General features: G+C 60.8%; 45 protein-coding genes and 1 tRNA gene (1 of these 46 running past the window's edge). 16 read left to right on the top strand and 30 right to left on the bottom strand.

Going from position 1 to position 57,671, the window contains the following annotated elements; genetic code table 11:
- Positions 1 to 377 (bottom strand): Arm DNA-binding domain-containing protein (locus ACESTR_RS09250; protein ID WP_373179156.1); only part of this gene is annotated, 377 nt, incomplete at its 3' end.
- 263 nt (positions 378 to 640) lie between these two features.
- On the opposite strand from ACESTR_RS09250, the gene ACESTR_RS09255 reads away from it, so the two are divergent.
- On the top strand, positions 641 to 2,065 hold the full coding sequence (locus tag ACESTR_RS09255) for a calcineurin-like phosphoesterase family protein (RefSeq protein WP_279183145.1): 1,425 nt from the start codon (positions 641 to 643) through the stop codon (positions 2,063 to 2,065).
- Positions 2,066 to 2,328: 263 nt separating this feature from the next.
- Here the strand turns inward: ACESTR_RS09255 and ribH are convergent, their stop codons facing one another.
- Positions 2,329 to 2,859 (bottom strand): 6,7-dimethyl-8-ribityllumazine synthase, encoded by a 531-nt coding sequence (gene ribH, locus ACESTR_RS09260; RefSeq protein WP_009596738.1) that lies wholly within the window; start codon positions 2,857 to 2,859, stop codon positions 2,329 to 2,331.
- Between the two features lie 8 nt (positions 2,860 to 2,867).
- Positions 2,868 to 3,551 (bottom strand): tetratricopeptide repeat protein, encoded by a 684-nt coding sequence (locus ACESTR_RS09265; protein WP_009596731.1) that lies wholly within the window; start codon positions 3,549 to 3,551, stop codon positions 2,868 to 2,870.
- 191 nt (positions 3,552 to 3,742) lie between these two features.
- Between ACESTR_RS09265 and recF the strand changes: the two genes are divergently transcribed.
- Positions 3,743 to 5,089 carry a DNA replication/repair protein RecF gene (recF, locus tag ACESTR_RS09270; protein ID WP_014775114.1) on the top strand — a complete coding sequence of 449 codons (1,347 nt, stop codon included), beginning with the start codon at positions 3,743 to 3,745 and terminating at the stop codon, positions 5,087 to 5,089.
- 14 nt (positions 5,090 to 5,103) lie between these two features.
- Positions 5,104 to 5,376 carry a DUF721 domain-containing protein gene (locus tag ACESTR_RS09275; protein ID WP_039939733.1) on the top strand — a complete coding sequence of 91 codons (273 nt, stop codon included), beginning with the start codon at positions 5,104 to 5,106 and terminating at the stop codon, positions 5,374 to 5,376.
- Between the two features lie 379 nt (positions 5,377 to 5,755).
- Here ACESTR_RS09275 and ACESTR_RS09280 read toward each other — a convergent pair whose 3' ends face one another.
- From ACESTR_RS09280 to ACESTR_RS09290, 3 genes are all read right to left on the bottom strand, one after another.
- Positions 5,756 to 6,955 (bottom strand): OmpA family protein, encoded by a 1,200-nt coding sequence (locus ACESTR_RS09280; RefSeq protein WP_014775115.1) that lies wholly within the window; start codon positions 6,953 to 6,955, stop codon positions 5,756 to 5,758.
- Positions 6,956 to 7,112: 157 nt separating this feature from the next.
- On the bottom strand, positions 7,113 to 9,668 hold the full coding sequence (locus ACESTR_RS09285) for an adenosylcobalamin-dependent ribonucleoside-diphosphate reductase (RefSeq protein WP_009596732.1): 2,556 nt from the start codon (positions 9,666 to 9,668) through the stop codon (positions 7,113 to 7,115).
- 228 nt (positions 9,669 to 9,896) lie between these two features.
- Positions 9,897 to 10,271 (bottom strand): RidA family protein, encoded by a 375-nt coding sequence (locus tag ACESTR_RS09290; RefSeq protein ID WP_014775117.1) that lies wholly within the window; start codon positions 10,269 to 10,271, stop codon positions 9,897 to 9,899.
- A 77-nt stretch (positions 10,272 to 10,348) separates the two neighbouring features.
- Between ACESTR_RS09290 and ACESTR_RS09295 the strand changes: the two genes are divergently transcribed.
- Entirely contained in the window at positions 10,349 to 10,777 is a 429-nt protein-coding gene (locus tag ACESTR_RS09295; RefSeq protein ID WP_014775118.1) for an META domain-containing protein, read from the top strand.
- An 82-nt stretch (positions 10,778 to 10,859) separates the two neighbouring features.
- Here the strand turns inward: ACESTR_RS09295 and ACESTR_RS09300 are convergent, their stop codons facing one another.
- The 6 genes from ACESTR_RS09300 to ACESTR_RS09325 form a co-directional block, all read right to left on the bottom strand.
- The gene (locus ACESTR_RS09300) at positions 10,860 to 11,858 is read right to left on the bottom strand and encodes a malate dehydrogenase (protein ID WP_195289681.1); all 999 of its coding nucleotides are present in this window, start codon (positions 11,856 to 11,858) and stop codon (positions 10,860 to 10,862) included.
- Positions 11,859 to 11,901: 43 nt separating this feature from the next.
- Positions 11,902 to 13,014 (bottom strand): metallophosphoesterase, encoded by a 1,113-nt coding sequence (locus ACESTR_RS09305; protein ID WP_278433924.1) that lies wholly within the window; start codon positions 13,012 to 13,014, stop codon positions 11,902 to 11,904.
- 31 nt (positions 13,015 to 13,045) lie between these two features.
- Positions 13,046 to 13,642 (bottom strand): recombination mediator RecR, encoded by a 597-nt coding sequence (recR, locus tag ACESTR_RS09310; RefSeq protein WP_009596722.1) that lies wholly within the window; start codon positions 13,640 to 13,642, stop codon positions 13,046 to 13,048.
- Entirely contained in the window at positions 13,643 to 14,461 is an 819-nt protein-coding gene (locus ACESTR_RS09315) for a tetratricopeptide repeat protein (protein ID WP_195289679.1), read from the bottom strand. It abuts the gene before it with no gap.
- Between the two features lie 8 nt (positions 14,462 to 14,469).
- Positions 14,470 to 16,326, bottom strand: a complete 1,857-nt coding sequence (locus ACESTR_RS09320) for a BatD family protein (protein WP_009596752.1) — start codon at positions 16,324 to 16,326, stop codon at positions 14,470 to 14,472.
- A gap of 76 nt (positions 16,327 to 16,402) precedes the next feature.
- Positions 16,403 to 18,016 carry a fumarate hydratase gene (locus ACESTR_RS09325; protein WP_373179163.1) on the bottom strand — a complete coding sequence of 538 codons (1,614 nt, stop codon included), beginning with the start codon at positions 18,014 to 18,016 and terminating at the stop codon, positions 16,403 to 16,405.
- A gap of 294 nt (positions 18,017 to 18,310) precedes the next feature.
- Between ACESTR_RS09325 and ACESTR_RS09330 the strand changes: the two genes are divergently transcribed.
- The 3 genes from ACESTR_RS09330 to ACESTR_RS09340 all read left to right on the top strand — a co-directional run bounded on the left by ACESTR_RS09330 (position 18,311) and on the right by ACESTR_RS09340 (position 21,715).
- On the top strand, positions 18,311 to 19,303 hold the full coding sequence (locus tag ACESTR_RS09330) for a class II fructose-bisphosphate aldolase (RefSeq protein ID WP_009596759.1): 993 nt from the start codon (positions 18,311 to 18,313) through the stop codon (positions 19,301 to 19,303).
- A gap of 327 nt (positions 19,304 to 19,630) precedes the next feature.
- The gene (locus ACESTR_RS09335; protein ID WP_130062948.1) at positions 19,631 to 20,620 is read left to right on the top strand and encodes a hypothetical protein; all 990 of its coding nucleotides are present in this window, start codon (positions 19,631 to 19,633) and stop codon (positions 20,618 to 20,620) included.
- Between the two features lie 21 nt (positions 20,621 to 20,641).
- Entirely contained in the window at positions 20,642 to 21,715 is a 1,074-nt protein-coding gene (locus ACESTR_RS09340; protein ID WP_014775123.1) for a hypothetical protein, read from the top strand.
- 332 nt (positions 21,716 to 22,047) lie between these two features.
- On the opposite strand, the gene ACESTR_RS09345 is transcribed toward ACESTR_RS09340, so the two are convergent.
- Positions 22,048 to 23,001 (bottom strand): alpha/beta hydrolase, encoded by a 954-nt coding sequence (locus ACESTR_RS09345; RefSeq protein ID WP_373179166.1) that lies wholly within the window; start codon positions 22,999 to 23,001, stop codon positions 22,048 to 22,050.
- 100 nt (positions 23,002 to 23,101) lie between these two features.
- Positions 23,102 to 24,052 (bottom strand): NAD-dependent epimerase/dehydratase family protein, encoded by a 951-nt coding sequence (locus ACESTR_RS09350; RefSeq protein ID WP_014775125.1) that lies wholly within the window; start codon positions 24,050 to 24,052, stop codon positions 23,102 to 23,104.
- Between the two features lie 114 nt (positions 24,053 to 24,166).
- On the opposite strand from ACESTR_RS09350, the gene ACESTR_RS09355 reads away from it, so the two are divergent.
- The 7 genes from ACESTR_RS09355 to ACESTR_RS09385 all read left to right on the top strand — a co-directional run bounded on the left by ACESTR_RS09355 (position 24,167) and on the right by ACESTR_RS09385 (position 32,306).
- A tRNA-Thr gene (locus ACESTR_RS09355) sits at positions 24,167 to 24,238 on the top strand.
- A 419-nt stretch (positions 24,239 to 24,657) separates the two neighbouring features.
- Positions 24,658 to 25,434, top strand: a complete 777-nt coding sequence (locus ACESTR_RS09360) for a lipopolysaccharide kinase InaA family protein (protein ID WP_278433923.1) — start codon at positions 24,658 to 24,660, stop codon at positions 25,432 to 25,434.
- Positions 25,435 to 25,652: 218 nt separating this feature from the next.
- Positions 25,653 to 26,498 (top strand): prephenate dehydratase, encoded by an 846-nt coding sequence (locus tag ACESTR_RS09365; protein WP_373179168.1) that lies wholly within the window; start codon positions 25,653 to 25,655, stop codon positions 26,496 to 26,498.
- A gap of 124 nt (positions 26,499 to 26,622) precedes the next feature.
- Positions 26,623 to 27,687 carry a bifunctional 3-deoxy-7-phosphoheptulonate synthase/chorismate mutase type II gene (locus tag ACESTR_RS09370; RefSeq protein ID WP_022044049.1) on the top strand — a complete coding sequence of 355 codons (1,065 nt, stop codon included), beginning with the start codon at positions 26,623 to 26,625 and terminating at the stop codon, positions 27,685 to 27,687.
- 93 nt (positions 27,688 to 27,780) lie between these two features.
- Positions 27,781 to 28,461 carry a response regulator transcription factor gene (locus ACESTR_RS09375; RefSeq protein WP_009597510.1) on the top strand — a complete coding sequence of 227 codons (681 nt, stop codon included), beginning with the start codon at positions 27,781 to 27,783 and terminating at the stop codon, positions 28,459 to 28,461.
- The gene (locus ACESTR_RS09380) at positions 28,439 to 29,887 is read left to right on the top strand and encodes a sensor histidine kinase (RefSeq protein WP_279063278.1); all 1,449 of its coding nucleotides are present in this window, start codon (positions 28,439 to 28,441) and stop codon (positions 29,885 to 29,887) included. Before ACESTR_RS09375 ends, ACESTR_RS09380 begins: the two co-directional genes overlap by 23 nt.
- Before the next feature lie 199 nt (positions 29,888 to 30,086).
- Positions 30,087 to 32,306, top strand: coding sequence for an inorganic phosphate transporter (locus tag ACESTR_RS09385; RefSeq protein WP_217729504.1), 2,220 nt, complete (start codon positions 30,087 to 30,089; stop codon positions 32,304 to 32,306).
- 178 nt (positions 32,307 to 32,484) lie between these two features.
- Here ACESTR_RS09385 and ACESTR_RS09390 read toward each other — a convergent pair whose 3' ends face one another.
- The 4 genes from ACESTR_RS09390 to ACESTR_RS09405 form a co-directional block, all read right to left on the bottom strand.
- A complete protein-coding gene (locus ACESTR_RS09390; RefSeq protein ID WP_014775132.1) occupies positions 32,485 to 32,799 on the bottom strand; it encodes a hypothetical protein in 315 nt (104 codons plus the stop codon).
- On the bottom strand, positions 32,748 to 34,268 hold the full coding sequence (locus tag ACESTR_RS09395) for a fimbrillin family protein (protein WP_161990490.1): 1,521 nt from the start codon (positions 34,266 to 34,268) through the stop codon (positions 32,748 to 32,750). The genes ACESTR_RS09390 and ACESTR_RS09395 overlap by 52 nt, the downstream gene beginning before the upstream one ends.
- Positions 34,269 to 34,504: 236 nt before the next feature.
- On the bottom strand, positions 34,505 to 36,280 hold the full coding sequence (locus tag ACESTR_RS09400) for a helix-turn-helix transcriptional regulator (protein WP_262918115.1): 1,776 nt from the start codon (positions 36,278 to 36,280) through the stop codon (positions 34,505 to 34,507).
- Between the two features lie 444 nt (positions 36,281 to 36,724).
- Positions 36,725 to 37,117, bottom strand: coding sequence for a DUF2721 domain-containing protein (locus ACESTR_RS09405; RefSeq protein ID WP_009597509.1), 393 nt, complete (start codon positions 37,115 to 37,117; stop codon positions 36,725 to 36,727).
- 733 nt (positions 37,118 to 37,850) lie between these two features.
- On the opposite strand from ACESTR_RS09405, the gene pflB reads away from it, so the two are divergent.
- Complete coding sequence (pflB, locus tag ACESTR_RS09410; protein ID WP_130062954.1) at positions 37,851 to 40,079, top strand: formate C-acetyltransferase; 2,229 nt, start codon at positions 37,851 to 37,853, stop codon at positions 40,077 to 40,079.
- A gap of 1 nt (position 40,080) precedes the next feature.
- Positions 40,081 to 40,806: a pyruvate formate-lyase-activating protein gene (gene pflA / locus ACESTR_RS09415; protein WP_009597516.1), complete on the top strand. Its 726-nt coding sequence runs from the start codon at positions 40,081 to 40,083 to the stop codon at positions 40,804 to 40,806.
- Between the two features lie 37 nt (positions 40,807 to 40,843).
- On the opposite strand, the gene ACESTR_RS09420 is transcribed toward pflA, so the two are convergent.
- The 12 genes from ACESTR_RS09420 to ACESTR_RS09475 all read right to left on the bottom strand — a co-directional run.
- Positions 40,844 to 42,241 (bottom strand): alanine/glycine:cation symporter family protein, encoded by a 1,398-nt coding sequence (locus ACESTR_RS09420; protein WP_009597552.1) that lies wholly within the window; start codon positions 42,239 to 42,241, stop codon positions 40,844 to 40,846.
- 88 nt (positions 42,242 to 42,329) lie between these two features.
- Positions 42,330 to 43,589, bottom strand: a complete 1,260-nt coding sequence (locus ACESTR_RS09425) for a Gfo/Idh/MocA family protein (RefSeq protein ID WP_270388455.1) — start codon at positions 43,587 to 43,589, stop codon at positions 42,330 to 42,332.
- A complete protein-coding gene (gene tatC, locus ACESTR_RS09430) occupies positions 43,579 to 44,493 on the bottom strand; it encodes a twin-arginine translocase subunit TatC (RefSeq protein WP_278714272.1) in 915 nt (304 codons plus the stop codon). The genes ACESTR_RS09425 and tatC overlap by 11 nt, the downstream gene beginning before the upstream one ends.
- Positions 44,494 to 44,528: 35 nt before the next feature.
- Positions 44,529 to 44,741, bottom strand: coding sequence for a twin-arginine translocase TatA/TatE family subunit (locus ACESTR_RS09435; protein WP_009597498.1), 213 nt, complete (start codon positions 44,739 to 44,741; stop codon positions 44,529 to 44,531).
- A 101-nt stretch (positions 44,742 to 44,842) separates the two neighbouring features.
- On the bottom strand, positions 44,843 to 48,244 hold the full coding sequence (locus tag ACESTR_RS09440) for a DUF1080 domain-containing protein (protein ID WP_130062520.1): 3,402 nt from the start codon (positions 48,242 to 48,244) through the stop codon (positions 44,843 to 44,845).
- Between the two features lie 11 nt (positions 48,245 to 48,255).
- Entirely contained in the window at positions 48,256 to 49,539 is a 1,284-nt protein-coding gene (locus ACESTR_RS09445) for a Gfo/Idh/MocA family oxidoreductase (protein WP_009597508.1), read from the bottom strand.
- Between the two features lie 21 nt (positions 49,540 to 49,560).
- On the bottom strand, positions 49,561 to 50,868 hold the full coding sequence (locus ACESTR_RS09450) for a DUF1080 domain-containing protein (RefSeq protein WP_130062522.1): 1,308 nt from the start codon (positions 50,866 to 50,868) through the stop codon (positions 49,561 to 49,563).
- Between the two features lie 286 nt (positions 50,869 to 51,154).
- Positions 51,155 to 52,819, bottom strand: coding sequence for a DUF6377 domain-containing protein (locus tag ACESTR_RS09455; RefSeq protein ID WP_279063289.1), 1,665 nt, complete (start codon positions 52,817 to 52,819; stop codon positions 51,155 to 51,157).
- A 228-nt stretch (positions 52,820 to 53,047) separates the two neighbouring features.
- The gene (locus ACESTR_RS09460; RefSeq protein WP_279063291.1) at positions 53,048 to 53,989 is read right to left on the bottom strand and encodes a glycerophosphodiester phosphodiesterase; all 942 of its coding nucleotides are present in this window, start codon (positions 53,987 to 53,989) and stop codon (positions 53,048 to 53,050) included.
- 61 nt (positions 53,990 to 54,050) lie between these two features.
- A complete protein-coding gene (locus ACESTR_RS09465; protein ID WP_195289658.1) occupies positions 54,051 to 55,925 on the bottom strand; it encodes a BACON domain-containing protein in 1,875 nt (624 codons plus the stop codon).
- A 34-nt stretch (positions 55,926 to 55,959) separates the two neighbouring features.
- A complete protein-coding gene (locus ACESTR_RS09470) occupies positions 55,960 to 57,468 on the bottom strand; it encodes a RagB/SusD family nutrient uptake outer membrane protein (RefSeq protein WP_022044288.1) in 1,509 nt (502 codons plus the stop codon).
- 38 nt (positions 57,469 to 57,506) lie between these two features.
- Positions 57,507 to 57,671 carry the end of a SusC/RagA family TonB-linked outer membrane protein gene (locus ACESTR_RS09475; protein WP_373179177.1) on the bottom strand. Its footprint extends 3,378 nt past the window's final position, so the window shows 165 of its 3,543 coding nt (coding positions 3,379-3,543); its start codon lies off the right edge, out of view; it ends in the stop codon at positions 57,507 to 57,509.

The following is a 57,671-nucleotide window of genomic DNA, read 5'->3' on the forward strand; positions in this document are numbered from 1 at the left end:
TTGCCCACACGTTTGAGAAAGCCTGCGAGGTATTCGTCGAAAGTCTGTAACAGCAGGCGGCAGTCGTCCCCCATACCCAGAAAGGCGTTACGGACTTTTTCGGCCGTAACATACGAATCCCGGTCGCAGAGACGCTGGTACTGCTTGCCGATATTGGTCTTGATATTCTCCAGATTCTCGTTGATGCGCTGCGATTCGAGGCTTCTGCCTGCGGCTTTGTTCGCTTTGGCATCCCAGAGAGAAGAACGGACGGTGAGTTTGCAGCTGAACTGCGACATCGTACCGTTGATCGTGATACGACCCATGACGGGAACCTGACCCGATTTTTCGGACTGCCGTTTCACATAGAAAAGGACTTTGAAAGTGCTGCGTTGCATAATAACTTGAACTTTGAGGATTGGTTAAACGTAATGTCAAGTTATTTGGTATGCGGTAATTCGATGCAACGAACTGAAAACGAATGTTTTGATGCAAATCAAAGCATTTCGGGCAGGTAACGGATAAGTAACGAAACTCACCGTTAAACCTGCCCGAATTTACAATTTTATTGCTCGGTGCACCTGCAGAACAGAGAATTAAATACTTGCAAACAAGATATTTACTCTTTCCTGCGCTTCTCTTTACCTACAAATACCGAACCATGAAACATCCGCTACTTCTACTGCTGATCTGCTGCGGGCTTTGCACCGCAGTTTCCGCCCGTCCGATCCGGGGAACCGTCAAATGCGGCGGCAGACCGCTCGCCGGCGTCGCCGTGACGGACGGCTACACCTTCGCGCAAAGCGACGCGCAGGGGGCGTTCGCCCTCGATGCCGACGACGAGGCGTTATTCATCAGCGTCGTGACCCCGGCGGGGTACATCGCACCGCTGAAAGAGGGCGTCCCGCAGTTTTTCCTCCCCTACACCCCTTCGGCCAAACGCTTCGACTTCGAGCTGCAGGCGTGGCCCGGAACCGCGGCATGTTACGAACTGCTGGCCATCGCCGACCCGCAACCCAAGACCGACGAGCATTTCGAACGGCTCCGCACCGAGATAATCCCGCCGCTGCAGGCTGCAACAGCCGCGAAAAAGGCGCAGGGAGTAGATCAGGCCGTCATTCTGCTGGGCGACATCGTATGGGACTCGCCGCAGTTGTTCGCCAAAATCAGGGAGCAGTTCGCATCGCTCGGAATCCCCGTTTACGGCGTGATCGGCAACCACGACCACGACCTGAACAAATTCACCGACCGCGAAGCCACCGAAAACTACCGTTCGCATTTCGGCCCCACGTATTACGCCTTCGACATGGGCCGCACCCACTACGTCGTTCTCGATGACATCGTCTACCACGGCGCCCGCAAATACGACGAGCAGATAGACTCGATGCAGCTGCGCTGGGCGGCGGCCTACGCCGAACGTCTGCCGGCGGGTTCGCGCGTCTGCTTCGCGATGCACGCTCCGGCCATGAAGTCGTGGCGCGACGAACGCCGCGTCATGGAGTCGGCCGAAACCCTGATGGACGCCTTTGCGGGCCATGAAATCCATTTCATATCGGGACATACGCACATCAACTCGAATTTCGACATCCGCGAAGGCGCGATGGAACACAACGTGGCGCAGATATGCGGCAACCTCTGGCGGGACCCGATCAACCGCGACGGCACGCCCAAAGGCTGGCAGCTTTTCCGCGAATGCGGCGGGGATTTCGCGTGGACCTACCAAAGTCTGGAGATGCCCGAAGCCCGGCAGCTGCGCGTATGGGGTCCCGGCACGGCAGAGGACTACCCCGCTTCGGTGATCGCCAAGGTATGGAACTGGGATTCCTACTGGACGGTCGTATGGTATGAGGACGGCCGCTACCGCGGCTCCATGCAGCGGATCTGGTGCAACGATCCCGACTACATCGCCAACATCGACTCGCTGAAGGCCGCCGGGAAAACGGTATCCAAGTCGCAGCGGCCGCGCACGACGCACTTCTACTTCAAGGCCCGCCCTTCGGCATCGGCCCGCGAGATCGAAGTCGTCGCCACCGACCGTTCCGGCCGCCGCTACTCGGAGCGCATAACGCTCCCGACAAAGGAATAGGACAAAAGACAGACAGGCCGCCGCAGACAGACAAGGCGGACGGCAAACAGACACGCAGACAAGGCGCTGCGGACAGACAAACCTGACACAGACAAAGGCAGACGCAGACAAATAAGGCTGACGGTAAACAAAGACCTATGCAGGCAGATAAGGCGGACGGCAAACAGATACACAGACCGCCGCTGCGAATGCGGCCGCCTGAGAACGAAAAAAACGGAGAGTCGTACAACTCTCCGTTTTTCATGTATCTGCATCGCTGCCGATCAGTTGATATTCCGCCGGTCGGGTTCGTGGTCCGGCGAAGCGGCTTCCATCTCGATCTGCAGTTTGACCATATTGACGGCCGTGGCGGCGGCTTCGTCGCCCTTGTTGCCGTGACGGCCTCCGCAGCGGTCCAAAGCCTGCTGCATGTCGTTCACGGTCAGCACACCGAAGGCGATGGGCATGTTCCACTGGATTTGCAGCTGCGTGATGCCCTGCGTAACGCCCTGACAGATAAAGTCGAAATGACGGGTATCTCCCTGAATGACGCAGCCCAGCGCGATCACGGCGTCCACGTCGGTATATTCGGCGAAGAACTGCGCGCCGAGGGCCAGTTCGAACGTCCCCGGAACATACTTGATCTGGATGTTCAGGTCGGGACATCCGGCGGCGCGGAGCGTCCGCACGGCGCCTTCGAGCAGAGCTTCGGTGACCTCGCGGTTCCACTCGGCCACGACGATTCCGAACCGCATGTCCGCGGCCGAAGGCAGGGGTGAGTCGAATTTGGAAAGGTTGTGATTCTTGGTCGCCATAGTCCCGGTTATTTCACGCTGCCGAGGAGCTTCTCCGCCTCACGCGCATCCGTCGATGCGGGATAGGAGGTCAGAATCTGCTCGTAAAATGCGGCTGCCTTTTCGTTGTTGCCCTGAGCCTGCTCGGCCAGACCCGCCTTGCGCAGGTACATCGGTGCCGTCAGGTTGTTGTCGGCGGCCTTGACGGCCTGCTCGTAGAATTTCACCGCCTTGGCGTAGTTCTGCTGCTCGACGGCGATGTCGCCCTGCAGGCCCAGATTCTGGGCGTTGATGAGCGCTCCGGGGATGCCCTTGACCGGCGAGTATTTCGCCAGATATTTGGCGGCGTTCTCCAGATCGCCCGTCTTCAGGTAGCAGATACCCGCATAGTGCTTGGCGAGGTTGCCCGAAGGAGTCGAACCGTACTCTTCGATCACGTCGAGGAAGCCGGCACCGTTGGCGTCGCCTTCGAGTGCGAGCTGATAATCCGGATTCTGCTCCTCAAAACGGTACTGAGCCTCGGCGATCCGCTCGGCGGCTTTGGTGGCGCGAGGGGCTACGATCAGTGCGCGGTATCCGAAAATAAGGGCTGCAAGAACCAGCAATCCCAGAAAAATATACGCCATGTTACGGCCGTTTTTCTCGAAGAAAAGCTCAGTTCTGTTCATTGCTTCGCCGAGGGTCTCCTGCTCGGCTACATGCTGCTTTGCCATATGAAAAATATCTTGTTTTAGTTAAATTTCGGTATGTTAGTTTGCAAAGATACAAAACTATTCAGAATGTGCAATGCGCTGTCCGCTTTTTTTGTATCTTTACAAAAAACAGACGGCGCCCCGCACGGGCGGCGCTTCGGCAAATCGCAAACAAGTTTGCATTTGCACTCACCTTGCATTATCTTTGGGCTATGTTTCTGAAGAAAATATCGCTGCTGAATTTCAAAAATATCGAACAGGCGGAGCTTGCCCTCTGCCGGGGCGTCAACTGTCTGGTAGGCGACAACGGAGCCGGCAAGACCAACGTCATCGACGCGGTCTACTACCTGTCGATGTGCAAGTCGTCGCTGCCCATGACCGACGGGCAGAGCATCCGCCACGGCGCCGACTTCTTCCTCGCCGAAGGGCAGTATCTCACCGACGGGGGAAAGAGCGAAAACATCGTGTGCTCCTTCTCGCGCAAAGGCGGCAAAGTGCTCAAACGCAACGGCAAGGAGTACGAACGGCTCTCGGACCACGTGGGGCTTGTTCCTGCCGTGATCGTATCGCCGGCGGACAGCGCCCTGATCAGCGACGCCTCGGACGAACGGCGCCGCTACCTCAACGCCTTCATCTCGCAGCTGGACCGGAGCTATCTGACCGCCGTGATGCGCTACAACGCCGTGCTGGCCGAGCGCAACCGGCTGCTCAAGAACATGCCCGACGAGACGATGCTGCAGATTTACGACATGCAGCTCGTCGAACAGGGCGAGCGGATTCACGCCCGGAGGCGGGAGTTCGCCGAGCGGCTGCAACCCGTGGCGGCGGAGTATTACCGCATACTTTCGGGCGACCGCGAGCAGGTCGAACTGCACTACAAATCGGAACTGAACGACCGTCCGTTCGGTGAGATTCTCCTCGCCGCGCGGCAGAAGGATCTGGCCAACGAGTTCACCACGTCGGGCATTCACCGCGACGATCTGGTGCTCAGGATCGGCGGCTACCCCTTGCGCAAATACGGCTCGCAGGGCCAGCAGAAGTCGTTCCTGATCGCCCTGAAACTGGCCCAGTACACGATAGTCGCGCAGGAGAAAGGCGAGAAGCCGATCCTGCTGCTCGACGACCTGTTCGACAAGCTCGACGCGGGGCGCGTGGAACAGCTCATACGGCTGGTGTCGGAAGATTCGTTCGGGCAGATCGTCATTACGGACTGCAACCCCACCCGTCTGCGCCGGATTCTGGACAAGGCCGGCGGGGCGTACTCCCTCTTCACGGTCGAAAACGGCGGCATCGGGCAGGAGACCGCAACGGCCGGAGCGCCGGCTTGCGGCGGGCAGCTTCCGGCCGAAGAGAGCACGAAGGAAGCAGCGGACCGAACGCGGCATGCCGGGCCGCAGGAGGCTGGGTCTGCGGAAGGAATCCGGACGGCAGCGGTGCAAGGCGAAGTTTCGGAGGATTTACGCAACGCGGCGTCCGCAGGCGAAAAATCCGGCGGACAGGACGCCTGCGTGACAGATACGGCAGACAAAACATCCGACGGAAAAGAGGGAGCGCGATGAGACGGACCAAGACGATGCTGATGGGCGACCTGCTGGAAGAGTTTTTCAAACGCCCCTATGTCGCGGCCAAAGTCGCCGAAGGAAAGCTGCCCGACACATGGCGCGCCGTCGTGGGCGACCGCGCCGCAGACTTCACCACGGAACTGAAGCTGGAAAACCACATTCTCTATGCCCGCATCCAGTCGAGCGTGCTTCGTTCGGAACTCTTCTACCAGCGCGAAGCGCTCAAGGAGGAGCTGAACCGGCGTTCCGGCGTCCGGATCGTCAATGCGGTGATTATCAGGTAGATTTCCGGTACGGAAGGAACGGAAGATACGGGAGGTACGAGAGATTCGGGAAATACCGGAGCAACGGCAAATAAGAGAGATAAGAACACGGCAGGCACGGAAAATACAGGAGATACGACAAAAATACGGACACACGAAAAGGCTGGGGCTAGGGCTGAGACTGAGACAGACTGAGACAGACTGAGACAGACTGAGACAGACTGAGACAGACTGAGACAGACTGAAACAGACTGACTGCCTGAGAAACACGGAAAATGCCGGGGCATACTTTCCGCCCCGCTCCGGATCACACAAAAAAAAGATGCGCCTGTAAAGGCGCATCCTTTTTTTTTATCCGGCCGGGCCGACCGGGCGAACCGGTCATTCCGTCCCGCGGGGATTACTGGATAATCGCGGCGCGGTTGGCGGCCTGAACCTTCTTGAAGGGATCGGGGGAGTTGCCCTTGCCCTCGTAATTCAACTGCTTGGGATTCACGCCCTTCGATACGAGGAAGTCGTAAACCCGCTTGGCGCGGTGCTCGGCGACGCGCTTGTTGCCGGCAGCGGTACCCGTCTGCTGGTCGGCGTGACCCACGATCTGGTAAACGGCATCCTTCGAGCCGCTCTTGATCTGCTCGGCAATCAGCTCCAGACGCGTCTTCTCCTGCGGCGTCAGCACCGACATGCTGTAATCGAAGAGAATGATCGAAGTGTCGGCCAAAGCGGCTTCGTCGGCGGCGACAACCGTTGCGACGGCAGCAGCTGCCGCGGCATCGGCGGCGGCGTTCTGAGCGGCGGCAGCCTGCGCCTGAGCGGCGGCGAGCTGCTGAGCCAGCTGGGCGTTCTCAAGCTCGGCGGCTTCGACAGCGGCCATGCTTGCGGCAACGGCGTCTTGGAACGCCTGAATGTCGGCAGCCGTATAGCCCGCTACGCCGCGCTGCCAGCCGCGCTTGTTAAAGCGGTAGGTGAAGCCCGCAGTAGCGCTGAAGCCGAACAGGTAGGAACCGTCCGTCTTCGCGGGGCATACGCGCGAAGGCGCCAGCATGCCTTTCAGCTCGATATTGAAGTCGAACGAACGTGACAAGCGGAATTTGTTGAGCAGACCGTAAGAGAATGCGAAAGCCTGATGCGTGCCGGTCATATTGTCCTCTTGGCTCTTGTCCGTGAAGTTCGTAGCCAGATAACCGAAGCCTACGAACGGCACCAGATAATAGGCCCGGTCGTCGCGGTAACCGCCCGCCCAGTTCGAGAAGTTAAGCATAAAGTCGGAATGCACGAAGAGGTAAGGCCACTTGAGTTTGCCCAGATCGGCGTCATAGTTGGCAAACTGACCGCCCTGCAGCTGCAGACGCATACCTACTACAGGATGCACCCATTTTACAAGCGAAAAGTTCGCTTCGAATCCGAGACGTTTTCCGAAAGACCCCGAATTGGAGCCGTTCGTCAGGGCAGTGCCTACACCGCCGCCCAGCGACATCTCCCAGTTATCCCAAAATCCATTGGACACAAAACCTGCAAAGCTCGGTTTTTTGGGCGTCTCCTGCGCCCATGCCGTCGTCGCGAATGCCACGACCGCAAGAATTAGAATAAGTTTTTTCATAGCTAACATTAGTTATTCCCAGTTGTAAAATTATAAATTAATTTTTCAAAATCCATTCATCGACAGCATGAAACGCAAAAACAGAGCCGAAAGCGACTAAAAAAGGCCGAAAACATACGTTTCCAGCCTTTTAATCTCAATATCAAATCTTTTCAGATCAGCCGCATTTCGAATAACCGCACGACATACAGGTCAGACAGCCGTTCTGGTAGGCCATATTCTCCTGTCCGCAGCTCGGACATTTGCCTTTCGACTTGGTGCCGTCCACGATATATTGCTTCAGCGCACGGCAGACGCCCGTCTTCCATGTGTTGATCGACTCGCTGTCCAGATGGAGCGACTCGATGAGCGAAACGGTCTTCTCGATCGGCATGCCGTGGCGCAATACGCCCGAAATGAGTTTGGCGTAGTTCCAGAACTCTTCGTCGAACAGACGCGAGATGCCGCCGATGGTATTCGTATAACCGTAACGGTCGGTATACTGGAAGTCGTAACGCTTGGTGCCGTCGTCCTCGCGGACCTTGATGATGAAGCCCTTGTTGATCTTGCGGGGAATATACATGGCGTCCTCCTCGATCTTACCCGTGAAGACCTCGTAGGGACGTCCGTCCTGAAGTCCCACGAAGGCGATCCAGTCCTCGGTGCCGTTCTTGAACCGCACGATGTCGGCAGGAATCGACTTGGGACGCTTCGCCACTTCGCCGGGATGCCCCTCGCACTTCTTTTTCTTGTTCTTGGAGGCCTTGTCGAGCAGCACACCGTCGCGGCAGCCGTCGCGGTAAACCGTAACGCCCTTGCAGCCGCACTCCCAAGCCGTGCGGTACACGTCGGCGACGAGCGCTTCGGAGACATTGTTCGGCAGGTTCACCGTCACCGAGATCGAATGGTCCACCCATTTCTGGATCGCACCCTGCATCTTGACTTTCGCAACCCAGTCGATGTCATTGGCCGTGGCGCCGTGGTAGGGCGAAGCCGCCACCCACTCGTTCAGCTCGGCATCCGAGATGGTCTCCAGTTTCGACGTATCGTATCCGTTCGCGTCCAGCCACTTGACGAAATTGTGGTGGTAGACGTTGTACTCCTGAAACTTTTCGCCCGTTTCGTCCTCGTAATCGACGTGCGTGTCATGGTCCGAAGGGTTGATCTTGCGGCGACGCTTGTAGACCGTACGGAACACCGGTTCGATGCCCGACGTGGTCTGCGACATGAGCGACGTGGTGCCCGTCGGGGCGATGGTCAGCATGGCGATATTGCGGCGGCCGTTCTTCTCCATTTCGGCATACAGCTCCGGATCGGCCTCGCGGATGCGGGCGATCATCGGGTTGTTCTTCTCCTTCGAAGCGTCGTAGATCGGGAACGCTCCGCGCTGGGCGGCCATCCGGACCGAAGCGCGGTAGGCTTCGACGGCCAGCGTCTTCTGCACCTCGACGGCGAAAGCGATCGCCTCGTCCGAGCCGTAAAGCAGCCCCAGCGCCGCGAGCATATCGCCCTCGGCCGTGATGCCGAGACCCGTGCGGCGGCCCTTCTGCGCCATGGTGCGGATCTTCTTCCACAACTCCAGCTCCACGCGGCGGACCTCCTCGTCTTCGGGGTCGGCGGCGATCTTGGCGATGATCTGCTCGACCTTCTCCAGTTCGAGGTCGATGATGTCGTCCATCATGCGCATGGCCTTGCCGACATGCGCCTTGAACCTGTCGAAATTGAACTTCGCCTCCTTGGTGAAGGGGTTGTCCACATAGCTCAGCAGGTTCATCGCCAGCAGGCGGCACGAATCGTAGGGGCAGAGCGGAATCTCGCCGCAGGGGTTGGTCGAAACCGTCACGAAGCCCTCGTCGGCATAGCAGTCGGGCACGCTCTCGCGGATGATCGTATCCCAGAACAGCACGCCCGGCTCGGCCGACTTCCATGCGTTGTGGATGATTTTATCCCAGAGTTTCTTGGCGTCGATGTCCTGCTCGTATTTGGGATGGTCCGACTTGATCGGGAACTGCTGGTGGTACTTCTTGCCTGCGATCGCTGCGCGCATGAATTCGTCATCGATCTTGATCGAGACGTTGGCGCCCGTGACCTTGCCCGTATCGACCTTGGCGTCGATGAAACGCTCGGCGTCGGGATGCTTGATCGACAGCGAGAGCATCAGCGCTCCGCGGCGGCCGTCCTGCGCCACTTCGCGCGTCGAGTTGGAATAGCGCTCCATGAACGGAACGATACCCGTGGAGGTGAGGGCCGAGTTCAGCACGGGGCTGCCCGTGGGACGGATGTGTGAAAGGTCGTGCCCCACGCCGCCGCGGCGCTTCATCAGCTGCACCTGCTCCTCGTCCATGCGGAAAATGCCGCCGTACGAGTCGGCCGGGTTCTTATGGCCGATCACGAAGCAGTTCGAGAGCGAGGCCACCTGAAAGTTGTTGCCGATACCCGTCATCGGGCCGCCCTGCGGAATCACGTACCGGAAATGGTCGAGCAGCTCGAACACCTCCTCCTTGCTCATCGGATCGGGATACTTGCGTTCGATGCGCTCGATCTCGGCGGCGATACGCTCGTGCATCTGCTTGGGCGACGTTTCGTAAATATTGCCGAAAGAGTCCTTGAGGGCGTACTTGCTGACCCACACCGTTGCGGCGAGGTCGTCCCCTTCGAAATACTTTTTCGACTCGGCGACCGCATCGTTGTATTCGACTTTCTGCGGCGCCACGGGTTTTGCGGCTTTTGACATGACTATATTACTTTATTTCAGAATTTTAGCGTCGGAACGGACAAAGTCCGGTTTTACAAAAATGACTCTTTTATATGGAAAAAACCAGCGACGCACACCAATTTTATCCACAAGTTATTTACAAAAGGTGTAAAAGATGCGCCCCGCATACGTGAGACGCATTTATCGGCCGGCGGAAACCCGCGGCGCCGGTTTCGGCGTGCGGACCGCGGCCCAGAAAAGCACCGGCTACTTCACCGCCACGGCGTCGATCTCGACCAGCGCGCCCATCGGAAGCGCCGCCACCTGATAGCACACGCGGGCGGGCATCCGCTCGGTAAAGAACCGGGCGTAAACGGCGTTCATCGCGGCGAAATCGCCGATGTTCTGCAGCAGGACGGTGGTCTTGACCACGTCGCCGAGCGTATAGCCGCCCTCTTCGAGGATGTGGCGCAGGTTCGTAAGCGACCGGTGCGTCTGGGCTTCGACGCCTTCGTCCATTTTACTGGTGGCGCCGTCGATCGGAAGCTGGCCCGAAACATAGAGCGCGCCGCCGGCTTCGACGGCCTGCGAGTAGGGTCCCACGGCTTTGGGCGCATGGGGCGATGCGATAATCTTCTTCATAACGGGTATTTTTCAAATTTTACACAAAGGTACGATTTATTCCCTATATTTGCACAACACATATATAATAATATACTATGAAGATTTTGCTGAAAATCGCGGCCCTCGCCGCCGTTGCGGCCCTCGCCGCAGGGTGCTGCAGCTGCCGTTCCTACCAGAAGAAAAACCGCAGGCCGCTCGTCGGCACCGAATGGCAGCTCATTCAGCTGGGCGGCAAGGCCGTCAAACCCGAAGAGGGCAAATTCACGCTTACGTTTCTGGCCGAAGAGAACCGCATCGCGGGCATCGGCGCCTGCAACCGCATCATGGGGAGGTACGAAGCGACCGAGAAGGGCGCGCTGAAGATCGGGCCGCTGGCATCGACGATGATGGTATGCCCCGGCATGGAGCAGGAGGACGCGTTCACCAAGGCGCTCGAATCGACGACGCACTACGATATGGACGGACCGATGCTGCTCCTGCTGAGCGACGGCGAACTGCGGGCCGTATTTCAGGCGAAGCCCTGAGACGAAGCACGGGCGCAGCCTGACGACAGAAAAAGGGAGGACTTTCGGAAAGTCCTTCCCTTTTTCATACGGCTCGCCGCCTCTATTTCAGGTGCGGATTCAGGCTGCGCCATTCCTCCACGGGCGGGATGATACCCATCGAAATCACCTCGTCGCGCAGTTTGCAGAGGTGTTCGTAGCTGGCGGCGAGGGTCTTGTTCTCCTCGGCCGTGCCCTGCACGTTCTTGTAGCTGACGCCCTCCTTGGTGATCTGGGTCTCCATCGCCATCAGGATATGCTTGAACTCATCGTTGTGCACGAATACGCCGGCCGGATAGCCGAACGGCTTGCCGCCCATGGCCGCAGCGATCATGCAGATCGACAGGTAGGCCGGGCTTTGGAACGACGAGCGGCCGCGCAGGTCGATGATATGCTTGCCGCCCTGAATCACACGCTGCTGCAGGTCGTGCCAGTCGCCTTCGGGCATTTCATGGCCGATCAGCTCCGAAAGGGGACGTCCGGCGACGAGCGTCGTCGAGGCGAAGACGGCCATCTGCTCGCCGTGGCCGCCGTAGGTGCGGCAGTTGCGGATTTCGTCGGGCGAAATCTTGAAATACTTGGCCAGCTCCGAACGCAGGCGCGTGCTGTCCAGCGCGGCAAGGGTCGAAAGCTGCGAGGGACGGATGCCCGCATAGATCAGCGTTACCAGTCCCGTGATGTCGGCGGGATTGAAAACCACGACCACATGCTTCACACCGGGGCAGTAGGTCTTGATGTCCTTGCCCAGCTGCGCGGCGATCTCGGTATTGCCTTTCAGCAGGTCTTCGCGCGTCATGCCCGCCTTGCGCGCCGCGCCGCCCGACGAAACGACATACGAAGCGTCCGTAAGAGCCTCCCTGATATCGCTCGTCCAAGTGATGTTCACCCCTTCGAACGCGCAGTGATAAAGCTCCTCGGCCACGCCTTCGAGCGCGGGAGCGTACGGGTCATACAGGCAGATGTTCGGCGTAAGGCGCATCATCAGCGCCGTCTGGGCCATGTTCGAGCCGATCATACCGGCCGCGCCCACGATCGTGAGTTTGTCGTTTGTCAGAAATTCCATAACTGAAACTATTTTAAATTGGGTACGATCCCGTACCCGGGTCTTATTTGCTGAAGCGGAACGTAAATTCGTTCTTCGCGTCGCGCATCCAAGCGAACTGCCGCGTAGTGGGCGAAATGGCGAACAGGGGCGAGAAAGTCGTCGCCTTCACCGTCACGCCGTCGGGCATAAACTCCAGAATGCGTATCCAGCCGTCGCCGCCGTTACCCTCGTAACCGCCGCCCATCGACTGCGCGTCGAAGAGCATCTGGTGTACGTCTTTTCCGGCGCTGTTTCTGTCGGTGCGGAACCCGCTTCCCGAAATGTGGCCGCAGACCACCAGTTCGATGTTGGAAGCCGGGCGGACCAGTTTCTGCCAGAGCTCCTCGCCGTTGCTGGCGTCGGGAAGCGGCAGTCCCTTGATCTTCACGATCCTGCCGTTGCGCACCAGCGGCTCGTAGCTCGTCACCTTGCAGGGACCGGACAGCCGCTGGTCCTTGGCATCGAGGTAAGCGTGGGTCATCAGCACGATCCGGTGATCGGCGTACTCCTCCAGCCCCGCCACCTGCTGCGCCCACTTCATCACCGTATCGCGGGGCGCGAACTCCATATTCAGGAAAAGGTAGTCCTTGCCGTCGGGGGCCTTCAGTTCGAAGGCGCAGTTCTCGACGGCGGGATTCTCGTCCGAATCGAGTCCGAACTGACAGATCGCCGCCGCGTTGAGCGGGTTGCGGCCGATCGGGAAATATTCGTTCAGGTGCGTGCGCCGCGCGCCGCTGCGGGTATAGGTGTAGTCGTGGTTGCCGGTGGCGACCAGATAGGGCACGCGGCCGTCCAGCACGTCGAACGCATCGGCCATGCCCTGCCATTGGCGCACCGAGGTCAGATCGCCTGAAAAACCGTTGCCGATGCGGTCGTTCTGCTCGACCACGTCGCCCACGCAGAGCACCATCCGAACGTTCAGCCGCTCGATGTTGTCGGCGATCCACGCCGTCATCAGGCGGGCGATGGGCTGGCTGGCTTCGTTCTTGGCATATCCCTGCAGGTCGGGGATCACCACGACGCTCCACGATTCGGGATTCTCCAGCGCGGGTTGCCGGTATTCCTCCTGCGCCGCAGCGGGCAGGCTCCACAACATGGCGGCCAACGCCGCGAGGGTCATTATTCCTCTTTTCATTTTTCGTACCGTTTATTTATCGGGCCGCGAATCATTCGACTTCGCGGCGGTTCCGCAAAGCATGCGTGATGGTCAGCTCGTCGACGTATTCCAGCTCGTCGCCGAAGCCGATGCCGCGGGCGATCGAGGTGACTTTCACGCCGGGGAACTGCCGCAGGCGGTTCATCAGGTAGAAGAGCGTCGTCTCGCCCTCGACCGAAGTCGAAATGGCGAGGATCACCTCCTTCACGCCGCCGCGGGCGATGCGTTCGGTCAGCAGGTCGATCTTCAGATCCGAAGGCGAAATGCCCTGCATCGGCGAAATGACCCCGCCCAGCACGTGGTAGAGCCCCTTGTACTGGTGGGTATTCTCGATCGAGAGCACGTCGGCGACCTGCTCCACGACGCAGATCGTGGTCCGGTCGCGCTCGTCGTCCAGACAGATCGGGCACACCTCCTCGTCCGAAAGGTTGTTGCACTCGGCGCAGTATTTCACGTCATTGCGGAAACGGTCGATGCTCTCCGTCATTTCGGCCACCGACTCCCGCTCCATGCGCAGGATGTGGATGGCGAGGCGCAGCGCCGTACGGCGCCCCACGCCCGGAAGCTTCGACAACTCGCCGACGACGTCCTGTAGTAATTTAGACATTCAGATCGTTTCGATTTTGCGGCACTCCAGCCACCCTTTCTTGCCGTCGGCGATCACCACTTCGCACCAGTCGTCGAGCCGGTTCGTGATCGTCACGACCGTGCCTTCGTGCAGCACGAAAAGGTCGGTGGACGACTTGTCGGGCGAACTCTTGACCGCCGTAGAAGCGGTCATGACCACGGCCGAAGTGTCGTCGAGCATCTCGCGGCGTTCGCCCAGCGCGAACCACGTCGTCAGCATGCACAACAGCACGGCGACGACGGTGCCGTAGAACCCGGCCTTGCGCAGCGAAAGCCGCTGGGCCAGCAGGTAGACCAGAAACAGCGCCAGCGCGCAGGCCAGCAGCACCAGCGAAAGGACGCTCCACGCCGTACAGCTCATCGTGTGGCGGGCTTCGCGCATCCACGTCACGAAGAAGAATTCGGGGATGTCCTCGATGTTGTCCTTCGTGCGGGCTTCGGCGACGCTCAGGTTGTGGCGGATGTCGTCGTTGCCGGGCGCCAGCCGCAGCGCCCGTTTGTAATAGAGGATGGCCTTGCCAATGCGGTCCTCCTTGAAGTAGGCATTGGCGAGGTTATAGTAGAGTTTCACGGAGCTTACCCCGCGGGAAAGAATCTCTTCGTAGACTTCGGCGGCCGAATGGAAATTGCCGTTGATATAGGCCGTGTTGGCCATGTCCCACAACTGTTCGGTCGTGGGCCGGGGCGCGGACTCGCTCTGCTCCGCCGCCGGCTGCGCAAGGCTGTCGGCAGGCTCCTGCGCATAGGATGCCAGACACCCCAGCAGCAGGACGAGACAAACTGAAATTCGTTTTTTCATAGCTGTTCCTATCGTTTTATCATCGCTTCGATCCGCGAAATGATATCGACGCCCTCGCCGTAGACCTCGGTCATCCGGGCCGATGCGGCCGGCGAATACTGCGCCTCGTCGCACTTGGTGATGATGGCCGTGAAACGCTGCGACTCTTCGGACGAGACGCCCCGTTTGTGCAGCTCCTCGCGGACGTTCTCTTTCGTGAGGTTGGCGACCGGAATGTTGAACTTGTCGCTCATGTAGCCCCACAACGCGCGGAGCATCTCCTCGTAGAACGCATGGCGGTTCTGCTCCTCCATGTAGCGTTTGGCGGCGCGGAAACGCTGCACGGCGACCTTGTTGGCGCGCTTGCCCCGCAGCAGGGCCACGTTCTGCGACTCGCGGATCTGCCGGCGCAGCGCGACGTAGACCATTGCGAAGAGGATCAGGATGCCGAAGAACAGCACCCAGTAGGCCGCGCTGAAGAGGAACGGTTCGCGGACCGAACGCAGCTGCGGACTGCCCAGCTTGATGAAGCGGATATCCTGTCCGAGCAGCTTGACCTCCTCCTTCGACATGCCGCGGCCCTGCACCACGAGAGCGTCGCCGCCGCCCTTGGCGTCGGGCGTGATCTCCAGCTCCAGCGCCTTCGACTTCAGCGTCATGTACTGCATGCGCGACGGGTCGAAATAGCTGAATTCGACGGGTTCCACCTCGTACGTGCCTTCGGCGCGCGCGATGAAGGGATATTCGAACTGGCGGTAGCCGGAGATGCCGGCCGCCGAGGTGTTGATCGACTCGGTGGTCTTGACGTTATACTGCTCGAACGAAGCGGGGAGCGTCAGTTTGGGGGCCTGCACGAACGTAAGGTTGCCCGTGCCGGAGATCTTCACCGTATAGGTCGCCGCGGAGTTGGCGGCCAGCCGCTCCTGCGGAAGCACGGCGTCCATCGTGAAACTGCCCACGGCGCCGCTGAAGCTGGCGGGAGCGCCCGCTGGCAGCGGCTTGACGGCGATGTTGATGCGCGGACTCTGCACCTTGCGGGGCACGTTGACGAAGTCGGGACCGCCCCCGAAGAAGGGATCCACGTTGCGGCGTCCCGGCACCACGACCTGCGCCACGGCCGTCAGTTCGGCCGGCTCGATCACGAGCGTCCCGGCCTGCTGCGGGTAGAGCAGGTACTCCTTGGCCACGAGCGTCTCATAGACCTTGCCGTTGAAGGTCTCGCGCTGGCGCCGGGCATTGTCGGTATTGAGCTCCTGCGCCCAGAATCCGTTGAACGACGGGAATTTCACGTCGTTGTATCCCACGACCGGCACCCGCTCGTACAGCTTGAACGTCACGCGCAGCGGCTCGCCCTTGTAGACCGAGGTCCGCGACACGACGGCGCGCAGCAGAATGTCGTCCTTGGCGATCTGGTTCTGCGCCGTAACGTCCGGCGAGGAGTCCTCGCGCGGCCGGGACTGCGTGCCGCCGGCGCCGGGGGACTTGCCCTCGTTCACGATCTCGATCGGCAGGGCGTTGGAACGGTAGACGGTGCCGTCCACCGTGACTTCGGCAGCCCCGACGGTGACGTTGCCCGCAGCCTGCGGAAGCAGGACGTAGGTGATCGTGTAATTGATGCTTTTGGTCATCGCTCCGTTGACGATCTGGATCGACTGGCCCGACGACTCGGCCGGGCCGGCGATCACGTCGAATCCGTCGAACGAAGGCGCCTTGAACGTCCCCTTGTCGGGATAGGCGTTGAGCGCGAACTCCACGCGGAACGCTTCGCCGACGGCGACCGTCAGCGGAGAGCTGGCCTCAAAAGTGACCTTCTCGGCAGCCGATGCCGAGAAGATCGCCAGCGCGAAGAGCGCCGTCAGGGATATTTTCGCAATGAAATCTCTCATTGAGCCTTACAATAAAATCTTTCTTCAGATTTTACAACGTAAACTTTTGCCCGTTAGTATATCTCCGGGCCGTTTTTTAATGTTTGAAATCGGCAAAAAAGTCGTTGCCCTTGTCGTCGACGATGATGAACGCCGGGAAGTTCTCGACGTAGATCTTGCGGACAGCCTCCATGCCCAGTTCGGGGAAGTCCACGACCTCGACCGACTTGATCGAGTTCTTGGCCAGAATAGCCGCCGGGCCGCCGATCGAACCGAGGTAGAAACCGCCGTGCTTGCGGCAGGCGTCGGTGACCTGCTGCGAGCGATTGCCCTTGGCCACCATCACCAGCGAACCGCCGTGCGACTGGAACAGATCCACGTAGGGGTCCATGCGTCCGGCCGTCGTGGGGCCGAACGAGCCCGAAGCCATGCCCTCCGGCGTCTTGGCCGGACCCGCGTAGTACACCGGGTGCTTCTTGAAGTATTCGGGCATGGGCTTGCCCTCGTCGAGCATCTGCTTGATGCGGGCGTGGGCGATGTCGCGCGCCACGATCAGCGTGCCCTTCAGGTTCAGGCGCGTCTTGATCGGATATTTGGTAAGGATTTCGCGGACCTTGTCCATGCCTTCGTCGAGGTCGATGTCCACGGCGGGCGACATGGCGGGCGCCTCGGCGGGCAGGAAGCGGGCGGGGTTCTTCTCCAGCGCTTCGAGGAAGATGCCGTCGGGCGTGATCTTGGCCTTGATGTTACGGTCCGCCGAGCAGCTGACGCCGATGGCCACGGGGCACGAAGCCGCATGGCGCGGGGCGCGGATCACGCGCACGTCGTGTACGAGGTACTTGCCGCCGAACTGCGCGCCGACGCCGCTCTCCTGACAGATCCTGAGCACCTTCTCCTCCCATTCGAGGTCGCGGAAGCAGCGGCCTCCCTCGTTGCCCGAAGTGGGCAGCTCGTCGAGGTAGCCGGCCGAGGCCTTCTTCACGGTCGAAAGGCACATTTCGGCCGACGTGCCGCCGATGCAGATCGCGAGGTGGTAGGGCGGGCAGGCCGACGTGCCGAGGTCGAAGATATGCTGTTTGATGAATTTCGTGAGCGACTCCTCGTTCAGCAGCGCCTTGGTCTGCTGGTAGAGGAAGGTTTTGTTGGCCGAGCCGCCGCCCTTGGTGATGAAGAGGAATTCGTATTCCATGCCCGGACGGCCGCCGTAGATGTCGATCTGGGCCGGCAGGTTGGTGCCCGAATTCTTCTCGTCGGTCATCGTGAAGGGCACGACCTGCGAATAGCGCAGGTTGCGCTCCTTGTAGGTTTCGTAAACGCCTTTCGAGATGCACGCGGCGTCGTCGGCGCCCGTGTAGACGTCCTCGCCCTTATGGCCGATGCAGATGGCCGTGCCGGTATCCTGACAGGTCGGCAGCTCGCCCTCGGCCGCAACGACCTGATTCAGCAGCATGGTGTAGGCCACGAACTTGTCGTTGTCGGTAGCTTCGGGATCTTCGAGGATGTTGCGCAGCTTCTGCAGGTGCGAGGCGCGCAGATAGAACGACACGTCGCCGTAGGCGGCCTTCGACAGCAGTTCGAGACCCGCGGGGTCCACCTTCAGGATTTTACGTCCGTCGCACTCGACGACCTTCACGTAATCCTTCGTCAAAAGACGGTACTCGGTTTTGTCCTCCCCCACGGGGAACGGCTCCTGATAAATAAAGTCAGCCATAATGGTAGTTTGTTTATGTTTGTAGTATCAATATCCTTGCAATCCTTGCAGTCCGCCCCGACGCTTCGGCCGCCGCGGGGCGCGGAAGCCCGTCCGCGATTCGGGAATCCCCCGGAGCTAAAGCCATGCAAAAATACAAAAAACAATCCGGATTGCGCAACAATTTCCGGCCGTCTGTTATTTTTTTCACAAAAAGGCGAATAAAATAGCCCGAACAGGCGCAATTAATTAGAATATTTATTAAATTTGTGCGGTTTTTCGAGAGAAACAATTCACTGCATAAATTAAATTACTATGGTATCCTACAAAGATTTGGGTCTTGTGAACACCCGTGAGATGTTCGCAAAGGCCATCAAGGGCGGTTATGCCATCCCGGCATTCAACTTCAACAACATGGAGCAGATGCAGGCCATCATTCAGGCTTGCGTGGAGGCTTCGTCGCCGGTAATTCTTCAGGTGTCGTCGGGCGCGCGCAAGTACGCCAACCAGACCCTGCTCCGCTACATGGCTCAGGGCGCCGTCGAATATGCCAAGGAGCTGGGCAAGAACATTCCGATCGTTCTGCACCTCGACCACGGCAACTCGTTCGAGCTTTGCAAGAGCTGCATCGACATGGGCTTCTCGTCGGTGATGATCGACGGTTCGCACCTCCCCTATGAGGAGAACGTGGCGCTCACCAAGCAGGTGGTCGACTACGCACACCAGTTCGACGTGACGGTAGAAGGCGAGCTGGGCGTACTGGCCGGTGTGGAGGACGAGGTTTCGGCCGAGCACCACACCTACACCGATCCCAAGGACGTCGTGGATTTCGTATCCAAGACCGGCGTAGATTCGCTGGCCATCTCGATCGGCACCTCGCACGGCGCCAACAAGTTCAAGCCCGAACAGTGCACCCGCAACGCCGAGGGCATCCTCGTTCCGCCCGAACTGCGTTTCGACATTCTGGCCGAGATCGAGAAGGAGCTTCCGGGCTTCCCCATCGTGCTGCACGGATCGTCGTCGGTTCCGCAGGAGTACGTGAAGATCATCAACACGCACGGCGGTGCGCTGAAGGATGCCGTAGGCATTCCCGAAGAGCAGCTCCGCAAGGCTGCCAAGAGCGCCGTCTGCAAGATCAACATCGACTCGGACGGCCGTCTGGCGATGACCGCAGCCATCCGCAAGATCTTCGTAGACCAGCCCGCCGAGTTCGACCCCCGCAAATATCTGGGTCCGGCCCGCGACGAGCTGAAGAAACTCTACATGCACAAGTGCGAGAGCGTGCTGGGTTCGGCCGGCAAGGCTTAATCCGCAACATTCCGACAAAGAAACCCGGTCTTTCGAGACCGGGTTTCTTTCGTTTCCGGCATGCGTTGCCGGAAAACGGCAGCTCCGGAGAAAAGAGTCGCAAGGGCGCGGAATTCCGGACGCAAAGCGACGCGGAGACATCGGATATACCCCGGTCCGGGCGGGACCGGACAGAGTCATCGGACTAAATAACAAGTACTTAACAGCAACGCCCCACACCCGATTTGACCCCCGGCTTTGTTTTGACAAGAAAGGGGGTATTTCTATTTTTGCTGCCGAGCGGCACTATGCCGATGCCGGACCAATCACAATCAAATCAGGTTAATTATGGAGAGAATAGAAAAAACCTTGCTGCTGCCGCTGCTGGCGGCCGCAGTACTGTCTTCCGCGTCCTGTTCCGACGACAAGGAGAAGGAGCCGCCCGTGCGGGCCGTAAATTATACCATCGAGTTCTCGACCGTCTCGCAGGCGGTTTACCTCGGAGACAAATACCAAACCGGAGAGGGCAATTACCGTCTGACATTGACCAATGCGGACGGAGACGTGCTGGAGGCGGATCTGACGAGCGTCAAAGCCCCCAAACCCTCCGCCGCGATGCCCGAAGCGGGCGTTTACACGGCGGCGGAGACCCGCCGGGCGGGAACGTTCGCGCCGGAGGCATCCTCGTGGGAAACCGTCAAAAGCGGCGTCGAGGTCCGGAGCGCGAATCAGGCCGGGCAGAAAACGAAGTTCGCGATCCGTGCGGGCAGCATGACGCTCGCGCCCGCGGCATCGGGCGACGGGACCTTCACCCTGTCGGGAGAGGTGACCGACGGAGACAAAACCACCCTCTCGTTCTCGTGGAGCGGCGCGCTGGCCTTCGCAAACGAATCCGGGGAGGAAGACCCGGTCGTGTACGAACGGCTGTCGATGGTCTTCGGCGACTACTATCCCGACGACTACGGCATTGCGGCCGACACTTACATGCTCCGCGGCGGCAACGAAAGGGTCGAACTGCATTCGCAGCTCCGCAGCGTGCCGGCCGCCGATCCAGCGGCGCCGCTGCCCAGCGACGGCAAATACACGATCGACCTGCGCTCGGAAGCGGGAAAATACGCCAACGAAACCTTCACGTTCCGCTCAGGCTACATCTCCCAGAGCGGCCGGGCCGCCGGCACCTACTGGAAAACAGACGAAGCCACCTACGTCGCCACGTCGGGATCGTTCACCGTCTCGACTGTCGGCGAAAGCTGGAAGATAGAGGGAACGCTCCGCGACGACGGGGCCGAAGAGACGTTTTCGTTCACCTACACCGGAAAACCCGGATTCAAAAACTAATCCCCAAATACGTTACGACCTATGCAGATCTTCAGAAAATCACTGCTCCTGACCGCCGCGCTGGCCCTGACGGCCTTCGCCGCATGCAGCAACGACGACAATGAAAACGGCGGAGACGGCAAAGAGACCGATCCCGATTACCTCGCACTCCCCCACGCCTACGGCACCTATTACCACACCTACTGGGGCGACGCGGCCGGCGACTACTATCTGGTGCTGACCGACGCAGACCTCGATCAGGCCGATGCCGCGCCCTACAAGTACCGGCTCGACATCGACTTCCTGAGCGTACTGGCGACCGATCCGAAAAGCGCGCGTCCGCTGGACGGCGAATACACCATCGGCAAATCCACCGACAACAAGGCAGGCGTATTCATCGAGGGATTTCTCGGAACCGATTCCTTCGGCATGCCGGCTCTGTTCGGCACCTATTGGAACGAGCCTGACGAAGAGGAGGGTTCCACAACGCCCCACGCCATCGTCGGCGGAAAGATGCGAATCAAGACCGACAACGGCATCACCACGATCAAGGCGGAGTTCATCGACGAAGACGACAGCACGCTGCGCGTCAGCTACCGCGGAGCGCTCGAATTCGAAAACCGCATAAACGACTCTTACCGCGGCGACTCGAAACTGAATGCCGACTATGCGATGAACGCCGACGCGCCGGTGGTTTCGATCAAGAAGATCACGGACGAATGTACGGCCCGGTACGACCGCTGGGACCTGCACTTCTACGAAAAGGAGTGCTACGCGACGCAGGGCGCGACGGGTTACTACCTCTGGTTCAGGCTGAAAACGGCTCCGGGGCAGGAATACATTCCGTCGGGCACCTACAAAGCGACCTCGGACGACACGCCCGGCTTCCTGCCCGGCACACGGGAAGAGCTCGGCGGCGGAAATCTCCGGGCCGTGAACACGTGGTTCTACAGCGGCCGCACGCCCCATGCCCCGATGACCAACGGTTCGCTGACCCTGAAAACGTCGAACGGAACGGACTACGAAGTGTCGTTCTCGACGGGCGACGACCACCCGATGCCCTATCTGGTGACGGGATCGTTCTCCGGAACGGTGAAAAAGCTCGCCTCCAATTAGGCGCCCCGGATAGGCGGATTTTCGCGGCCGCCCCTCTTCCCGGCACTTCCGGGAACGGTCCGCAAATCCGGAAGATGTCAAGGCCGGAACTTCAGAGAAGTTCCGGCCTTGGGGTTTCATGCGGGGCGCACCGTTGTCAGGACCGCAGCCGATTTCGGGTTCGGCACCGTTTTCAGAGCTGCGGTCCCTTTGAGGGCTGCACCGTTGTCAGGCCAGCACTGTTATCGGGACCGCAGCCGTTGTCGGATCGGCGGACCGGTCTCCTGCGACCGATCGGAGTCCATGCGGTCCGAGGCGGTTACGGCTCCAGCACGGACCGGGCGGCCGCGGAATCAGCGGACGTATTTTCCGACGAACGCCCGGACGACGGCGGTGTATTCCTCCCTGTTGTCCCGGTAGGAGTAGGCGTGTCCGGCTCCGGGAACGAGCCACAGCTCCTTTTCGCCCGGCTTGGCTTCATAGAGCGGATAGACCATCCACGTAGGCACGTAATCGTCGGCGTCGCCGTGGATGAAGAGCATCGGAAGTTCGCACTTGGCCACCTGCGCCAGCGCCGAAGCCTCGCGGAAATTCCAGCCGTATTTTAGATCACAGAGCCAGCTCGCAGTGTACATCAGCGGGAATGCGGGAAGTCCGAACGAGGTTTTCAGCTCGTTCGAGAACTCGTCCCAGACGCTCGTGTAGCCGCAGTCCTCGACAAAACACTTCACATAGGGGCGCTGCGACTCGCCCGCAACCATCATCGTCGTGGCGGCGCCCATCGAGATACCGTGAACGACCATCTGCGTATTGCCGCCGAAGAGGGTGTCGGCGACCTCCATCCAGCGCAGCACATCCAGCCGGTCGAGCCAGCCCATGCGGATCGCCCGGCCTTCGCTCCGCCCGTGGTAGTGCAGGTCGGGCAGCAGCACGTTGTAACGCAGGTCGTGATTATAGAGGTAGCCGATCATCAGCATCCGCACGGCGCAGTCGGTATATCCATGGACGATGACGGCCGTGCGGTCGGTCGGTTCGGGAGCCGCGGCGTAGAGCGCATGGAGCCGCACGCCCTGCGGATCGACGATCACCGTATCGCGCAACGCTCCGGCCCGTTCGAGGCTGTCCGTCCACGGACGCAGGAAAGGATACTCGGCGTACATATATTCATAGGCCGTCGCATTTTTCGCCCGCATCGTCTCTTCAGGGCGCAGCGAGAAGCCGAGCATGTAGAAACTCCCGCCGATAACAGCAGCTATCAGCAACAGCACAAAAAGGGCTATGATCCGTAAAATCCGTCTCGTCGTCATAACTTTCGGTTACAGGTCCGCACTCCCGGAGAGCGGCGCGCCGTCCCAACTCGAAGAGGTCCCGGAGACACGGGGTATCTCAGGGCGCCGCTGCGCCGACTCATTCGGCCGCCAGTTTCGTCCGGATGTGCGCCAGCATGTCGTCGGTCATGCGCGAAAGGTCCCATTCGGGTTTCCAGCCCCACTCCTCGCGGGCGCAGGTGTCGTCCAGCGAATTGGGCCAGCTCTCGGCGATCTCCTTCTTGACGGGATCGACGTCGTAATCCATCGTGAAATCGGGCAGACGCTTCCTGATCTCGGCGCAGATGATCTCCGGCGTGAAGCTCATCGAGGCGATGTTGAAGCTGTTGCGGTGAACGAGTTTCGCGGGATCGGCCTCCATCAGTTCGACGCAGGCGCGCAGCGCGTCGGGCATGTAGATCATGTCCATATAGACGTCCGGCGGCACGGGGCAGGTGAACCGCCCGGAGCGGATGGCCTCGTAGTAGATCTCGACCGCATAGTCGGTCGTGCCGCCGCCGGGCAGCGTGACGTTCGAAATAATGCCCGGAAAACGCACCGAGCGGGTATCGACGCCGTATTTGTGGTGGTAGTAGTTGCCCAGCATTTCGCCCGTGACCTTGCAGATGCCGTAGATCGTCGTGGGCTGCATGATGGTATCCTGCGGGGTCCGGTCCTTGGGCGAGGTGGGGCCGAAGGCGCCGATCGAGCTGGGCGTGAAGAGCGCGCAGTGGTGCTGGCGGGCCACTTCGAGCGAGTTGTTCAGCGCACCCATGTTGACGTTCCACGCCATCTGGGGATTGCGCTCGCCAACGGCCGAGAGCAGCGCCACGAGGTTGAAGATCGAGTCGATATGGTAACGGGCGACCACCGAGGCCATGGCCGTAGCGTCGAGGGCGTTGAGCACTTCGAAAGGCCCCGCTTCGCCGAGAGCCTTGCATTCGCGCATGTCGGTGGCGACGACGTTGCGGTCGCCGTAGATTTTGCGCAGGTAAACCGTCAGCTCGGAACCTATCTGGCCTCCGGCGCCTATTATCAGTATACGTTTCATGGGTTTAGAGTTATAATTCAAAAGTAAAGATAGAAAATAATTGTGAAAACCGCACAAATTTTTGGTCTTTTCATTTTTCTTATGTACTTTTGCACCACTCGAATGAGAAATGTTGCTGTTGTAGCTCAGTGGTAGAGCACTTCCTTGGTAAGGAAGAGGTCACGAGTTCAATCCTCGTCAACAGCTCGCAAAGCAAGGATTACGTGACACGTAATCCTTTTTTCATTTCAGCGGAAAGGCCTGAAGGCCGTCAGGGAACAGGCGGAGCGGACGGCAGCGGTCCGCCGGCTGCGGAGATGCCCAATGCGAAAGATGCAGGCCGGGAGGGGGCGTTGGCTGCCGAGACGCCAAATGCGGAGATGCACGCTGGGGTGGGCAGGCTGCCGAGATGCCAAATGCGGAGACGCACGCTGGGGTCCGCCGGCCGCCGAGACGCCGCGTCCCATGCGGAAGTCTCCGGAAGGGGCGGTCACTTCAGGCAGACGAAAAGCGACAAAACAAACAATCCGAAGCCCGATTGCCACCCAATCAGCCAATACTGCGCCCAAAATGGACTATCCAAACCGATCGTTTGCCGTAACTTTGCCGTGTAAATGAATACGGACATGAAAATTACGGTCAATCCCGGCATGGAACACCTGCGGCAGTTCGTCCGGCAGCTTCCGGAGCTTTTCCCGGTGTCGGGCGAAGTGCTTCATGACGGCCGCAATCAGATACGCGCCTTCGACATCGGAGGCGAACGGCTCGTGGTCAAGCGTTACAAACGGCCCAGCGCGTTCAATGCCGTCATGTACTCGTTTTTCCGCAAGAGCAAGGCCCGCCGCGCCTACGAACACGCCCTGCGCCTGCGCGAGCTGGAAATCGACACGCCCGAACCCGTCGCATGGAGCGAATACCGCCGCAGCGGGCTGATAACGGAGACCTATTTCGTATCCCGCCGGTCGGACTTCACACCGCTCACGGCGGCTACGGAACGGTTCCCGACCTCCGATTCGCTGCCCGTGCTCGCAGCATTCGCCCGTTTCACCGTCCGGCTGCACGAAAAAGGGATCTGCCACGAGGATTTCAATCAGACCAACATCCTCTGGCGGCACGACGAAGCAACGGGACGCTACGATTTCCAGCTGATCGACATAAACCGCATGAAATTCCTCCGGCGGCCGCTACGCCCCGACGAGTGCATGATCAACCTGCGGCGGCTGAGCTGCCCGGCCGTGGCGTTTCTATACATCCTCGACCGCTACGCCGAAACGCGGCAGTGGGATATGGACGACACGCTGCTGCGGGGCACGTTTTTCAGGCTTCTGTTCGGACGCCGCCAGCAGTTCAAGAAGCGTTTCAAAGCACGCAAACTGGCCGCGGCAGGCAAAAAACAGGGCTGAAAATTTGGATTCCGGGAATATTTCACTACATTTGCCAGAGGTTAATCCACCAAGGAGACAATGAGACTTTACGGTTTTGCATATTATTTCTTTTACTTTTTCTTTTATAGCAAGGGAAGAAGCGGGATGGCATGCAATTAACTGTATAAAACAATAGAGTGAAAACACGAAGGATCCCGTTCTGTAGAAGAGCGGGATTTTTTAATGCGATTCAGAAGATGAAACGGATAACGATACAGGGGATAGCGGGTTGTTTCCACGAGACCGCGGCGCACGGAAGTTTCCCCGGCGAAGAGGTCGAGGTGCTGCCCTGCGTGAGTTTCGACGAGCAGTTCGCCTGCATGGCGGCCGACGCCGAGCTGCTGGGAGTGGCGGCCATCGAGAACACCATTGCCGGAAGCCTGCTGCCCAACCACGAACTGCTGCGCCGCAGCACGCTGGCGGTCATCGGCGAGTACAAGCTCCGCATCTCGCACGTGCTGGCGGCGCTTCCGGGACAGCGGGTCACAGACATCCGCGAGGTGCATTCGCACCCGATCGCCCTGATGCAGTGCGGCGAATACCTCAAGGCCCGGCCCGCGATGAAAGTCGTCGAGCGCGACGACACGGCGGGAAGCGCCCGCGAAATCGCCGGCCAGCGGCTCGCCGGCACGGCGGCCATCTGCGGCGCCGAAGCCGCGGAACTCTACGGACTCGAAATCCTCGAACGCGGCATCGAGACCAACAAGCACAACTTCACCCGTTTTCTGGTACTGGCCGACCGCAGCCGCGCGGCGGAGTTCACCGATCCGGCCCGCACCGACAAAGCGTCTTTGGTATTCACACTGCCCCACGCGCAGGGGAGCCTCTCGAAAGTGCTGACGCTGTTATCCTTCTACGGAATCAACCTCACGAAAATACAGTCGCTGCCGATCATCGGACGCGAATGGGAATACCGGTTTTACGTGGACGTGACCTTCGACGACCCGATGCGGTACCGGCAGGCGGTCGATGCGGCCCGGCCGCTGACCAGCGATTTCCGGATTCTGGGCGAATATGCCGAATATCCCAATCCCGAAATCTGAGCGGAAGGACATAGGACCCGATTTTCGCGGCGGGCGGGGACAGAGACGCAAACGAGGCGGCAGGCTGCGAATGACGCGAAAAGACAGAGACAAGACAAACGACAATAATTCAAACAGAACTGATATGAAAGATTTGCAACCCATCAATTTTCCGGGACTCGATCCCCGGCGCCCGCTGGTCATCGCGGGACCGTGCAGCGCCGAAACCGAAGAGCAGGTGATCGAAACCGCCCGCGAACTGGCCGCCGAAGGCGTGCGGATTTTCCGCGCCGGACTTTGGAAGCCCCGCACCAAACCCGGAGGGTTCGAGGGCGTGGGTGCCGAAGGCGTGGCATGGCTCCAGCGCGTAAAACGCGAAACAGGGATGTACACCGCCACCGAGGTCGCCACGCGCAAGCATGTCATGGCGGCGCTGGAAGGGGGCATCGACATGATCTGGATCGGCGCCCGCACCACGGCCAACCCCTTTGCCATGCAGGAGATCGCCGACGCGCTGCGCGGCCACGACATTCCGGTGCTGGTCAAGAATCCCGTGAGTCCGGACCTCGAACTGTGGATCGGCGGCGTGGAGCGCATCTACAACGCCGGCATCCGCCGTCTGGGGGGCATTCACCGCGGCTTCACGTCGATCGACAAGAGTCTCTACCGCAACCATCCGATGTGGTCGATCCCCATCGAGCTGCACCGCCGCCTGCCGGGCCTGCAGATCTTCTGCGACCCCAGCCACATCGGAGGCCGCCGCGAACTGATCGCGCCGCTTTCGCAGCAGGCCATGGACCTCGGATTCGACGGGCTGATCGTCGAAGCGCACTGTTCGCCCGACTGCGCGTGGAGCGACAAGGCCCAGCAGGTGACGCCGCAGGGTCTGGCCTACATCTGCCGCAGTCTGGTGATCCGCGAAGCCAACACCACGACGGAGAGCCTTTCGGAACTGCGTTCGCAGATCGACAAGCTCGACGACGAACTGCTCGAACTGCTCGTGCGCCGCATGCGGGTATCGCGCGACATCGGACAGTACAAGAAAGAGCACAACATGCCGATCCTGCAGGCCAAACGTTACGAAGACCTGCTGGCGCGACGCGCGGAGCAGGCCGTACAGCTGGGCATGGACCGCGAATTCATGCGCTCGGTGCTGCAGGCCATCCACGAGGAGTCGATCCGCCAGCAGATGCAGGTGCTGGGCGAATGACGGGCTGTTACATTTCGGTTAAATATTCGGCGGGGACCACGCAATAAAGGGATTGTTACGTACTTTTGATGCGGATACCAATCCGTAACAGTTATGACAAAGCACAAAATCCTTGTGGTGGACGACGAGGAATCCCTCTGCGAGATTCTTCAGTTCAATCTCGAAGTCGAGGGTTACGAAGTCGATACGGCGTACAGCGCCGAACAGGCCCTCGGCATGCACCCCGAACGTTATTCGCTGATTCTGCTCGACGTCATGATGGGCGAGATGAGCGGATTCAAGATGGCCCGGCAGCTCCGGGCGCAGCCCGAAACGGCCGCCGTGCCGATCATCTTCTGCACGGCCAAAGACACCGAGGACGACACGGTCGCGGGGCTCAACATCGGAGCCGACGACTATATCGCCAAGCCTTTCTCCGTGCGCGAAGTGCTGGCCCGCGTGCGCTCCGTGCTGCGCCGCACCGCACCGCAGGAGGGCCAGAGCAGGGCGATCGCGTTCGAAGGGCTGCACATGGACCTCGTCCGCAAAATCTGCACCGTGGACGGAACGCCGCTGGCCCTGACAAAAAAAGAGTTCGAGATACTCGCCCTGCTGCTTTCGAACCGCGGCAGAATCTTTTCGCGCGAGGAGATACTGCATCAGGTCTGGAGCGACGAGGTAATCGTGCTGGACCGCACCATCGACGTCAATATCACGCGGCTGCGACGCAAAATCGGCGTCTACGGAGATCACATCGTAACACGTCTGGGCTATGGGTACGGGTTTGAGGAGTAGCCTCTCCTACCACCGGCGGCTCTTCCTGCTGCTGCTCGCGTTTTCGTGGGCGCTGGTCGCCTGCTTCATCGTCTTTCAGTACGGCCGCGAAAAGCAGTTCAAGGCCGAACGGCTCGACACCCGCCTGCAGCTCTTCAACCTGCGGATGCTCGACGCCCTCGCCGACGGCGCGACGCCTGAGGAGTTCATCGCCGCACGCGACGAACCGTTCGGCGACCTGCGCGTGACGGTGATCGACGCCGCCGGGCGCGTCACCTTCGACAATTCGGCCGGCAGCCTTCCGGAAACCAACCACCTCGACCGCCCCGAAGTCGCCGAAGCCCTCGCCCGCGGCACGGGATTCACGATCCGCCGCCATTCGGAGAGCACCGACCTCTACTATTTCTATTCGGCCATGTCCGACGGCGGGGTCGTCGTCCGCTCGGCCGTGCCCTATTCGATAACGCTCCGCGAAGTGCTGGCCGCAGACCGCGAATTTCTGTGGTTCATGCTGGGCGTCACGCTGCTGATGAGCGTGGCGGCCTACTTCGCGACCCGCCGGCTGGGACACAACATCACGCGGCTGAGAGATTTCGCCCAGCGCGCCGAGCGGGGCGAGCGGATCGACGAGCAGGCGGTCTTTCCGCACGACGAGCTGGGCGACATATCGAGCCATATCATCCGGCTGTACGCCCGCCTGCAGCGCACCACGGCCGACCGCGACCGCGAACATGCGCTGGCGCTGCACGAACAGCAGGAGAAAATCCGCATCAAGAAACAACTCACGAACAACATCAACCACGAACTGAAAACGCCCGTGGCAGCGATTCAGGGGTATCTGGAAACTCTGCTGGACAATCCGGGGCTCGGAGCGGAGAAGCGCACGGCGTTCCTCGAAAAGAGCTGCGCGCAGGTGGCGCGGCTGCGCAGCCTGCTCGCCGACATCTCGACCGTCACGCGCATGGACGAGGCGAGCCAGCTGATCCGCAAGGAGCGTGTCGTGCTGAACGACATCGTGGACGAAATCCGCGCCGACATGCAGCTCCGGCCCGAAGGGCAGCGGCTGCGCGTGAACTGCGACTTCCCCTATCCGCTCGAAATGGAGGGCAGCCCCTCGCTGCTGGGTTCGGTGTTCCGCAACCTCGCGGACAACGCCGCGGCCTATTCGGGCGGACGCGACATTTTCATCCGCCTGCTGGACAACTCGCCGGAGCAGTACACGCTGCAGTTCGCCGACAACGGCATCGGCGTGGAGGAAGAACACCTGCCCCACATTTTCGAACGCTTCTACCGCATCGACAAGGGGCGTTCGCGCAAGCTGGGCGGCACGGGGCTGGGGCTTGCGATCGTCAAAAACGCCGTGATGATGCACGGCGGCACGATCTCGGTCCGCAACTCGGAGCGCGGCGGACTGGAATTCACCTTCACCCTGCGCAAACATTCATAGAGCCGCAACCCGTCCGTAACACGTTTGTAACATCCGTTTCGTTCCTTTGCACCGGAAAGACCGGCCCGCACCGCAGGGCGGCGATCTCCGCCCAAGACGGCGGGTGAAAGCCTCCTCCGGAAAACGGATGCAGGACCGGACGAAAACATACGGCGGAGCGCCAAAACGGAGCCGCCGAAAACAAACGACAAACGACCATATGAGTCCTCTATTCACAAGCATCGTCATCGTCATGGGCCTGCTGGCCGTGATGGGCATCGTCGTGGGCGTGGCCAACGACGCGGTCAACTTTCTCAACTCGGCCCTCGGATCGAAAGCCGCACCGCGCCGCGTCATCCTCTGGATCGCCGCCGCCGGCATCCTCGTCGGCACGCTCACGTCGAGCGGCATGATGGAGGTGGCGCGCAGCGGCGTCTTCTATCCCGGACAATTCTCCTTCCCGGAGATCATGATGCTCTTTCTGGGCATGATGCTGGGCAACATCCTGCTGCTGGACATTTACAACACCCTCGGACTGCCCACCTCGACCACCGTATCGATGGTATTCGGACTGCTGGGCGCGGGAGTCGCCGCGGCACTCTACCACATCTGGGGCGATCCGGCCGCTTCGGTTTCGGACCTCTCGCAGTACATCAACACCGGAAAGGCGATGGCCATCATCGCGGCCATCCTGCTCTCGGTGGCGCTGGCGTTCGCCGCAGGGTCGCTCTTCATGTACGTTTCGCGGCTCATCTTCTCGTTCCGCTACGCGAAGGTGTTCCGCCGCTGGGGCGCCGTATGGTGCGGCATTTCGCTGGCGGGCATCCTCTACTTCGCGCTGTTCAAGGGGCTGAAAAGTTCGGGGCTGATTCCGACTTCGGTCGGAGAATACGTCGGCGAGCACGTGCTCGTAACGCTGCTCGTCTTCTGGGCCGGGGCGTCGGTGGTGCTCTGGATTTTCCAGCGCATGCGGCTCAACATCATGCGCATCACCATCCTCACAGGCACCTTCGCGCTGGCGCTGGCCTTCGCAGGCAACGATCTGGTGAACTTCATCGGCGTGCCGCTGGCCAGCTACGACGCATGGCAGATCGCCCGCGAAACGGGCAGCGAGTCGATCATGATGGGCGAACTGGCCAATCCGGCGCGCGCCAACTTCCTGCTGCTGTTGCTGTCGGGCGCGGTGATGGTCCTGACGCTCTTCTTCTCGAAGAAATCGCGCCACGTCACCGAAACCGAGCTTTCACTCGCCTCGCAGCACGAGGGCGACGAGCGGTTCGGCTCGACCTTCGTATCGCGCAGTCTGGTACGCGCCTCGCTCGCGCTCAACACCATATGGACAGGGCTGATTCCCGACCGCATGCAGAAAGTCATCGACCGACGCTTCGAACCGCTGCCTGCCGAGGAGCGTTCGTCGGCGCCCTACGACATGATCCGCGCCGTCGTAAACCTCACGGCCGCCTCGATCCTGATCGCCATAGGCACCTCCTACAAACTGCCGCTCTCGACCACCTACGTGGTCTTCATGGTGGCTATGGGTTCATCGCTCGCAGACCGGACGTGGGGCCGCGAAAGCGCCGTATACCGCATCACGGGCGTCATGGCCGTCATTTCGGGGTGGTTCATCACCGCGCTCGGCGGATTCCTGATCGCCCTCTGCGTGACGCTGCTGCTGCTCTGGGGCGGCTGGATCGCCGTCACGACGCTCGTCGCTCTCTGCGCATGGCTGCTCATCCGCAGCCACCGCACCAAGCCGGAGGAGAAAGCTGCCGCGGAGGAACTGCCGGTAATCAAGGCCGAGACTCCGGACGAAGTGCTCTGCGTCTGCATCGGCGAAGTATGCACGACGATGGAGCAGGTGACGCGCATTTACAACCGGACGCTGGTCGCCGTTTTCAAGGAGAACCGCAAGGTGCTCAAGGAGATGGTGCAGTCGTCGAACAGGCTCTTCGAAGAGGCCCGCGACCGCAAATACGGCATCATGCCGACGCTGCGCCGCCTGCAGCAGTGCGACATCGACACCGGGCACTTCTACGTGCAGGTGACGGATTACCTCTCGGAGGTGACCAAGGCGCTGATCCACATCACCCGTCCTGCGTTCGGACACATCGACAACAACCACGAAGGGCTGTCGAAGGAGCAGATCGTGGATCTGATGCGCGTAAACGATCAGGTGGAGGCGATTTTCGACAAAATCAACGACATGCTCCGCACGAAGGACTTTTCGGATCTGGACATGGTGCTCGAAATGCGCGACAAGCTCTTCGACACCATCGTCGAGGCGATCAAGAACCAGCTGCGCCGCATCAACGGCGACCCGGCAGCCAGCACGCGGGCCAGCGTACTCTATCTGACGATCCTCAACGAAACCAAGACGATGATCCTGCAGGCCCGCAACCTGCTCAAGTCGCAGCACTACTTCCTCGAAAGCAGAAAATAGGCGCGGCAGAAGACAGGCCTGCGGAGAATTCCGGACCGGACGACCGGAAGACAGCGGCCGGAAAACACCGCACAGAAAACACCACACGAAAAACAACGGACAGAAAACACAGTACGGCCGCCAAAACAAAGACCGCCGCTCCACGAAAGGGCGGCGGTCTTCTTCCTATATCCGCATGCTATTTGACATCCTTCACGCAGCGTACGGGGCAGGCCCATGTCTTGCTCGGTTCGGCCTCGGTTTTGATGGCGGAGACGCTGTAAGTCAGCGCATAGCCGTTCTTGCCGGCAGACGATGCGCTCCAGCAGTAGCCCGAAGTACCCGCTTCCGCGCCGCCGCCGGAACCCGACGCCGACATGATATTGATATAGCCGGCCGCAGGATAGTACCCGTTGCCTTCGGCAAAAACGCATCCGGTACGCTCCGCATCCCACACGCCGTTCAGATCGGCCCATGCGGAAGCGGCTCCCGCGCCCGAAACGGTACGCGCCACCCGTCGGGGCACGGGTCGAAGACGCCCTTCGTACCGTCGGCGTTGCTCCAGCGGTAGTCTTCGCCGCCAACCGCCGGCGACAGCCAGTCCGAAACACCCACAATATAGCGGTAAGGCTGCCGGACCGAAGCCACGAGATTCTCGGAGGGCACATTCGACGAAGCGAAACCCCTCAGCGTCATAAACTTGCCGATACCGTCGTTCGACCAGCCGGCATTGCCGTTAAGGAACATCATCCATGTATAGGGACCTTGGAACGGATCCTTGCGGCCCCACTGGTAGAAGCATCCGGCGCTCTGCGGCCCCTTCACGAGCGAAGTGGCGCCCAGATTGCGGTCCATGAAGACGTTGCCGCCGACGGTCTGCTGCCCCGCAACCTGCGAAGGATCGTACTCTGTGGCCCAGATATGCCAGCTCCAGTAGCAGTTGCCGTCGCCGTTGAGCAGATAGCGCACGTCCTCCCAGACTACGCGGGCGCCCATGGCTCCCAGCATGCCGGCGCCTTCGCCCGCCAGCACGTCGTTCTTACCCCACACGCCGAAGGCTTTCGAAACGGGGATATAGAGCGTCTCGCCCGGCGATACGACGTAACAGTTGGGGAGCAGTTCGGGATTGGCGAAAGCGGGCGTAACCAGCAATTTGCGGACCTGATTGGCGGCCAGCGAGGTTTTGCCCGGATGCGTATAGTCGAACGCAGCGAAGCCGTTGCCCTCGACCTTCAGCAGGGCCTTGCCTTCGGCGATCTCCTGCGCCGGCAGGTAAGCGCGGAAGGCGTTGCCGCAGCGCGTCATCGCCACCGAAGCCGTCTTGGCGTCCACGGACTGCATTTCGGCATCTTGGGCCGCGGCCGCCAACGAGAAGACGGCTTTCGTGCGCACGTCCTGCACCGTCACGGCGTAATCGGCCAGCTTGTCGGCGTCCGCGACGAAGGCTTCGGCCAGCGCCAGCTTATGGCGGAACACGAGTCTGATCTCGCCGTCGCGCTCGCTGAATCCCGGCGTGCGGGCCGTCATGAAGTCGGCTTCGGCAACCGAAGCGTCGTAGACGAGCGCCGTCGGATCGGCATTTTCGGCATAGGGATAATAGGCATAGAGGTCCATGACCTGCCCCTGCTCCATGTAATAGGATTTGGAGCCTTCCTCACGCCACGAACCGTCGGCCTGACGGACGAATTTGGCATTCTGGATGTAGTTGCCCGAAGCGGCCGGATAGGCCTGCGTCTCGGCATCGGTGCGGATCACGGCGAAGAGGCCGATGGCGTCCCCCTCCACGAAGCGGGAGGCATAGGCGACGTCCGTTTCGCTCTTGGTCCGGACGAGCTCCGCCGGCTCGGCGGTCAGACGGATCGCGGCGCACGAAGGCGCGGCGCCGGCGGTCTCCTCCTTCTGGCAGGAGACGACCGAAGCGGCGCAGAAGAACAAAGTCGCAGTCAACAAGGATCGACTGCTGAATAGTAACGTTTTTTTCATATGAACAGCGTTTAAAAGAATACTTACGGATTCGGGGACGGCACCGCCTGCGTCAAACAGACATCCGCCGGACAAAATCACCAAAAGGGTACGCACCGCCCGCATCGGGCAAAGCGCCTCATCAACCTATTGGCAAATATAGAAGAAGCCGGACGATTTATGAAACGCAGCTTTTCGGAATTCGTAAAAATTGACAAATTCCGAAAAAAAACAAACCCCGAAAAACGGGGTTGCGCTCAGAGCTGGTGCTCGCGGTGGAGTTTGAGCAGTTTCTCGCGGTACTTAGACGGCGGCATGCCGATCGCACTCTGGAACGAAGTATAGAAAGTTTGCAGGTGGTTGTAGCCGAGCATCTGGGCAAGCGCCTTCAGCGGCGTATCGTCGTCGACGTCGGAAAGACGCCGCACGGCCTCGTCGATGCGGTAGCTGTTGACATAACTGCTGAAAGCCTTCCCGGCCTGCTGATTGATCGCACGGGAGATATAGGTGCGGTTGGTGTCGAGCCGCTCGGCGAGCCGTTCGATGGTCAGGTCGTTCTGACGGTAGACGCCTTCCGTCTGCATCAGGTATTCGATCCGGGCGAAGAGTTCGGCGTCGCGCACGGCGTGTTCGTCACGGTCGGGCGACTGCTTTTCAGTCTGCGGGGAAATAGGGTCGGGGGGGGGCATGGCCGGCTGCGCGGCCTTTTTCTCCTTTTTCAGAAATTCGTACTGCTGCCGGACGATCTGCTTGTACATCTTGTCCTTGCGCCGGTAGAGGATATAGACCACCGTCGAAATGCCGACGGCGAAGAGCAGCAGCAACAGCAGCAGCTGGAATCGGCGCTGCTGGCGGATCAGGTCGATTTCGCTCTTGCGCAGCATGTTTTCCTGCCGCTCGGCGTCGTACTTGACCCGCAGTTCGTTGATCGAACGCTCCCGCTCGACGTTGAAGATGCTGTCCGCCTGACTATGGTAGCTCTTGAAATAGTCCAGCGCCTCGCGGTAGCGGCCCAGCGCGGTTTCGGCCTCGGAAATGCGCTGGTAGAGCTTATAGCGGTGCACGGCGTTGTTGCTCCGCTCCGAGAGTTCGATGCCCTGCCGGAGCACCGGAATCGCGCGGGCGTACTCGCCCCGGTCGTTCAGGTAGGTTCCGTAACTGAGGTAGGTCATCACGGCAGCGGTCACGACCTTCTCGTCGATGTGGTCGAGCGCCATCAGGTAATAGCGTTCGGCGCCCGCATCGTCGCCCTGCGCATGGAGGATATTGGCGTAAAGGCTGTAAAGCTCGGTGTGGTAGCCGAATTTATCGGTGTCGGGAAGCGTCCGGAGGATGTATTCCAAAGCCCGGTTCTGATCGCCGAGCATGTAGTGCATGTAGGCGCTGATGACCGCACCGCCGAAAGCGAGGTAGTCGTAACCCCACTCGGTGCCCAGCCGGTAGACCTCCTCGGCGTATTTCAGGCCCGCGGGGTCGTTGCGCATGTAGTACGTATTGGCAAGATTGCACTGCGCCACCAGATAGAAGCGGTTCAGCGAGGCGCTGCGGGCGTACTTCATCGCTTCGAGGAAATACTCGATGCCGCCGAAATAGTTCGTTTCGATGCTGACGGCATAGATTCCCAGCGCATTGTAAATCCGGCACAAGGCCACCGGGTCTTCGCACTGCCGCCCGCGGATCAAAGCCCGGTCGAGGTATATGCGGGTCGAGTCGCTGCCCTCGGCGAGCAGGTAGGACTGTCCGGAAAAGAGGTCGGCGTACATCAGCGCACGCTCGTCGTCGTGTGCGGCCCCGGCCCTGCGGAGACGCGAAACGTAGGGATGAATCGCGGCGAATTCGCTCCGCATGGTGTATTGGGAGCAGATTTCGACCAGCAGGTCTATGTCCTCAGGGTCCCGTTCCAGCCGTTCCAGCAACACCGGCAGCGTATCGGCCTGAATCACCGCGGCATGCGAAGCCGCACCCTCCTGCGCGCGGACGGCAGGAAGTCCGAGAGACACGACGGCGGCCAATATGAACAAACGTCTGAGCATCGCTGAAGATCGGGAAACGGGCCGGACCGGAGTGCCGGCGCACACCGTTTTCACTCCGCTAAATTAATAAAAAAACCCGAAACCGACGGAAATGCGCCTTTTTAATCCGAAAAGGCACTTCCGGAAAGCGGGCGAAAAACGGAGACGGAAATTCCGGACCCTTTCATGCGCAGGAACCGCACATCTCCGCATGCCTGTCCGGCCGCACCGCACTGTCCGCGTCCGGCCACGCGCCTGCGGTTCCCGGTATGCCGGGGTTTTGCGGCGGAATGTCCTCCGGCCCGTGAAACGGAAATGTAACGGGGCCGTCATTTCAAAGTAACGACGGCCCCGTATATTTGCAGTGTGAAAACCGGACGAGGTTTTCCAAGTTGGTTTTAGGTTACATAAGTAGGTTAGTGGGAGATGCAGCGACGCGAGGTCGCGGCATCTTCGTTATTACGGCTATTTCTCCATGTCGTGCAGGTGGATTTCGAGGGCGCGGACCGAAATCTGGATTTCCCAGATCGACACGCCCAGCGAACCGATCAGCAGCAGCAACGCCGCGCCGAAGACATAGGCCGAAAGGACGAAAAATCCGACATACAGCAGGAACATCGTCACCACGCAGAGAAAAAGGCTCGAAACGCCCAGAATCTGCATCGTGCGCGTGAGGTGCAGGCGGCGGCGCAGGTTGTCGATCTGCGCGCGGGTGACTTTCGAGGGGTGCTGGAGGTGCTGCTCCTTGAGCGTGCGCACCAGCTGGGCGTACGACAGAAAACGGTTGGTGTAGGCCAGCAGAATCAGCGAGACGGCTGAAAAGAGCAGTGCGGGGGTCGTAAGAGTCAGTTCTTCCATGACGAATCGGTTTTGCGGAATTACGGTCGCCGTTTCCTGCCGCTTCGGGTCCGCGGCCGCAGAGCGTTCAGGCAGGGCCGAAGCGGCATCATGCCGGGCACGCATCTCTGTGGGCACTCAGCGGGGTGCATCTTAGCGGGTGCGGCGCCAGAAACACGGGACGGCTTCCGGGACAAAGGTACGAAATATTCCGGTCAATGCGCCCGGTCCGACAAAACAGTGAGCGTTCGCCCCGGCAAAACGGCGTGCATCCACCCCGCAAAACAGCGAAGGTCCGGTCGGGCAAAACAGCGTGCATCCGTCCCGGCAAACCAGCAAAGGTCCGCAACATACACCCGCCCCGGTAAAACAGCATACACCCGTCCCGGCAAAACTGCGGTGGGACCCGAAGGCAAGATGCGCGTTCGAGACCTCCGGGCCGTATTCCGCCGCATCGGTCGCACATATCGGCCCGCCGGAATCTGCGGCGGCACCGGTCCGCCGGGCCCGACGCTGCCGATGCCGCCCGATCCCGGTCCGCATTCGTCGCTGCAAAGCAGGGGCCAAACCGTAGGCCGAAGGACTCCATCCTGCAGAAAAAACGCTCCGGGGCGATATGGTCCGACAAATCGCAGGTATTTTTTAAGATTTTTTAAGAAAATGCGTCGCAGCGTTCGGTATTGTGAAAAAAATAACATACCTTTGCGCATCCCAAAGAAAACAATTTTAATCTCATTTTGACGAATAATAATTTATGGAATTGAACAAAACCTTTATCGACGGACTTTGGAGCAAGGAGATCAACGTGACGAGTTTCGTTCAGACGAACATCACCCCCTACGTGGGCGACGCCTCCTTCCTGCAGGGTCCCACCGACCGCACGAAGCACATCTGGAACCTCTGTCTCAAGGCCCTCGAAGAGGAGCGCGCCAACAACGGCGTCCGTTCGTTGGACAACAAGACCGTTTCGACCATCACTTCGCACAAAGCCGGCTACATCGACAAAGAACAGGAGCTGATCGTCGGTCTGCAGACCGACCAGCTGCTCAAGCGCGCCATCAAGCCCTTCGGCGGCATCAACGTCGTATCGCGCGCCTGCAAGGAGAACGGCGTCGATGTGGACGAGAAGGTTAAGGATATTTTCACCCACTACCGCAAGACGCACAACGACGGCGTGTTCGACGTCTACACCGAGGAGATCCGCTCGTTCCGTTCGCTGGGCTTCCTGACGGGCCTGCCCGACAACTACGCCCGCGGCCGCATCATCGGCGACTACCGCCGTCTGGCCCTCTACGGCACCGACCGGCTGATCGAAGCCAAGACCGAGGACCTGCGCGGCCTGACCGGCCCGATGACCGACGCCCGCATCCGCCTGCGCGAAGAGGTCGCGGAGCAGATCAAGGCACTCAAGGAGATCCGCACGATGGGCGAATACTACGGATTGGACCTGAGCCGTCCGGCGCACTCGGCGCAGGAGGCCGTACAGTGGGTCTACATGGCCTACCTCGCCGCCGTGAAGGAGCAGGACGGCGCCGCAATGTCGCTGGGCAACGTTTCGTCGTTCCTCGACATCTTCATCGAGTACGATCTGGCCCACGGCAACATCGACGAGGTGTTCGCGCAGGAGCTGATCGACCAGTTCGTCATCAAGCTCCGCATGGTGCGCCACCTCAGAATGCAGTCCTACAACGACATCTTCGCCGGCGACCCGACGTGGGTGACCGAAGCCATCGGCGGACGCTTCAACGACGGCCGCACGAAGGTGACCAAGACCTCGTTCCGTTTCCTGCAGACGCTCTACAACCTCGGCCCGTCGCCCGAACCCAACCTCACGATTCTGTGGAGCCCCGACCTGCCGCAGGGATTCAAGGATTTCTGCGCCAAGGTTTCGGCCGACACCAGCTCGATCCAGTACGAAAACGACGAGCTGATGCGCGAAGTGCGCCATTCGGACGACTACGGCATCGCCTGCTGCGTGTCGTATCAGGACATCGGCCGTCAGATCCAGTTCTTCGGCGCCCGCTGCAACTTGGCCAAGGCCCTGCTGCTGGCTCTGAACGGCGGCCGCTGCGAGAACACCGGCACGCTGATGGTCAAAGGCATTCCGGCGCTCACCGAGGGTCCGCTGCGCTTCGAAGAGGTGATGTGCAACTACAAGATGGTGCTGACCGAAATCGCCCGCGTCTACAACGAGGCAATGAACATCATCCACTACATGCACGACAAATACTATTACGAGAAGGCCCAGATGGCGCTGGTGGACACCGACCCGCGCATCAACCTCGCCTACGGCGTGGCCGGGCTCTCGATCGCCCTCGACTCGCTCTCGGCCATCAAATACGCCAAGGTGACGGCGCGCCGCAACGAGCAGGGGCTCACCGACGGATTCGACATCGAGGGTGAATTCCCTTGCTTCGGCAACAACGACGACCGGGTGGACCACTTGGGCGTGGACCTCGTGTACTATTTCAGCGAGGAACTGAAGAAGCTGCCCGTCTACAAGAACGCCCGTCCGACCCTCTCGCTGCTGACCATCACCTCGAACGTGATGTACGGCAAGAAGACCGGCGCGACGCCCGACGGACGCGCCAAAGGCGTGGCTTTCGCTCCGGGCGCCAACCCGATGCACGGACGCGACAAGAGCGGCGCGATCGCTTCGCTGGCCTCGGTGGCCAAGCTACGCTACCGCGACTCGCAGGACGGCATCTCGAACACCTTCTCGATCATCCCCAAATCGCTGGGCCCGACGCAGGAGGAGCGGATCGAGAACCTCGTGACGATGCTCGACGGCTACTTCACCAAGGGGGCGCACCACCTGAACGTGAACGTGCTGAACCGCGCGATGCTCGAAGACGCCATGGAGCACCCCGAAAACTATCCGCAGCTGACGATCCGCGTGTCGGGCTATGCCGTGAACTTCACCAAGCTGAGCCGCGAACACCAGCTGGAGGTCATCAGCCGCAGTTTCCACGAGCGGATGTAAGATGATAAAGGTACACTCCTACGAATCAATGGGAACATTCGACGGGCCGGGACTCCGGCTCGTCGTTTTCCTGCAGGGATGCAATTTCCGCTGTCTCTACTGCGCCAATCCCGACACGATCGACGCCTGCGGCGGCACGCCCACGTCCCCGGACGAGATACTGCGCATGGCCGTGGACCAGAAGCCTTTTTACGGACGGCGGGGCGGCGTGACCTTTTCGGGCGGCGAACCGACGTTTCAGGCCGCGGCGCTAGCGCCGCTGGTGCGCAGGCTCCGGGAGGCGGGCATCCACGTCTGCATCGACACGAACGGCAGCATCTGGAATCCGGCAGTCGAAGAGCTGCTGGGGCTGGCGGACCTGATCCTGCTCGACGTGAAGCAGGCCGATCCCGAACGCCACCTCGCGCTCACCGAACGCGACAACGCCCAAACCCTCCGCACGGCGGCATGGCTCGAAGAACACGGCAAACCCTTCTGGCTCCGCTACGTGCTGGTGCCGGGCTACAGCGACGCCGAAGCCGACATCCGCACGCTGGGCGGGCGGCTCGGCGGCTACAGGCAGATCGAACGGGTCGAGCTGCTGCCCTACCACACGCTCGGAGTTCACAAATACGAAGCGATGGGAAAGGAGTACAAACTCTCGGACGTCAGGGAGAATACGCCGGAACAGCTGGACCGCGCGGCGGCGCTGTTGCGCGAATATTTCGCGAATGTGGTGGTGAACTGACGCCCCCGGCCGACTTCGGCGGCGGCCTGCTGAATTGCTACCAGCACTCCGCCTTGTCTTTCAACTCAGGAATCCGGTCACGCGTGTAGACCGGATTTTTGATGCCCTGCCGTTTCTGGGCGACGTAATCGGCCAGCAGCAGGAAAGCCTGACGCCCCAGCAGCAGGATAGCGGCGAGGTTGAAGAGGGTCATCAGCGCCATCGTAATGTCGGCAAGGCTCCACGCCAGATCGAGCGTGGCAAGGGCCCCGAACAGCACCATCGCCCCGACCAGCAGCCGGTAGAGGGTCAGCGCGCCCGGACGACGGGTGATGAAGCGGATATTGGCTTCGCCGTAATAGTAGTTGCCGATGATACTGCTGAAAGCGAAGAGGAAGATCGCCACGGCGACGAAGACACTGCCGACGGGGCCGATTTCACTGACCAGCGCGGCCTGCGTAAGCCGGATGCCCGACAGCGATGCGTCGGGGACGCCGCCGAAAAGGATGATGAAAGCCGTGCAGGTGCAGATTACGAGCGTATCGGTGAAGACCCCAAGGGTCTGGATCAGCCCCTGCTTGACGGGATGCGAGACATGGGCCGTGGCGGCGACGTTGGGCGCGGAACCCATGCCCGCCTCGTTGCTGAACAGCCCCCGCTTGATGCCCTGCATCAGCGCGGCTCCCACGCCGCCGCCCATCGCCTGCTCCCAGCCGAAAGCGTTGGCGACGATCAGCTCCACGACTTCGGGCAGCCGCCGGAAATTGAAGAGCACCACGCCCAGCGCAAGGGCGATATACCCCAGCGCCATGACCGGGACCACCACCCCGCTCACGCGGGCGATGCGGTGTATGCCGCCGAAGATAACGCCCAGCGTCAGCAGCGTCAGGGCGATGCCGACCCAATGGTGGTCGAAGCCGAAAGCGCCCTCCCATGCGGCGCAGATCGTGTTGCTCTGCACCGAATTGAAGGCGAAGCCGAACGTGACGGAGATCAGTACGGCAAAGACCACGCCCATCCAGCGCCGGCCCAGTCCCCGTTCCATATAATAGGCCGGACCGCCGATATAGGAATCCCTGCCGCGACGTTTGTAGAGCTGGGCGAGGGTCGATTCGACGAAGGCGCTCGAAGCCCCCAGCAGGGCGATGATCCACATCCAGAAGACGGCTCCCGGACCGCCGACGGCGATCGCCGTGGCGACGCCCGCGAGATTGCCCGTACCGACGCGGCTCGCCAGCGAGACGGCGAATGCCTGAAACGACGAGACATGCCGCTCGCCCCGCCGTCCGCCGCCCGCCGACTCCCCCAGCACACGGAGCATCTCGCGCAGCATGCGGAACTGCACGCCGCGCGTACGCACGGTGAACCATACGGCGCAGCCTAACAGCAGGGCGACCAGCAGATAAGACCAGAGCACATTATTGACCGAGTCGATCCAGAAAAAAAGGGTTTGCATGGCGGAGATGTTTCGGACAAAGGTAGCAAAGTTAATGCTAAAACGAGAGAAGACCGGAATTCCGGTCTTCTCGAAGCAAATCGTCCGATCATTCGGCGGCATCCATCCGGATCGTCTCGCCCGTCCGGCGGCTGCGTTCGGCGGCGTAGCAGATGCGGTGGCTCTCGATCGAATCGTCGATCGTGGTGAGGAACGGCCGCGAGGGGTCGCGGAGCGCGCGGATGAAATCGCCGATCAGCTGCAGGTCGGCCCCGGCGTGGAAGGGCTGTCCGGCGATGTCCGAGAAATCATAGGTCTCGGCATCCCCGCCGCGGAACCTGCGGACCCGCAGCGTACGCTCGTCGCCGTCGATCTCGCCGCCCGTCAGCCGGATGTGGGTCTTGCGGAAATCGTCGTTGGTGAACATCTCCATCGAAAGGCTCATCGTCACCTCGTCGTCCATCTCCATCGAAAGCAGCTGGTGATCGACCACGTCGTTGTCGCAACGATAGACGCAGCGGCCCAGCATTCCCGTGCGCAGTTCCTCCATAATCGTCGCATCGAGCGTCGCTCCGGGCGGCACGTCGAAGTTCGAGACCCAGTCGCGGCGGACGTAGTAGAGGTCGCGCGCCGAGAAGGGGCATTCGGATTCCATCCGGCAGTCGATACACCGCGCGGCGGAGCCTTCGGGAGCGTTCTCCGCACGGAACCAGCGCAGCGACCCGAACGACGAGAGCAGGCGGCAGTGCGAACCCGTCAGCCACAGCAGGAAGTCGATGTCGTGACAGCATTTGGCCAGCAGGATCGGATTGGCTTCGCTCTCGCGCCGGAAGATGCCGCGCACGTAGCTGTGGGTGGCCCGGTCGAGTCCGACCGAAGCGGTATGGTTGACCGAAACGACGTGTCCCAGCCGCCCCGAAGCGACCAGCTCGCGGATCTTGGCGAAATAGGGATGGTAGCGCAGCACATGGCAGACGCCGACCAGCACGCCGCGCCGGCGGGCGCGCCGGGCGATTTCGCGGCATTCGTCGAGACGCTGGGCGATCGGCTTTTCGAGCAGGACGTGGTATCCGGCGTCGATAGCCTTCACGGCCGGGTCGAAATGGGCGTTCTCAGGAGTCGAAATCAGCACCATGTCGGCATCGAGCCTCTCGGCGAAGAAGTCGTCGTAATGGGCGTAGCAATACTTGTCGGGAAGCCCGAAAGCGTCGGCCATGGCGCGGCGGCGCAGGTCGTTGACTTCGACGATCGCGGCCAACCGGAGCTGTTCGGGATTCCGGCGGGCGTATTCGAGGTATTTATGCGCCCGGTTGCCGGCGCCGATCACGACGATCCGCACGGGCCGGGAGAGGGTTGTTTCAGTTTTCATCGGATGTTGCGGAAATTACAGCGGCTGCCACGGCTCCGTCCGCCGCATCGCGGCGTTCGATGCGGGAGGAAAGACGGATGCTAAGTTCGTAGAGCCAGTAAAGAGGTATGATAACCAGAATCAGGCTGAAAATGTCGGGCGGCGTGATGATCGCGGCGATCACCAGCAGGCCGACGAAAGCGTGCCGGCGGTAGCGTTTCAGAAACGACGACGAGACCAGCCCCATACGGGTCAGGAAGTAGACCAGCAGCGGCAGCTGGAACACCAGCGCCGAGGCCAGCGATGCGACGATGACGGTCGAAAGGTACTGATTGACGTCGATCATGTTCACGATCGAAGCGCTGGCTTCGTAATTGATGAAGAAGCTGACCGAGAGCGGCACGATGACGAAATAGCCGAAGAGCAGGCCCGTGAAGAAGCAGGCCGAGATCCAGAATACGAAGCGGTGCGTGGCGGCGATTTCGCGCTGCGTGAGCGCGGGCCTCACGAAACGCCAGAACTCCCAGAGGACGTAGGGCATGGCCAGCACGAGACCCGTCACGAACGAGATTTTCATGTGCAGGTTGAACTGCCCCGCCATGGCGGTATTGATAACCCGGAAATCGAGGTTCGAGACGTCGAACGCTTCGGGATTGACGCTCAGCGAAAGTCCTGTCAAAGCGTTGATCCAACCGCAGAGCGCGGCGAGGCCGTGTCCGGTCTCCAGCAGCAGCCGGTTGGTCGGGAAACCGGCGCTCTTGGGGCCGAAAAGCACCACGTCGATCAGGAAGTGCCGGGCGAAAAATGCGGCGACGGCGATCACGACGACAGCGGCGGCACCGCGCACCAAATGGGGGCGCAGCGCCGCGAAATGGGACCAGAAGTCCATCTCCGCGCTTTCGTTTCCGGCGTTGGGTTTCGACATATCGGTTCGTTGGGGAATTCGCGCCGTGCTCCGGACTATTTATCCGCCGGTTTGTCTCCGGAGACATCCGCCGGATTCGGCTTCTTGTTTTCGGACGAATAGTCCGTATTCATGGCGTCCTTGAACTCCCGCACGCCGCGGCCCATGCCGCGCATCAGTTCGGGAATTTTCGCGCCGCCGAAGAGCAGTATCACGACGAATACGATAATCAGCAGCTGGCCGTATCCGATCATACAGGGTATAAACATAGTCTTGCAGTTTTTGCGTTTCACAATTGCGGCCCGCGCCGCATCCGTGCGGAGTCCGCCTCCCGTGCGGGATCATCCGCGCGGGAGGCGGGCAGCGCCGTCTATTGGCGGCCGGCGCTCAGGTCCAGCACGCGCAGGTTGCGGAACTGGATGCCCGCACCGTGGCCCAGCAGACCGAGATGGCCTTTCTTATTGAAGAGTCCGGGATGGTTCTTGCCGTCCACGGTATAGGGATTCTTCTTCGAGCCGTCCTCCGAGACGTTGTGTCCCTTGCAGGCTTGGCGGATATCGCCGTCGAGGATCACACGGCCGTTGACCGTGACCGTAATGCGGTCGCCCACGGCGTGTATCTCCATCGTATTCCACGTCCCCAGATCGCCGAACACGACGTGTTCCTGCGCCGGGATGATGCCGTAGACGGAGCCGTGCTGCTGGTAGATGCGCAGGTTCTTGTAGATCGGCGCGTCGTGGTCGAGAATCTGGATTTCCATGCCGTGATAGGCGGCGTCCACGCCCATCGGCGTACGGATGCCGATGCCGTTGTTGACGCCCCTGCGCAGGAAGCGGAATTCGAAGCGCAGGTCGAAATCGCCGTACTCCTTGACCGTATAGAGGTTGCCCGATCCGCCGTAGGAGGCGGTCACGTCGATCGTGCCGTCCAGCGGAACGTAATTGACCGTGTTACCCGTCCATTTGTGCAGCGAACGGCCGTCGAAGAGCACTTCGTAGCCCTGCGCCGCCTCTTCGGGCGAAAGTTCGAAAACAGGCGTCGAGGGCAGTTCGCCGATGTAGAGGTTGCGGAAGCAGGCAGGAGCCGCCAGACCCGACAGTTCGATGCGGCCGCGTACGCAGACCGGTTCGCCGGGAGCGCAGGGGTTCGTCAGCACGACGTTCTCGGCCAGCGTCACCCCGTTCTCGATCAGCGTGATGCGGTCATCGACGACCTTGGCGTAGAGCGTATTCCATGTGCCGGGAGCATTGTCCGCAGCGGCGGCCGGGGTATCGGTCTGCCCCTGAGTCTTCAGGCCGGTGCCTTCGGTTCCGCCCAGCCGGATTTGGGACATCGAACGTACGGCAAGCCCGGCTTCGCCTTCGGAACGCCATTCGAGCCAGAGTTCGAAATTCTCGTATTCCTTTTCGGTACCGATCGTACTCGGAGCCTTGCCTGCGAAAACGAGGGCGTTTCCGTCCGCGCTCCAGTTCGCGGCCATCGCTTCGGCGGCGGCTTTGCGCAGGCCGGCGATCCGGCGGGCCGAAAGTTTCCGCTCACCGGCGGGATCGGCGGTCACGGCGGTCCATCCTTCGAGACCCGCGGTCGGAAGAAGAGCGAAGCCCGCAGCGGGGATTTTGCCGAGCAGTCCGGTGATCTCATCGACGGCGTATCCCGCATCGGCGTCGGATTTGGCCAGCTCCCTGTAGACCTCGCGGGCCTGCTCCAGCGCACTGCGGACAGCCTCGCCGCCCGGCATCGGAGCGCTCTTGGCGACGATCGTCTTCACGGCCGCGGCGGCAGCTCCGGCGGTTGCGGGGTCGGAGAGGTAGTCGGCGGCCAGCATCAGGGCGGGCACTTCATGGACGCCCGCAAGGTAGCCGAGCAGTTTGTTCCGCACGGCGGCCGAGGGTTTGAGTTCGAGTCCCTGCCGGTAGAGCTGGCAGCGGCGGACCGGAGTCGCAGGCTGTTTGGCGCAGAGGTCGGCATAACGCATCAGGGCGCGGTCAGCCAGAGCCGGATTTTCGGCGGCGATGCGGTAAAGGATGTCGGTCATCGCAGGGCTTTCGACCGTCAGCAGGGCGGCGAAAGCGGCTTCGCGGTCACCCTCGCGGAATCCGGCCAGCAGGCTGGCGATGGCTTCGGGGGTGCCGGTCTGCGCCAGCACGGGATAATAGCGCGCCGGAATTTTCGACGCCTGCATGTAGCCGGCGATCGCGCCATAGCGTTTGTCGGCCGGAAGCTGCGCCGAAGTGCGGATCAGCGCGGTCTGGATTTGCGCCGCATGCTGTCCGTCGGCGGCATCGAGCAGTCCGGCCAGACGGTCCATATGACGGGGTCCGGTCACATAAGGAAGAGCGGCATAGGCGGCTTCGCGCACCTGCTTGTCGGAAGTCTCCAGCAGTGCGAAGACGCGGTCCGCGGCCACGGTCATGCGGCGTGCGGCGGCCAGCCTGAGGGCCGGAACGAGCACCTCGGCGTCATCCCGTGCAAGCAGCCGCTCGACCATCGGGTCGATGCGGCCGTTGAAGGCAAGCAGGGCTTTCTCGGCGGCTTCGGCACGAGGACCTTCGAGCGCCGAGACCAGCGCTGCGAGCGCCTGCTCGCCGCCGATGCGGCCCGAAGCTTCGATGGCGGCCCGTGCGACCCGGTCGTCGGACGAAGTCACGGCGCCCGTAATCACATCGCTCTGCGACACGGCGCCGCAGTCACCCAGCCACGCTAGCACCGCGGTCCGGGTTTCGGCGTCATAGCGCGGCATGCCGGCGGCAACCCGCGCAAAGATCTCGTCGTCGCCCTTGCCGAGCGTCTGCAAAGCAGCATAGCGGTATTCGGCAGGTCCCTCCTTGACGGCGGCCAGTACGTAAGGCATCGCCTTTTCGATGCCGAGCGCATCGGCAAGCACCGCGAGAGCCGCGCCGCGCACATACTGGCGGTCGCACTTGAGCAGGCCCTTGGCGGCTTTCACGGCCGGCTGGGCGTCTCCCGCGGCCACGAGGTTCGCAAGCAGGCGCAGATAGGCATCGGCAGCGCCGGTGTTATCCCAGCCGTAACCGGCCTCGGCGGCTGCGGCGGCCAGCGGTTTGAGCGAAGCGCGCGAACCGCAGACAGCCAGCGCATTGTAAATCTGTTCGGCCGTCCGGGCGTCGGCGCCGCCGAGCCATCCTAGCAGGAGGGGTTCGGCCTGCGTCATCCGCTTTTCGGCAAAAGCATAGGCCAGCGCGCGTTTCCGTTCGGCCGCAAGGCCCTCCTTGCGGGCCTCGGCGAGCAGAACCGGCTCGGTGCCGGGCGTCGAAATCAGCGCACGGATCGCATAGTCGGACAGATAGGAGTCGTCCAGATAAGGCAGTATCCATGCCGCGTCCTCCGCCGCGGAACAGAGCTGCAGCTGCGAGAAGAGGAAAGCGCGGTTGGCGTTGTCGGCGCAGCGTTCGATCGCCCGAACCAGTCCCTTGCGGACATCGGCGCACAAGGCTTCGTTTCCGGGGGCTGTCGCGTAGGCAGTGATGCCGTTCAGGGCGTATTCGAGCGTCGCGTTCTTACCCTTGTCGGCGGGAGTGAGCATGCCGGCGATCATTTCGACACCGGCGCTTCCCGTAGCGGCAAGTTCGCCCATCACTTCGTTGAAAACGGCGGGCGTGGCGGCCGGAAGCTGGGCCAGACCGTCGGCAACGACGGTTTCGGCGTTGCGCTGCCGGGCGTCGAGCTGCTGGGCGGCGGCCCCTGCGGGCAGCAGGGCGATCAGGGCGATCAGGGCGCCCAGAATAAACAGTCGTGTGATTATCTTTTTCATGGTAACAGGTGCTAAATATGCCACGGGCCGCGCATCGGCTGATCGATCAGTCGGTTGGCGGCATCGTCGCCGATGAAGAGTTGGGTGTCGGGATCGAAGTGCAGGGTGCGGTTCAGCCGCAGGGCGCAGGCGCCCAGATTCACGAGCGTCGAACTGCGGTGACCGATCTGCTCGTCGAGCGCGAATTTGCGCCGCGTACGCACGCACTCCAGAAAATCGGTGTTCTGCGGTTCGGGATCGGGCATCTCGGCCAGTTTCTCCATCACGTCGGGAATGGTGCAGCGGAAACCCTTGTAGACCTTACCCAGCGGACCTTCGATATAGGGCGTGTCGCCCTCGCTTTCGAAGCCCTCGCCTTCGAGAACGATCTGGCAGCCGTCGTCGTAGGTATAGACGATTTTACGCCAGATGCCCACGGCGTCGGGATGCTGCTGCGGAGCGTCCACCTCGATCTTGACGGGCGACGTCTCGTCCTTGCCCAGCAGGTACTGCACAGGGTCCATGTAGTGCTGGCCCATGTCGGTAAGACCGCCGCCGTCGTAGTCCCAATAGCCGCGGAAGGTGCTGTGCACGCGGTGTTTGTTATAAGGCTTGTAGGGCGCCGGTCCGAGCCACATGTCGTAATCCAGCTCGGCGGGAACAGGTTCAGGAGCGAGGTTTTCCCGGCCCACCCAGAAGAACTTCCACGTGAATCCGGTGGTGCCCGAAATGGTCACCTTGAGCGGCCAGCCCAGCAGGCCGCTGTCGATCAGCTTCTTGAGCGGCTCGACCGTCGTGCCGAGACCATAGAAGGTATCCTTGAAGCGGAACCAAGTGTTCAGGCGGAAGATGCGGTTGTTGCGCCGGACGGCTTCGGCTACGCGCTTGCCTTCGCCGATGGTGCGCGTCATCGGTTTCTCGCACCAGATGTCCTTGCCGGCCTTGGCCGCCTCGACGGCCATGATGCCGTGCCAGTGCGGCGGCGTGGCGATATGCACGATGTCGATATTGGGGTCGGTAATCAGGCGGCGGAAGTCGCTGTAGGCTTCCAGCGTCTCGCCGAACTTCTTCTGTCCCAGCGCAACGGCGCTTTCGAGGTGTTTGCGGTCCACGTCGCAGACAGCCACCAGCCGGCAGTCCTTGTTGCTGGTGAAGTGGTAGCTGCTCTTGCCGATGCCGCCCACGCCGATGATGCCTTTGGTGAGCTGGTCGCTCGGAGCGGTGAACTTCGGGCCGCCGAGCACTTGGCGCGGGACGATCGTCAGCAGCGCCATGCCGCCCAGCGTTTTCAGAAAATCTCTACGGGAGGTACTCATGTTTATCGGAATGTTAGTAGTTTATAAAGTTGTCAGGCGGAAATTGCGCCACTGCACCTTGATCCCGCCGCCGTCGTGGATCTGCAAGGCGATGCGGCCCTGCGCGGCGCCGATCTTGGCGTCGGTAATGTCCACCATCTGCTCGCCGTTGAGCCACGTCTGCACCCGGTCGCCCTCGACCCGCAGGCGCAGCGTATTCCACTGGCCCTCCTTGAGGATGTTCTCCTTCTCGTCGGGAATCTGAACCAGCCATCCGCGGCCGTAGGATTCGTAAATGCCCGCCGTGTCGTGGCCCTTGGGAGCCACCTCGCACTGCCAGCCGTGGACCTTCACGGGCGGCTCGACGAACGAACGGAAGAAGACGCCCGAATTGCCGTTGGCGAGCTGTTTGAATTCGAGCGTCAGGTCGAAGTCGTTGTAATATTCGCGCGTGGCGAGATAGCCGTACTCCTTGTCGGGACCGCTCTCGCAGACGAGGTTGCCCTCCTTGTCCACGTACCACTTCTCCGTGCCGTAGGCTTCCCAGCCCGTGAGGTCTTTTCCGTTGAAAAGCTCGACTTCACGGCCCGCCTTGCGCGGCAGCTCCTTGATCTTCAGGTTGCGGAACGAGGCCGGATAGCCGTGGTCCTGCAGGCAGATGACGCCACGGCGGGCCAGTCCGTATTCGGGAGCCGTCTCCCACTTGCCGCTGTTCTTGCGGGCGAACCAGTCGTCGGTGTAGGCATCGAATTCGAGGATCTTGTGTCCGTTGAGCCAGTGTTCGACATGGCCGTTGTCGCAGACGATGCGCGAGTTGTTCCACTCGCCCTGCGGGTTGACGAACATCGAATCGGGATCGGGCAGGTGCATGGCGTAATCCACGCCCAGCCGCTGCCACTCCTCAAGTTTGGTAGGAGCGTTCTCGGCCTCCCAGCCGTCGTTGTCGATCAGCTGGTATTCGGGCCCCGTCACATAGGGGACCTTAAAATAGGGATCTTCGAGCACGTGGTAGAGCATGCCGCTGTTGCCGCCGTAGGAGAGTTTCCAGTCCCAGTCGAGGATGAAGTTTTCGTACTGTTTCTTGGTGACGATGTAGCCCGAAAGGTCGCTGCCGTCGCCGTTGGCCTGAATGCAGCCGTCCACGACGTGCCACGGCTGCGTGAGCGAATCGCCGTTGTAATCTTTCCACTGGTCGAGCGTCTTGCCGTCGAACAGCAGCTCCCAGCCGTCGGCGGCCTCGGCTTCGGTGAGCACATTCTGGGGCGACGCGCACGAAACGCCCGTCGCAAGCAGCAGCGCGAAACCGCACGTCCGGGCGAGTCCGCTGCAAAGATTGGATCGAGATAACATAAGTTTAAGGTTTATCGGTTCTTTTATATATTGGTGTCGGCCTTCATCCGGAGGGGTCGGCTCCGGCATCGTCCCGCGCCCGGCGGCAGGCCGCGGCGAAGGGCGCCGTCCGGAGGACAGACACGTTTAGGGCCTGCGTCGGACGGTCAAGACAAAGTTACCTTTATTTTATGAATTTTCCAGCGTACATATCGAACTATATAGAACTATATAGGTCTATATACAACTGATTTCCAGAAAAATAAAAAACACGCCCAAACCCTGGATTATATAGACTCCGGACATGTCACAACCCTGTTTTCGAGACCTGTTCCTCGAAATTATCGCGGTCGAGAGCCGCATTGCGCAGCTTGGTGCGGTAGGTATAGACCGTCGCCGAGGCGCAGTTGAGCAGCGAGGCGATATGCCCGCTGTCGGTAATCCCCAGCCGGATGGCGGCCAGAATGCGCAGCTCGGTAGTCAGCGACGAATCGGAGCGCGGCGTAAACCGGAACTCCGGTTGCAGCAGCTCGTTGACCTGCCCGATAAAGTTGGGGAAGATATCCAGAAAGGAGCTGTCGAACGACTGGTAGAATTTCTGGTACTCGCCGTCGATCACCTGCGACGAATTGAGACGCCGCACGACTTCGTCGGCGCCCTTGGTCTTGGCGATGCGGCACACTTCGCGGCGGAAGGCGTCTATCTGCTTGATATAATGGACCGAAAGGTCGATATAATGGCAGACGTAGCGGTCCTTGATGCGGTTGGAATCGACCAGCGCGTTGTTGATGTCGCGGATATGGTCGTTCTTTTTCAGCAGTTCGTCGTGCTTCTCGCGCAGCAGGTCGCTCATCCGGATCAGCTGTTCGTGACTGCCTTGCAGACGGCGGTGCTGCCAAAGGACGAACCACAGGATCGCGATCAGCACGATCAGGAAAATCCCGGCCAGCCAGATCGTGCGGGACATCAGCTTCTGCTGCTGGGCGATATTCGAAATCACGGCCTCGTTGATCTTCACCACCGCCGAAGAGGAGTTGGGAATCCGCGTCACCGATTTGCAGCGGATCGCGTCGTCGAAGGTCGAACCCATGTAGGCCGTCGCCCGGTCGTAATCCTTGCGGTCGAAAAGTTCGAGGGCCAGATCGTACAGCGACGAATAGGAGCGGGTGCCGGCGCGCAGGTCGGATATGGAGGACTCGGCCAGATAATAGAGCATCCGGTCCTCGTCGCCCTGCCCCTTGGCGATATGCGCCATCGAATAGTAGACGAGGGCGAAATTCTGGTGGCTCAGGTTTTTGGCCGTCAGCGGTTCGAGCAGCTGCAGAGCCTCGTCGTAGCGACCCGTTTCGCTGAGCCGCGCGGCGGCCATGCGCATACGGGTCTGGTCGCTGCAACCCGGCACCGAGAGCTTCCTGATATGGGAAAGCGTATCGCCCCACGCCCTCTTCTGAAGGGAATCCGCGGCTTCGTCGTAGCGGCGCGAAGCCACCGAACTGTAGCGCGAATGCCAAGCCCTGTATTCGCCGGGCGTCATGCCGGCCGTATCGATCTTCCGGAAAAGCTCCTCGGCCAGACTGACCTGCCCCCGTCCCAGCCAGACGTCAATGTCGCCCAGCAGGGCGAAGCGGCGCACGTGCCGCGACCCGGTCCGCTCGGCCAGCCGGTAGAGCCGTTCGACATAATAGGCCGACGAATCGAGGTGGAAAGTCACGTAAATCTGGGCGACGGCAAAGAGCCATTCGGCACGCTCCAAGGGCGGCAGGCCGTCGTCGATCCGGCTGCGCAGCGCGTCGGCCTGCTCCTGCCGCCACTGCTGGTAGCGGGGCTTGTTGGCGAGTTCCGCGTCGAGCCGTTCCAATGCCGCCTCGGTCTGCAGCGAATACTCCGGGCGGTCGGCACACCCCGGCAAGAGAGTGCACGCCAGCACGGTCCACAAGAATCCGAAGGAGAAAAGAAAGTTCCGAGGTTGCATCGTCGTAATTTTGGATTGAACAAAATTAAAACAAATGCCCGGCATTACAAACTTTCTAAATTATTTTATTCCGCAGTCCGGAAAATCCGCGGTCCGGGAAATCTCAGATCCTACCATAGAAACTCTCCGCGCGGCGGCTTCCGGAACGGGCGCAAAACGGAAAGTGAGCCGGACCGTCCGGCTCACTTTCTGTCATAAAGATTCCCGTAAAAATTCGGGTGCGACGCACTACAGCCCCTCCGACCCGATTCTGCCGAGCAGTTTGGCGGGATAGTTCGTACATACGGCCTTCATCTTGGGGTAATATTTCAGGACGTAGGTCATTTCGGGGTCCGTATCGGCATTGTAGACGCTCAGCGCGACACCGGCGTCGAGGTAGCTCTGCAGCGGGTACTTCGGATTCGAAACTTCGGCACCGCCGGCAAAGAAGTTCGAGTAGTCGAGGTTCGCCCACGGATCGAGATAGGACTTATAGGCCGAAGGCGCCGAGTAGCTCATCCAGCCGACCTCGATGCCGGCCAGCTGGGCCGCGGAATAACATCCCGCCCAGATCGCGGCATTGCCCGAAACGATGAACTCGCAGAAATGCTGGGCCTTCTTCTCCCTGATGATCTCGCAGGCCCGCGAGCAGGCCTTGACCGACTCGGCCGTATTGGAGGTCGCACCGCCCACCTCGATCCGTTTCACGTCGAGCCAGAGCCGCGTCGTTCCGGCATGGAGCGCCACGTCGATAAACTCCTCCAACGTCGGCAGCAGCTCGCCGTTGGAGAGCTTGCCCGCGGCACGCAGTTCGTCGAGCGTGTGTTCCCACGGCTTGAGGTTGTTCACATAACAGCCGTTGGCGGCATGCGCGACGACGACGTTGTTGTCGGCAGTCCAGTAAATATCGCACTCCGAGGCGTAACACCCCAGACTGATGGCGTAACTGAGCGAAGCGATCGAGTTGTCGGGATATTTGGCGGTCCCGGCCTCGGCCGAGCCGCCGCGGTGGGCGACGACCTTGTTGTTCACCTTTTCGGGAACGGGAATTTCATCGCCGCCGCCGTTATCCGAACCGCCGTCGGGATCGTACACGGGATATTCGACCGGGTACAGGTAATCGTCGTCGCAGCCTGCCAGCGAAAGGGAAGCGCCCATCGCAAACAGCAGGAGCAGTTTCAGTACTTTCATAATTCAGATTCGTTGTTAAGATCCGGCCGCAGGGCGGGTATGCCCCGCAGCCGGTCGGTCCTTAAAAATTCTCGTAATTCTTGACGCAGCGGAACGACGCCGAGCAGTCGCCGATATTATAAGTAGTGCTGACGGTCAGGTCCGCGGCATTGTTGGTCAGCGCATTGATACGCCAGCACTGGTAGACGCCGCTGCTCAAACCGCCCGGATGGCAGATGAACATCTCGCCGCGGGAAGCATAATACTGATACCCGGACTTGAACAGCCGGCGGCCCTGCGGGAAGAAGTCGAATCCGAACGCATCGGCGGCCGCGTGGCGCGTCGGCGCCGCACTCCACCCTTCGGCCGAACGCAGCACATCGGGCACGCTCCACTTTCCGATCATGGCGCTGAGCGGATTCGGCGTCACGCCCTTGGCTGCGGCCGCGGCACAGAGCATGTCGTAGAAGTCCTGCACGTTGGCTACATGCCAGCCGTAGGGACAGATGCCCTGAATCTGCATCGAAAGACTCGGCGTATTCTCGAAATCGGCAGAGGCAAGCGACTTCACGCTGCTCACGGGGATATCGTTGCCGACGGCATCGACGAACGTACTGCCGGGACGGTACTCCGCAGGCCAGTCCGTAAGCAGGCGCGCCAGCTCAACGGCGGCCTTCGGGGTGCCCGTCAGGAACTCGGTCAGCGTATAGATGCGGCCGTATTTGGCGGACATCTCCACTTCGCCCTGCGCCTTGCCGCCGCTCTCGACTTCGTCGTAATCGCTCACACGGACCGTCTCGTAGCTGCTGACGTTCGACGTATAGCCGCCGACGTTGTTCGCATCGGAGACCATGCGGCTGCCGAGCTTGATGCCGCCGATATTCTCGCCGCCGTTCCAGTCGAGACCCGCGCGCATCCAGACCTTGGTGCGGCCGTTGGCCGTGTAGGTCGAGGTCGCGTATTTCGCCACTTCGCTGTCGGGCAGACAGTTGGGAGTCGTGATGCGCTCGATCGAATAGGTCTTCTCGTTCAGGTTGAGCGTAACGATCCGCAGTCCGGCCACATCGACCGTCAGATCGGTTTCGGCCGCCGAGAGATTGCCGGCGCCGTCGAGGTGGTAGGTATCGCCTTCGGTCGTGTAAACCGAGAAACGTCCGTTCTTGACATAGACGCTGTCCACATACACCCGGTCGGAAAGTTTGGTCATCTGACCCCACTTCTCGCGGGTCGGGTACTTGGGCACGCCGCTGCCGTAGAGGTAGCAGTAGACGTCCTTGCGCAGCTGGGTGACGGGAATGACCGTCCGGGCTTCGCTCGTGTCGGGCGTGCCGGCCGTGACAGTGATTTCGGCCGTGCGGTCCGCCGTATTGTCGCCGTATTCGGTGCAGGTCACCGTTATCGTGCCGTCGCCGTTATCGACGACCGTACACCAGTCGGAATCGGACACGGCCGCAAAGGTGTCCATATTGGTGTCGATCGCAACGGCAGCGGGCTGCGGATTCTCAGCCATGAAGGTCAGCGATTCGGGCGCGGCCTTCACATAGGCGTCGGCATAGATGCCCTTCTGCACGACCGGGACTTCCAGCACAGTGCCGTCGGAGGCCGTGATCGTAAGCGTCGTCTGACGTTTGTAAGCCGTATTTTCGAGGAAGGCGAGGACAACGGCGTCCTCATAAACGGTTCCCGTGCTTTCGCCGGGGACCTTTTCCCGGACCGCGGTCACCCATGCGGACTGGACCGAACAAGACCAGTCCAGATTCCGCTTCGACTTCGGGGCGAGCGTGACGACCACATTCTGGGTCGCGGCGGCGCTGCCGACCGAGACCGTCGAGGGATAGATGCTGATGAGCGTCGCCGTCGAAAGCAGGTCGTCGTCGGTATCGGTCGAATAACAGCCCGCAAGCAGCATGGCTGCGGAAAGCAGCGCCGCCGTATATAGCATTCGTAATGTTTTCATTCTGAGTCAGCTTTTTTCATTAAACAATACACCGTTACGACCAGCCCTGTGTCTGCGTGATCTTGTTGTTCTTGTTCATCGCCTTCTTCGACACGGGCATCAGCAGCTGGTTGGGGCGCGACGTGTCGATGCCGCACTGTCCCAGCCCGTCCACATAGCGGTAGGGGTTGTAATCATGGATCGCCCCCAGACGGATCAGCGTGAAATAGACGTTGCCCTCTTCGGCGAACTCCTTGAGGTTCTCGTCCACGAGCGCCTGCCGGACGGCCGCGGCCGAGGAGTCGGTATAGAAATTCGCTTTGCCGTAGGCGCGCTGCGCCAGCGTATTGAGGGCCGTGAGCGCTCCCGAATAGTCCTTCCGGTGGTAGCGCAGTTCGGCCAGCATGGTGTAATACTGCGCATAGCGGTAGAGGATGAAATCCTGCTCCCAGACCATCGTGCCCGTAGAGATATTGCCGATGAGCTTGTTGGGCCACTGGATGACTTCGTACATATCGCTGACGCCCGTGCGCTCCATGTAGGTCACATCGGTCCGCTGGTCGCCCAGCTCCTTGCTCCGCTTGAGGAACCCGATGAAGTCGTCCGAGTAGAGGAACCACTGGTTCGAACTGACGGGCACCCCGTCGGGAGCGTTGCGGTACTCGGCCTTGATCTGGGTGCTGCCCCAGATGAAGTAGGAGAAGTAGCTGCCCGACGTATACTCGCCGTTCTCCAGATGCAGGGCGAAAGCGATCTCCCTGTTCTTCTTGTTCGAGATGCTGAACACGTCGGCGAACCGGTCGAGCAGGCCGGCCGACTGCACCGCGCCCAAAGCCGTCTCGGCCATGGTCAGGTAGCCGTCGCCGCCGCCCGCCGCATACATCCAGAGCGCGAAGTCGGCACGGAGCAGATTGACGTTGTCGGCCGTCGCATAGTAGCAGCCCTTCGCATTGGTCCTGATATACCCCGCCGCAGCGTTCAGGTCGTCTTCGATCCGGGCATAGACCTCGGCGACCGGATGGCGCGAGGGATAGATCGCCTCGCCGGTTCCCTCGGTCGGAGTCGTAATCACCGGAGCGTCGCCCCACACGCGGGCGATCCAGAAGTAGCAGTACGCCCGGATGAAACGGGCGTTGCCCAGACAGTAGTTCATATTGTCCTCGGACATGCCGATTCCGGGAGCGTATTTGAGCACCTGATTGCACTGGTCGATGGTGGTGTAAAGATAGCTCCAGTCGGTCGAGGCATCGGAGGCGCTGAGGGTGTTGAGCATGACGTCCAGCATGTCGTTGTCGCACAGCGAGCGGCCGGTGCCCTTGCCCCACATGGCCGGGCCGACGCGCAGTTCGCCCCAGAAGAAAGGATTGGCCTTGCTTTGGGCGAACGCCTGCCGCAGGCGGTAGTAGATGCCGGTAGTGGCGGTGAGGGCGTCGCTCTCGCTGGTCCACATGTTGGTGGTGTTGAGCTTGTCGGACTGCGTGACGTCGAGTTCCCCGTGACAGGAAGTGCTCAGCGCAACCGAGGCGGCCCCCAGAACAGAAAGGATTATTCCATATATTTTCATAGCATTCTTGTTTTTAGATCACCGAATCATCCGCATTCTCAGAAGGTCGCCTTGAGGCCGAAGAGCACCTTGCGCGTCGGAGGATAGTTGTTGAACGAAGTGGCGCTCGAACTGGTAACGCTGTACATGCCCGTCGAGCTGCCGACCGAGGCGGATTCGGGCGAAATACCCTTGACGCCGGTCCAGTAGCAGAGCGTGTTGCC

Origin of the sequence: Alistipes sp. DJF_B185, from assembly GCF_964250025.1 — a bacterium.
Taxonomy (GTDB): Bacteria; Bacteroidota; Bacteroidia; order Bacteroidales; family Rikenellaceae; genus Alistipes; species Alistipes finegoldii.

Excerpts from the sequence above, each read along its gene's own strand:
- ACESTR_RS09255 (WP_279183145.1), top strand. The coding sequence starts at position 641 with ATGAAACATCCGCTACTTCTACTGCTGATCTGCTGCGGGCTTTGCACC.
- ribH (WP_009596738.1), bottom strand. The coding sequence starts at position 2,859 with ATGGCGACCAAGAATCACAACCTTTCCAAATTCGACTCACCCCTGCCT.
- ACESTR_RS09265 (WP_009596731.1), bottom strand. The coding sequence starts at position 3,551 with ATGGCAAAGCAGCATGTAGCCGAGCAGGAGACCCTCGGCGAAGCAATG.
- recF (WP_014775114.1), top strand. The coding sequence starts at position 3,743 with ATGTTTCTGAAGAAAATATCGCTGCTGAATTTCAAAAATATCGAACAG.
- ACESTR_RS09275 (WP_039939733.1), top strand. The coding sequence starts at position 5,104 with ATGCTGATGGGCGACCTGCTGGAAGAGTTTTTCAAACGCCCCTATGTC.
- ACESTR_RS09280 (WP_014775115.1), bottom strand. The coding sequence starts at position 6,955 with ATGAAAAAACTTATTCTAATTCTTGCGGTCGTGGCATTCGCGACGACG.
- ACESTR_RS09285 (WP_009596732.1), bottom strand. The coding sequence starts at position 9,668 with ATGTCAAAAGCCGCAAAACCCGTGGCGCCGCAGAAAGTCGAATACAAC.
- ACESTR_RS09290 (WP_014775117.1), bottom strand. The coding sequence starts at position 10,271 with ATGAAGAAGATTATCGCATCGCCCCATGCGCCCAAAGCCGTGGGACCC.
- ACESTR_RS09295 (WP_014775118.1), top strand. The coding sequence starts at position 10,349 with ATGAAGATTTTGCTGAAAATCGCGGCCCTCGCCGCCGTTGCGGCCCTC.
- ACESTR_RS09300 (WP_195289681.1), bottom strand. The coding sequence starts at position 11,858 with ATGGAATTTCTGACAAACGACAAACTCACGATCGTGGGCGCGGCCGGT.
- ACESTR_RS09305 (WP_278433924.1), bottom strand. The coding sequence starts at position 13,014 with ATGAAAAGAGGAATAATGACCCTCGCGGCGTTGGCCGCCATGTTGTGG.
- recR (WP_009596722.1), bottom strand. The coding sequence starts at position 13,642 with ATGTCTAAATTACTACAGGACGTCGTCGGCGAGTTGTCGAAGCTTCCG.
- ACESTR_RS09315 (WP_195289679.1), bottom strand. The coding sequence starts at position 14,461 with ATGAAAAAACGAATTTCAGTTTGTCTCGTCCTGCTGCTGGGGTGTCTG.
- ACESTR_RS09320 (WP_009596752.1), bottom strand. The coding sequence starts at position 16,326 with ATGAGAGATTTCATTGCGAAAATATCCCTGACGGCGCTCTTCGCGCTG.
- ACESTR_RS09325 (WP_373179163.1), bottom strand. The coding sequence starts at position 18,016 with ATGGCTGACTTTATTTATCAGGAGCCGTTCCCCGTGGGGGAGGACAAA.
- ACESTR_RS09330 (WP_009596759.1), top strand. The coding sequence starts at position 18,311 with ATGGTATCCTACAAAGATTTGGGTCTTGTGAACACCCGTGAGATGTTC.
- ACESTR_RS09335 (WP_130062948.1), top strand. The coding sequence starts at position 19,631 with ATGGAGAGAATAGAAAAAACCTTGCTGCTGCCGCTGCTGGCGGCCGCA.
- ACESTR_RS09340 (WP_014775123.1), top strand. The coding sequence starts at position 20,642 with ATGCAGATCTTCAGAAAATCACTGCTCCTGACCGCCGCGCTGGCCCTG.
- ACESTR_RS09345 (WP_373179166.1), bottom strand. The coding sequence starts at position 23,001 with ATGACGACGAGACGGATTTTACGGATCATAGCCCTTTTTGTGCTGTTG.
- ACESTR_RS09350 (WP_014775125.1), bottom strand. The coding sequence starts at position 24,052 with ATGAAACGTATACTGATAATAGGCGCCGGAGGCCAGATAGGTTCCGAG.
- ACESTR_RS09360 (WP_278433923.1), top strand. The coding sequence starts at position 24,658 with ATGAAAATTACGGTCAATCCCGGCATGGAACACCTGCGGCAGTTCGTC.
- ACESTR_RS09365 (WP_373179168.1), top strand. The coding sequence starts at position 25,653 with ATGAAACGGATAACGATACAGGGGATAGCGGGTTGTTTCCACGAGACC.
- ACESTR_RS09370 (WP_022044049.1), top strand. The coding sequence starts at position 26,623 with ATGAAAGATTTGCAACCCATCAATTTTCCGGGACTCGATCCCCGGCGC.
- ACESTR_RS09375 (WP_009597510.1), top strand. The coding sequence starts at position 27,781 with ATGACAAAGCACAAAATCCTTGTGGTGGACGACGAGGAATCCCTCTGC.
- ACESTR_RS09380 (WP_279063278.1), top strand. The coding sequence starts at position 28,439 with ATGGGTACGGGTTTGAGGAGTAGCCTCTCCTACCACCGGCGGCTCTTC.
- ACESTR_RS09385 (WP_217729504.1), top strand. The coding sequence starts at position 30,087 with ATGAGTCCTCTATTCACAAGCATCGTCATCGTCATGGGCCTGCTGGCC.
- ACESTR_RS09395 (WP_161990490.1), bottom strand. The coding sequence starts at position 34,268 with ATGAAAAAAACGTTACTATTCAGCAGTCGATCCTTGTTGACTGCGACT.
- ACESTR_RS09400 (WP_262918115.1), bottom strand. The coding sequence starts at position 36,280 with ATGCTCAGACGTTTGTTCATATTGGCCGCCGTCGTGTCTCTCGGACTT.
- ACESTR_RS09405 (WP_009597509.1), bottom strand. The coding sequence starts at position 37,117 with ATGGAAGAACTGACTCTTACGACCCCCGCACTGCTCTTTTCAGCCGTC.
- pflB (WP_130062954.1), top strand. The coding sequence starts at position 37,851 with ATGGAATTGAACAAAACCTTTATCGACGGACTTTGGAGCAAGGAGATC.
- pflA (WP_009597516.1), top strand. The coding sequence starts at position 40,081 with ATGATAAAGGTACACTCCTACGAATCAATGGGAACATTCGACGGGCCG.
- ACESTR_RS09420 (WP_009597552.1), bottom strand. The coding sequence starts at position 42,241 with ATGCAAACCCTTTTTTTCTGGATCGACTCGGTCAATAATGTGCTCTGG.
- ACESTR_RS09425 (WP_270388455.1), bottom strand. The coding sequence starts at position 43,589 with ATGAAAACTGAAACAACCCTCTCCCGGCCCGTGCGGATCGTCGTGATC.
- tatC (WP_278714272.1), bottom strand. The coding sequence starts at position 44,493 with ATGTCGAAACCCAACGCCGGAAACGAAAGCGCGGAGATGGACTTCTGG.
- ACESTR_RS09435 (WP_009597498.1), bottom strand. The coding sequence starts at position 44,741 with ATGTTTATACCCTGTATGATCGGATACGGCCAGCTGCTGATTATCGTA.
- ACESTR_RS09440 (WP_130062520.1), bottom strand. The coding sequence starts at position 48,244 with ATGAAAAAGATAATCACACGACTGTTTATTCTGGGCGCCCTGATCGCC.
- ACESTR_RS09445 (WP_009597508.1), bottom strand. The coding sequence starts at position 49,539 with ATGAGTACCTCCCGTAGAGATTTTCTGAAAACGCTGGGCGGCATGGCG.
- ACESTR_RS09450 (WP_130062522.1), bottom strand. The coding sequence starts at position 50,868 with ATGTTATCTCGATCCAATCTTTGCAGCGGACTCGCCCGGACGTGCGGT.
- ACESTR_RS09455 (WP_279063289.1), bottom strand. The coding sequence starts at position 52,819 with ATGCAACCTCGGAACTTTCTTTTCTCCTTCGGATTCTTGTGGACCGTG.
- ACESTR_RS09460 (WP_279063291.1), bottom strand. The coding sequence starts at position 53,989 with ATGAAAGTACTGAAACTGCTCCTGCTGTTTGCGATGGGCGCTTCCCTT.
- ACESTR_RS09465 (WP_195289658.1), bottom strand. The coding sequence starts at position 55,925 with ATGAAAACATTACGAATGCTATATACGGCGGCGCTGCTTTCCGCAGCC.
- ACESTR_RS09470 (WP_022044288.1), bottom strand. The coding sequence starts at position 57,468 with ATGAAAATATATGGAATAATCCTTTCTGTTCTGGGGGCCGCCTCGGTT.